The sequence below is a fragment of the Rhodococcus maanshanensis NBRC 100610 genome, assembly GCF_001894865.1.
Classification (GTDB): Bacteria; Actinomycetota; Actinomycetes; order Mycobacteriales; family Mycobacteriaceae; genus Rhodococcus_G; species Rhodococcus_G maanshanensis.
In genome coordinates this window covers 1-55,599 of the sequence record NZ_BCXA01000021.1, presented here as the reverse complement: position 1 = coordinate 55,599, position 55,599 = coordinate 1, and the positions used below count along the sequence as shown (strand labels likewise).

Here is a 55,599-nt window from a genome sequence, read left to right as displayed (position 1 = left end):
GGAGCTCGGCTAGCGCAGGTCCGCCGGGTCGACGGGGATCTGCTGGTTCTCGGCGCGCGGGACCTGCTCGGCCAGCGGGATCGACTCGCCAGCAGCTTCCACTCGGCGCCGCTGATCGAGTTGGTCCGCGAACTACAGCGCGCCGCTTTCGTTCTCGGTGCGGTATCGGAGGGGTGCGGTCAGAGGTGCCATACCCGCTGGCTCGCCGACGGTCCGCAGCCTGTCCGCCTCGGAGGTCGCCACCGGGATCGGTGTCTCCCGCGCCTTCCGCCCAGCGGTACGTGGCCGCGCTGGTCGCGAAGGGGCGGCTGCGCACGCAGTTGCGCTACGACGCGACCGGCCGACCCGAGCAGGAGTACACGCCGGTGACGTGATCAGGTTCGGGTGGCCTCGTCGACGGGTTATCCAATTCCGACCATAGAGGGAGGACTCCAGTCGCAATCAATCGAACCGGCATCGGGCGCGACTGCGCATTGCAGGTCGATCCAGCTCTCGAATACCTCGTTGAGGATCAGGCGACCGGGATCCTCCTCCAAGTTGTCGCCAGTGAGGGATCCGAAATACGGCGCAGATGTCTCGATTGAGCCGGCAGCGGCGGGTCCGGCGCCGACGACCGTCCCTCCCGCGAGCGCCGCTGTGACGGCCACTGCTGTCGCGAGTCGACGTCCGATTCCTGATGGCATGTGGATCCCTTCCGGATGGGTGCGAAGAAGTTCGGCGTCGATGATCGACAGAACTGCCAGGGCAGTGTCCCATGTGGGAATCGTCCGGGTCGTAAATCGCGAAATATACTGTTGTGTAAAACAATTCGAGCTATCTACAGGTCGATGGGGATCTGCTGGTTCTCGGCGCGCGGGACCTGCTCGGCCAGCGGGATCGACTTCGCCAGCAGTTTCCACTCCGCGCCGCTGATCGAGTCCGCCGCCCGCCGGATCACCTTCTGGTCCTTGGTGCCCCAGGCGATCGGCATCGGGCTGACCATCTGCCAGGTGTCCGCGGTGGACCTGGTGCTGCGGTCGGAGAGTACCGCGATCGAGGGCACCCGCTCGCCGACGTTGGTCAGCGAATGCCCCGGCAGCGCCCGGATGTTGCGGGTGACCAGGGCATAGTGCGGGCGATCGGCGGACGGTTTCGCGACGTCCACCAGCGCCAGCAGCGTGGCACCTCGGGGCCGGGCCACCGCAACCACGGCGGGCACCAGCGGGCCCTCGGCGTAGAGCTTCTCGACCGAACCGACCTTCTTCGGCGCCCAGAACGCCACCCAGAGCGACGTGACGGCCAGCAGCGCGACCACCGCGCCGACGATGTAGGACCACGGATGGGCCAGGTAGATCAGCCAGGCCGCGAGCCCGGCCAGCAACAGGGCGGTGACGATCGCCGAGACCCGGAGCCGCTTGACGTCGCCGACCGTCTCGTTGACGGAGTTGGCATGGGAGTGGTCGACGGGGAACTCGAAGTTGCGCACGGTCCCCTTTCTACCCGATGACTGGGCCTACCCGATGGTCGGACCGAGCAGGTCGTCAGCATCGGTGATCCGGTACGCATAGCCCTGTTCGGCGAGGAAGCGTTGGCGGTGCGCGGCGTACTCGGCGTCCAGCGTGTCGCGGGCGACGACCGAGTAGAAGTGCGCCTGGCCCCCGTCGTGCTTGGGGCGCAGCAGGCGGCCGAGCCGCTGCGCCTCCTCCTGCCGGGAACCGAAGGTCCCCGAGACCTGCACCGCGACGGACGCCTCCGGCAGGTCGATGGAGAAGTTCGCGACCTTGCTCACCACCAGCGTCTGGATCTCGCCGCGCCGGAACGCGTCGAACAGCGCCTCGCGTTCCTTGTTCTTCGTCGACCCCTGGATGACCGGCGCGTCCAACGCCTCGCCGAGCTCCTCGAGCTGGTCGAGGTAGGCGCCGATGACCAGGGTCGGCGAATCCGGGTGCCGGTCGAGGATCGACTTCACCACCGCGATCTTGGTGTGTGCCGTCGAGCACAGCTTGTAGCGCTCCTCCGGCTCCGCGGTGGCATAGGCCATCCGCTCGGCATCGGTCAGCGTGACCCGGACCTCGATGCAGTCCGCGGGCGCGATCCAGCCCTGCGCCTCGATGTCCTTCCACGGCGCGTCGTACCGCTTGGGACCGATCAGCGAGAACACGTCGCCCTCGCGCCCGTCCTCGCGGACCAGGGTCGCCGTCAGGCCGAGGCGGCGCCTCGACTGCAGGTCCGCCGTCATCCGGAAGACCGGCGCGGGCAGCAGGTGCACCTCGTCGTAGATCACCAGGCCCCAGTCGCGGGAGTCGAACAGCTCCAGGTGCTTGTACTCGCCCTTGGTGCGACGGGTGATCACCTGGTAGGTCGCGATGGTGACCGGCCGGATCTCCTTGCGCTCGCCCGAGTACTCGCCGATCTCCTCCTCGGTCAGCGAGGTCCTGGCGATCAGCTCCCGTTTCCACTGCCTGCCCGCGACGGTGTTGGTGACCAGGATCAGCGTCGTGGCCTTCGCCTTCGCCATCGCAGCCGCGCCGACCATCGTCTTGCCCGCGCCGCACGGCAGCACCACGACGCCCGAACCGCCGGCCCAGAACGAGTCGGCCGCCATCTCCTGGTAGTCCCGCAGCTCCCAGTGCCCCTCGTCGAAGGCGAGGTCGATCGGGTGCGCCTCGCCGTCCACGTACCCGGCGAGATCCTCGGCCGGCCAGCCGATCTTGAGCAGCATCTGCTTGAGGTGTCCGCGCTCGCTCGGGTGCACGACGACGGTGTCCTCGTCGACCATGGCGCCGAGCATCGGCGAGATCTTCTTGTGCCGCATCACCTCGGTGAGCACCGCTCGGTCCAGGCTGACCAGGGTCAGGCCGTGCGCGGGGTTCTTGACCAGCTGCAACCGGCCGTACCGTGCCATCGTGTCGACGATGTCGACCAGCAGCGGCTGCGGGACCGCGTACCGGGAGAAGGTGACCAGCGCGTCCACCACCTGTTCGGCGTCGTGGCCCGCCGCGCGCGCGTTCCACAACGCCAGCGGGGTCACCCGGTAGGTGTGCACGTGTTCGGGCGCGCGCTCGAGTTCGGCGAACGGGGCGATGGCCTGGCGGGCCTGGCCGGCGAGCTCGTGGTCGACCTCCAGGAGCAGGGTCTTGTCGGACTGGACGATCAAGGGTCCGTCGGTCACGTGCGCCTCCTACGTAGACAACCACTCCATTGTCCACACTTTCCTGTGGGGTGGTCGCCGCAGGCGCCGGCGGTCCCGGCTGATCCGTGTCCGTGGCCGAAAAAGGTGAAGGGATTCTCCCGCGATCCGGAGAATCCCTTCACTTTTAGTGCGTCACCGTTGTGTGGCTACACTTTTCTTCGTCTCCATTACGTGCACGAGCGCCTCGGAAATTCCGGAGCGGTATCCGGCGTCTCGCTCGGTGCGGACCTCCGTGGTGTCGAGTTCATTTTCCAGCCTGGCCTGAATTCGGTCCAGGGCGAGAAGTGTTCTTTTCACGGATGGTCCTTCTTGTTTTTTGCGGTTGGGCGGCATTCTGGAAGTTCGCACTGCCGTGCTCGTTCATCGAGCACGAACAGTCTGGCGGACCGCAGTGCGGCGTGATACCCACTGGACCGCGCGCTCGAGAACATCGCCGCCCCGGTCAGTTCGTCGATCCGGCTGTGCAGGGTGTCGAGGACAAGGGGGGTGGGTGGTGCGGTCGACTGGGTGCGCATCAGTGGCGTTTCCGTTTTCTGATGAGATCTCCGGAATCTGCGGCGCGATCCCTTTTTTCGGCACGTCGTTCCTTGAGGGACTGTGCCGGTTTCTTCAGGCTCTTGCCCGGTTTCTTGTCTGCCATTGTCGCTCCTGAATTCGAAGTGGCAATCACTGGGGCCGACCATACGTCATTTCCAGGAAAAAGCCAGTCGCGCAGGCGGGCGTGCTTTTTCTGCCCGCGCGGCCCCGAATCAGTCGAGGAGGTTCACCGAGGTGATCCGGTGCAGGGTGAACCGGCGGACCGCCCCGGTCTCCGGGTCCAGCGCATCGAGCTGACCGCCGCCGACACTGACCGGATCGACGACGCGCTCCGTCGCCACTCCCTGCGCGTCCACGTAGCCGATCGCCACGCTGCGCCGGACCTTCGCCGCCAGCTGCAGCAGTGCCATCGTCGCGGCGCCGCCCGCCCGGCTGCCGTCCGAACGCACACCCTGGCCGCGCGGGGCGGTTGCGGCCCGTTGGCCGGCACGCAGCTGGCTGACGAGTGACCCGAGCTGGTCGTCGGTGGGGACGGCCGGCATCCGGAATGCGGGACGCGTCCGTCGTCGCGGCACCCGGGCGCCGCGCGGTCGCAGGTCCACGATCGCGCCGGAGGAGTCCTCTCCCGCCGGTGCGAACCCGGCCGAGCGGAGCTGGTCGAGAACCTCGCTCAGCGGCGCCTGCGAGATCGCGACGGTCGGGGCAAGGGCACGCAGCGCGAGCTGTTCGGCCACCGCGGAGGCCAGTACCTCGGCGAGCAGCGCCGGGTCCTCGCAGCGGATGAACGAGGACGCCACCCCGGCCCGCAGCTGGCCGTGCCTGCGCGCGACGTCGTCGATGAGGTACGTCAGGGCCTGTGGCACGGGCGTCTTCGAGCGCTTCTCGAACAGCGAGTGCAGCTCCGAGGCGCTCTTCCCGGCGTCGAGCGCCCGTCGCACGCTGTCCTCCCGGATCCGGTACATGGTGGCCGCGCCAGCCGATTCGATGTCCGCGACCAGGGTGATCTGCTCCTGCAGCTCCGGGATGAGCGGGCCGGGGGCCATCACCGTCAGGTCCGCCTGCACCAGGACGTAGTCGATGGGGGCGGGCAGGCTCGCCGTCATCTCCGCGACCACGGCCTCCGCGGTGGCCCCGTGCAGCAGCCCGCGTCCCGGCGACGCGAGCGCGCCGCGGCCGATCAGGCCGACAGCGGCCGCCTCGGCGACGGTGTGCTCGACGGCGCCTGCACCGAACCGGCCGGACCAGCGCGGGCGCCGCCACGCGACCAGCGCGGCGAGCTCGGACGTGGTCGCGCCCTGCCCGGGCGCGAGCTCACCGAGCAGCTCGAGCACGAACTTGCGGTCGCGGGGTGCGCCGGAGGCGCGCACCTCCTCGGACAGCGCGGCGATCGCCTTGTCGTTGGGATCGCGCAGCCCGATCACCCATGGCCTGCGTGGCATCTCCAGCCAGCCGTGGGCGAGGGTGTACCACCGCTGGGCGGTGCCGGTGTTGAGCCAGGCATCCGCGGCGACGGTCGGTGCCCAGTAGTCGTCGCCGGTGTCGGTGGCGGGAACCGGGTCGGGGGCGCCGCTCGCGATCAGGCCGGCCGCGGCCAGCAGCTCCACGATCAGGCTCACCCGGTTCTCGTCGACGCCTGCCGCCTTCGCCAGGCGCCTGGTCTCGCGGACCCCGAGCCCGCCCGCCTTCAGGGTCGGCGCCGGCTGATCGCCGAGGGCCGCGATCAGGTCCTCGCAGTGCCGGATCAGTTCGAGCGCCTCACCCGCCGCCACCGCGTTCACGTCCGCGATCTTCTGCTTGTTGGTGCGGATCGGCGGCGGGGTGAGGGCCATCGGGTCGGTGATGGTCTCGCCGCGCAGCGCCTGGCCGACCTGGTGGGGCAGCTCGACGGTCTGCTCGTCCACCCAGGACAGCAGGCCAAGCGACAGCAGACGCTGCACGGGCCGGTCCGGCGGGGTGCCGGGCGCGGCGTCGCGGGTGCGGCCGATCGGTGAGCTGGTGGCCAGGGTTTCGAGCAGCCTGCGCTCGGCGTCGGTCACGGTCGCAAGGCCGGCGATGACCTGCGCGGCGGTCATCGGCTCCTGCGGCCGGTCGACCCGCCAGGTGACGGCGTCGTTCGCGGTCGCGACGACCCGCAGCACCTGCGCGCCCCAGACCAGTGCCCGGGCGCGCAGCGACTTCAGGGCCCGGTCGACGGCCTTGACCGGCGCCCGTCCGGCGAGCGCCTCCGCGAGGACCTCGCGCCTGACCCCGACCTCCGCGCCGCGTTCGAGCGAGAGCACCCCGATCACGGTGAGCTCGAGGACGTTCAGGTCGTCGGCCACCCGGAGCACCGATGCGCGTTGTTCGGCGCGCGCGGCAAGGACCGCCAGGTTCGCGGGTGGCGGCACCGCGAGATCCGGGCGCAGCCTGAGCAGCTCCGCCAACTCCGCATCGGTCCTCGCGGTCAGCCAGGCGAGCAGGCTGTCGGGCACGGCGGCGCCGTGAGGTGATTCGGCGGCGGGGGCAGCACCTTCGGTATCGGTCATCAACTATCAGATTAGAGACCTGGGGTGTACCACGGCGCGAGCTCCTGCCAAAATGGGACCGTGGCTAACAATTCGAGCAAGCGATACGTAGATCCAGGCTGGCCGGCGCCGGAACTCCAGGATGGCGATCATGCCGTCACGGAGCTCTCGTCGAGCCGCTCCGGTGGGCTGTCCCCGTTCGGGGAGGACACCGAGTTCCCCCTTCCCGTTTCTGAACTGCCCTACACCCACCCGCACACGGTCATCAATCGCTGACCTCGGATACCGAACGCGAAAGGCCCCGCACCTCGTAGGTGCGGGGCCTTTCACGTGAAGGGGGAGTCTCAGCGGGGCAGGAGACCCGAGTTGGCCTTCAGGAAGTCGATGACCTGGGGGTTCAGCTTGGCCTGCTCGTAGAGGGCCTCGATCTGCGGGTCGATCGAGATGCCCTTGGCCTGGACCGCGTCGAGTGCGCTGTCGAGGCTGTCGAGCACGTCGGCCGCGCCGTCGGTGGTCGGGAGGCTGGTCACGGCGGGCAGCTCGGGCGCGGGAGCCACCTCGGCGGCGGGGGCGGAGCGCGGGGTCGAGCCGCTGGTCAGTCCGAGGCTCGAGGAGCAGGACGGCCAGGCGCCCCAACCCTGCGAGGCGAGGACCTTCTCGGCGACCGCGATCTGCTGCTCACGGGTGGCCTGGTTGGCGGTCGCGGCGTACTGGCCACCACCGTGGGCGTTCCAGGTGCTGGGGGAGAACTGCAGTCCACCCTGGTAGCCGTTGCCGGTGTTGATTCCCCAGTTGCCGCCGGCTTCACACTGCGCGAGGCGGTCCCAGTCGGAATCGGGGGCTGCGTTGGCCGGGGCCGCGAAGGCCGCGCCGGCTGCGCCCAACACTGCGCCGGTCACGACGACCTTGGCTGCGTTGCGGCGGGTGTTCGTGGGCTTGCGATGGCGTCCAGTGCTCATGCGGGTTTTCCTCTCCTCACGCGCCTGCGAGGTCAGCTGTCGGGTTCGGGCTGAGAGGTCGCCCGGCCTCGCCGCTCCTGGGTGGTGCGGGTCTGGCTTCACCCCAAGAGGAATGCGCTTGCACGCTTTCCTCGGTGTCCACCGGGGACGTGGGTCCCCCGTCCTCGTCCCTGGGTAACTCGTGGGAATCCGGTTCCGCGGGACGAGGTTTGGCGCGGCGGATCGGATCTGGCCGAACTTCTCCGGCCGCAGATGACCGTACGTGGCCGAGGCCGTGTAGTCATCTGTTACCTAAATTTCGATTCTCTCGGCGTTTCGCCCGAACATCCGGACATATTCGCAGCTCAGATTGGGTCGCCTCGGCCCGAGACCGTCCTGTTACGTTACCGTGATGTGAGGTAGATCACAGTTTCGATCGGGGCTGACCTCGGGCTCCGCGCGGCGTCGTCGCGGGCTCGGGCGCAGCGCGACCAACGTGGCGACGGCGACGACGATGAACATCAGCGGGTACACCGCCGCGAATAACGGAGCAAGGGCGTCGGAGGTGGGGACCATGAACAGGCCGATCGCCTGCACGCCGTCCGGGAACTCATGGGTCCAGCAGAGCAGCGGCAGCGCGAGTGCCGCTGGCAGGAGCCAGGCGGTCGCGCGTCCGGCGCCGAGCGCGCGGTGCATCGCCAGGACGAGCAGCGGTACGAACCACACCCAGTGATGGCCCCAGGAGAACGGTGAGACCGCCGCGGAGGTCAACCCGCAGAGGGTGGTGGCCAGCAGTGCCTGTCCGCGCTGGTGGGCCAGCCAGGAGGCGCCGAGCCCGAGCGCGGTCAGCGCGGCCGCGCAGAGCGCCCACAGCAGCAGCGGCGGGTCCGCGACGTCCAGCCAGCGGGCCAGTACCCCGGCGGCGGACTGGTTGGCGGGCCACGCGGTCTCGCCGATTCGCGTCGAGTGCAGGATCACCGCGGTCCAGTAGGACCACGAGTCCGAGAAGATCACCACGAACCCGACGACGACGGTCGCGAGGAAACCGGCGATCGCGGTCGCCGCGGCGCGCCATTGCCGGGTGACGAGCAGTTCGACGATGAACAAGCCGGGAGTCAGCTTGATACCGGTCGCGATCCCGACGCCGATGCCGCGCAACCTGCTGCCCTCGGGGCGTCCGAGATCCCACACGATCAGCAGCATCAGCAGGAGGTTGATCTGGCCCAGCCAGATCGTGGTGCGGACCGGTTCGAGCCAGGTGAAGACGACCGTCATCAGCCCGGTCGCCACGTAGAGCCGCCGGTCCTGCCGATACCCGAGCTGTCGCCAGCACAGCAGGACGACGAGGTAGAGGATCGCGAAGTTCGCGAGATATCCGAGGATGGTGGTGAGCTCGGCTGACACGGCGTTGAGCGGGGCGAACAGGATTGCCGAGAACGGCGGATAGGTGAACCACATGCCGCCGTGCAGCGCGTGGTCGTAGAGCCCGACGGGGCGCAGCACGGTGGCGCCGCCGCTGCGGTAGACGAGCAGGTCCAGACCGTTCTGGAACAGGCCCCACAGCGGGTACCCCATCGGGACGACCCGGTCGTGCGCGACGATCACCGCGAGCGCGAGGGCGGCGAGTGAGCCGAGGAAAAGTGGGTGGGAGGGGAGCGCGCGCCCCGCAGCCGGGGTGGCGCGGGGCGGCGGCGTCATGCCGGGAAGCTCGTTGACGTCGTGGGCGTCGAACCGACGTCCACGATCTCCTTGCCGAGCGGCATCAGCGAGATCGGGATCATCTTCAGGTTCGCGATGGCGAGCGGGATCCCGATGATCGTGATCGCCATCGCGATCGCGCTCACCACGTGGCCGATGGCGAGCCAGATGCCCGCCACGATCAGCCAGATCACGTTGCCGATCAGCGAGCCAATTCCCGACGTCGGCTTGTCGACCACCGTCTTGCCGAACGGCCACAGCGCGTAGACGCCGATCCGGAACGACGCGATCCCGAACGGGATGGTGATGATGAGGATGCAGCAGATGATGCCCGCGACGAAGTAGCCGAGCGCGAGCCAGAGGCCACCGAAGACCAGCCAGATGATGTTGAGCAGGATTCTCATTGGTTTCCCTCTCTTCGAACGCGGCGCCCGGACCGCAGCGCGAAAATGATGCCGAGTACGAACCCGACCGGGCAGGCGAGGGCGATCAGGTACAGCGCCAGTCCGGGCTCGTGGCCGGTCGCGGCCACCACGAAGATCGCGACGATGGCGAGCACGCCGACAAAGAAGAACAGGAGCGCGGCACGGAAGAGACCGTTGCCGCGGGGAGAGGATTGGCTGACCACCTTCCAACCGTATCCCCCGCAAACCCCGGTGCTCGGGAGGGGCACGCGGGGGTAGACTGCGCTGCATCGCGTCCCGCAAAACGGTGGGGCGCGTTCATTTATGTAGATGAGCAGGTGAACGCAGTGCCTACCGGCAAGGTCAAGTGGTACGACGTCGAAAAGGGCTTCGGCTTCCTCTCCCAGGAAGAAGGGGAGGACGTCTACGTCCGTTCGTCTGCGCTGCCCGACGGTGTCGAGGGACTGAAGGCGGGCCAGCGCGTCGAGTTCGGGATGGCCGCGGGACGTCGTGGTCCGCAGGCGCTGAGCCTGAAGGTGCTCGATCCGGCGCCGTCGATCCGGCAGGGCGGTGGCGCCCGCAAGGACGACGCGGTGCGCAAGCACACGCCCGACGAGCTGCACGGCATGGTCGAGGACATGATCACCCTGCTCGAGGCCAAGGTGCAGCCCGACCTGCGCAAGGGCAAGTACCCGGACCGCAAGACCGCGCAGCGCATCTCCGAGGTCGTGCGCGCCGTCGCCCGCGAGCTCGACAGCTAGCCGCACCAGACAGCAACGCCGAGGGGCACCGTCGCGAGACGGTGCCCCTCGGCGTTGGCGTACCAGATCAGGCGGTCTTGATCGCCCACGTCGCGTGCACCAACGGCAGGCCCTGCTCGTTGACAACGGCCGACGGCTGCTGGATCTCGATGCCGTTGAGCTGCATGCCCTCCGGGGTCTCGACGGTGATCGCGAGGGACTCGCCCGGCGAGTGGTACCGCTCGTCGACGCCCACCCTGCCGTCGTCCAGCTGGTAGACCATCACCACTCGCCACAGCCCGTCGGAGATGTCGCCGGGCAGGGAGATCTGCAGCGGCTTGCCGCGGGGGACCTTGAGCTCGGCCACGGGGTTCTCTACGCAGTCCTCCAGGTAGAGGTTGCAGTACTGGGTCGGCTCCACCACGAGGGACTTGCCGCCCGCGAACGCGGTGACCGTCGGCGGCTCCTCGTCGGCGCCCCGCACCAGCGCGGTGACGACGGCTGCGAACCCTGCGAGCGCGATCAGCAGCCCCAGGGTCCCTATGAGGACGATCTTCTTTGTCTTGGTCACGACGTTCGGTTCCCTGCGTTCGCGGAGATCGGTCGGGTGATCTCCTGGTTGGCCACATTCGGGCGTTTGCCACCGAGGCCGGGGAGCAGCGTCGAACCCCGGTAGGTGAGGAAGGTCTGGACCAGGCCGAGCACGAGCAGCACCGACACCACGGAGAAACCGATCCAGTACTCGGTGGGCAGCAGCACGCCGAGCGCCCCGCCGACGACCCAGCTCAGCTGCAGCACCGTCTCCGAGCGACCGAAGCCGGACGCGATGGACTCCTCGGGCAGGTCGTGTTGCAGCGAGGCGTCCAGCGACACCTTGGCCAGCGCGCTCGCGCCCGACGCGACCAGGGTGGCGAGCGCCGCGGTGAGCAGGCTGTCGGTGAGGGCGGCGATGATCGCGATCGCGGTGACGGCGGCCGTGCAGCGCAGCACGATCACCGACGGCCTGCCGAGCTTGAGGCGCGCGCCGGTGGCGTTGCCCGCGAAGTTGCCGATCGCGGCCGCGGCGCCGACCAGCGCCAGCATGGCCGCCTGCGCCATCGGCTCGTGTTCGGTGCGGGACTTCGCGACGAACGCGATGTAGAGCGTGAGGAACCCGGTGAGCACCCGGATCGTGCTGTTACCCCAGAGACCCGTGATGACCGCGCGGCCGAGCGGCTGGCGCCGCTTGCCTGCTTTCACCGTCTCGCCTGCGTCCTTGCCGATCGGCTCGGTGCGCGCGTCGTCGCCGTGATAGGTCAGGGTCGCGGGCACCTCGCCCTCGGTGACCTCCACCCACGCCGGGATCCGCATGCTCAGGTACGCGCCGAGCGCGGCGACGGCGGCGGCGAACCACAACGGCCCCGAGGACGATCCAACGATGAGCGCGAGCACGCCCGCCACCGCACCCGCGCCGATGGTGCCGCCGATCAGGCCGAAGACGGTCAGTCGCGAGTTGACCCGGACCAGGTCGATCTCCGGCGGCAGTACGCGTGGGGTGACGGCGCTCTTGAGCACCGAGAAGGATTTGCTCAGCACCATCATCGCGAGCGCGGCCGGGTACAGGCCCCAGCTGTCGAAGTTGAAGACCAGCACGACAGCCAGCACGGTGCGCAGCGCGAACGAGGACGCCAGGGCGAGCCGGCGTCCATGCTGCAACCGGTCGAGCATCGGGCCGATCAGCGGGGCGATGACCGCGAACGGGGCGATGGTGATCAACAGGTACAGCGCGACCTTGGTCTTGTCCTCGCCGGTGGCGGCCGAGAAGAACAGCGTGTTCGCCAGCGCGACCGCGATGGTGGCATCGGTGGCGAAGTTGGCCATGACCGCATACGTCAGCGCTGTCAGTCCCGACTTCTCCGCACCGTCGGCCTTGGCCGCCCGGTGGAAGGTGGCGATCCCTCGGTTGGTCAGCTCGCGGCTGCGCATCGCCGCAACCCGGGTGACGGTGAGCTTGCGGGGGATCGGCGGCGGCTTCGGTGAGGAAGCCTGCCGGGCTTCACCCGAGGAACCCTGCCGGGTGTCACCGACGGGATGCAGCGGGGGCAGCGGCGCGCGGCGGGCCGAGGTCCGACGCGTGGGCGGATAGTTCTCGAATCCCGGATGGCTCCGGCCCGGTCCGAGGTCGTCGGATGCCCGACTCCCGTCGGGATCGTTGGGCACGCGTGGTCCGGTCACGGGTCAATTCTGTCCTAGATGGGCGACAAAGGACCACACGCCTCGCCCGTCGCGGGTGTCAGGGGACGAAGCGGACCTCGAACATGCGTGGGTAGTACTTGCCCGTGATCAGGAACCGGTCGGTGCCCGGCACTTCCGCGATCCCGTTGAGCACGTCCACCGAGCGGCTCTCCTCGTCGGTCAGCAGGCCCGACGCGTCGATCACCGCGGTGATCCGGCCGGAGTCCGGATCGATCCGCACGATCTGTTGGGTCTGCCACACGTTCGCGTAAACCGCTGTGTCACCGACGCATTCGAGTTCGTTCAGCTGATCCTGGGGTTGCCCGTCGAGGGTGACCGCCACGGTGCCGCGCGGTTCGAAGGTGACCGGGTCGCGGAAGGTGAGGGTGTCCGAGCCGTCGCTCATCACGAGGCGGTCCGACTGCGCGCACAGGCCCCAGCCCTCGCCCTCGTACGTCGTGCGGGAGCGCTCGGCGAGGGTGTGGCGGTCCCTGGCTATCGCCACGCCGTCGCGCCAGGTGATCTGCCAGACGGTGTCGCCGGTGACGGTGATGCCCTCGCCGAACATCTGCTCGGGCACCGGCACCCGGAGGCGCTCCACGCCGGTCTCCTGCGAGCCGGCCCGCAGCTCCGACCGTCCGGCCAGGCCGGTGCCCTCGAGGAGTTCGCCGTCGGCGATCTCGAGGCCCTGCGTGAAGGCCGTGCGGTCGTGTGGGCGCTCGCCCACGACCTCGACGCGAAGTCGCTCGACGCTGTCCGCGTCCGGTTCCGCGCCGGAATTCGTGGCTGCGTTCGCGCAGCCGGCAAGCATCAAGGCGGCCACAGCGGCCGCGATCTGGGGTAGCCGTCGCCCGGTCATCAGACCAGCATTGCAGCCCGTTGCGCCGATGATTTGTCGCGATACGGCAAAATGGGGGTGTGAGTGCCCAATCTGCCCCCGAGCTTGCCCCCGTGCGCCCCGTCCTGGCCGATGCCGTGGACCTGGCCCGTCAGGCGTTGATCGACCTCGGCGAGGGGGATGTCGGTGCACACCTTGGCGTCACCTCCGAGGGCGAGTGCGCCGCGACCCATCGGTTCGCCGCGCAGTTGCCCGGTTACCGCGGCTGGCAGTGGGCAGTGGTGCTCGCGGCCGACCCGGAATCCGACCACGCGACGGTCAGTGAGCTGGCTCTGCTGCCCGGTCCGGACGCGCTGACCGCGCCCGACTGGCTTCCGTGGGATGAGCGGATCCGCCCCGGCGATCTCTCTCCTGGCGACCTGCTGGCCCCGCTGCCGGGCGACCCGCGGCTGGTGCCCGGTTACGTGGCGACCGGCGACCCGGTGGTCGACGAGGTGGCGCTCGAGGTCGGGCTCGGCCGCAAGCAGGTCATGAGTCTCGAGGGCAGGCTGGACGCCGCGGAGCGTTGGCGCGAGGGCGACTACGGTCCCGACTCCGAGATGGCCAAGGCCGCGCCGTCCACCTGCGAGCTGTGCGGGTTCTACCTGCCGCTGGCCGGATCGCTGCGGGTGGCGTTCGGGGTGTGCGGTAACGAGATGGCCGCCGATGGCCACGTCGTGTACGCGCAGTACGGCTGCGGCGCGCACTCGGACACCACGTTGCCCACCGGCGCGGGCAGCCCGCAGTTCGACGCCTTCGACGACGGCGCGGTGGAAGTGGTCCCGTTGCCGGAACCGAAGGCGGAGGCCCCCGCTGACGAGGCTCCCGCGGACGAGGTTCCCGCAGTCGAGGTAGCCGCGGACGAGGTTCCTGCTGACGAGGCCCCCGCGGTCGAGGTAGCCGCCGACGAGGCTTCTGCCGACGAGGCACCGACCTCCGACGCCGCCGGGGAACCGGCATCGACGGACTGACGGTCGCCGACCCCTTCGGCGCCGATGCGCTGAGGGAATCGACGCTGCTCGCCTGGCGTTCCTCACCGACCAGGCTCCGCGAGGACGCCGCGACCGAGGGCGACCTCGCGGCCGCGGGGTACCGCGACCGATTGCTGACCGAGCTGGCCCAGAACGCCGCGGACGCCGCCGCCCGAGCCGGGATCCCCGGCGCGATGCGGATTTGGCTCGACGGCACCCGACTGCACGTCGCGAACACCGGCGCCCCCCTCGATCAGGCGGGGGTCCAGGCACTGTCGGCGCTGCGGGTCTCGGGTAAGGGCACCGACGGCGGTCCGGTTGTCGGCCGGTTCGGCGTGGGATTCACCGCCGTGCTGTCGGTGAGCGACGAGATCGAGTTGAGGTCGAGCACCGGTTCGATCGTCTTCTCCGCGGAGCGGACCCGCGACGAACTCCACGCCGCCGGATTGGACGAACCCGAGCGGGGTGTGCCGGTGCTGCGGTTGGTATGGGCCACCGACACGGCGCCGGCGCCCGGTTTCGACTCGGAGGTGGTGCTGGCGCTGCGGCCGGGCGTTGCCGGCGACGAGCTGCTGCGGCAACTGGCCGACGACGCCCCGGACCTGCTGCTGGAGCTGCCCGCGCTGACGTCTATCGAGCTCGCCGACCGGACCTTCACCCGATCCGAGAGGCCGCTCGCCGACGGGCTGACCGAGCTCCGTGTCGGGGTCGCTCCGCAGGCACCGCTCGCGCGGGAGGGCGAGCACACCTGGTGGCAGTACTCGACAGGGCCGTCCGCTCGCTGGGCGGTGCCGGTTATCGACGGACGGGTCCGTCCGGTCTCCGCCGACGTGCTGCGCGCGCCTACCCGGTCGGACGAGGAGCTGTCGCTGCCCGCGATCCTGATCGCCGACGCGGCGCTGCAACCCGACCGCAGGCGGCTGATGCCAGGTGCCGCCCTCGAGCATCTGGCCGACGGATATGCCGGTTTCGTTGCGGCGCTTCCTGAGTCGCAGCGACTGCGGCTGGTGCCGCTGCCCGGGTTCGCGCGTGGCGAGGTGGATGCGGCGCTGCGCGAGGCGGTACTGAGAGAGCTGACCGGCAACGCCTGGCTGCCGGGCGCCGACGGGCGGGACCTGGTGCCGGGATCCGCGGTGGTGCTGCCAGGGCTGACGGCGGAACTCGCCGAACTGCTGCTGGAGGTGATCCCCGGGCTGCTCGGTCCCGGGCTGTCCACCGAGCGCGAGGCACAGGCGCTGTCCGCGGTCGGGGTACACCGCATCGGGCTGGCACACCTGGCCGAGCTGCTCGCCGGGATCCATCGCGAACCGCTCTGGTGGGGAAGGCTTTACGCGGCGCTGGAGCCGCTGGTCGTGGATTCGGTCGCCGCGGAGGAGTTGGCCGCCATCCCGGTGCCGCTGACGGACGGTCGCACGGTGACGGGTCCGAGGACCGTGGTGCTCGGCCACGACCTCGGGGGCGTCGGGTCCGGTGTCGACGCACACGGGGTCCATTGGATCCGGCTGGTGCATCCTGATGCCGCACACCGACTGCTCGGCCGGCTCGGTGCGGGCAGCGCGTCCGCGCTAGACGTCCTCGCCGACCCCGCACTACGGTCTGCGATCGAGGACGTGGATCTCGACGATCCCACCGCCGCAAGCGAACTCGCGGATCCGGTGCTGTCGTTGGCCGCCGTCGCCGCCGCGGCGGGGGACCTGCCCGGCTGGCTCGGTCAGCTGCCCCTTCCGGATGCGGACGGAACGCTGCGCGCCGCGGACGAGTTACTGCTGCCGGGCGCGCCGCTCGCCCGTGTGCTCGCGGCGGACTCTCCGTTCGGGACCGTGTCATCGGCGTTGGTCGAGCGGTTCGGCGAGGCCGCGCTGCGCGGTGTCGGTGTCGGCTGGGGGTTCACGGTGCTTCGGGCGGATCTGCCGACCGGGCCCGAGCAGGACCTCGATGACGAGGACGCCTGGTGGTCGACCCTCGAGGAGGATCCGGAGGTGCTGCTCGCCGTCCGTGACCTCGATCTGGTGGATTCCGGCGCCTGGCCGGACGCGCTCGGCCTGCTGGCCGGGGAGCCCGCGACCGCGGCGCTGCTCTCGGACCGGCTCGGGTACACCGCCTGGTGGCTGCGCAGGCATGCGTGCCTTGGCGGGGTCCGGCTGGGGGCGATGCGCCGGGCCGACGATCGCACCTTCGAGGGGCTGCTCGACGTGCTCGAGCACCCGGACGCCGCGGCGCTGTCGGGGGTCGTGGCCGCCGACCGGGTCGACGGGGTGGAGATGGCCGAACTGCTGCTGGACCGGCTCGCCGACCCAGACCGGGACCCGGGCCCCGCTGTGGTGGCGCGTGCGCACCGGTTGTTGGCGGAGGCGACCGCGTCGGGGATCCTCGACCTGGATGAACTCTCGCCGCCCGCGGCGGTCAGGACGCTGTCCGGGCAGCTGGCCGACCCGGCCGAGGCCGTCGTGCTCGACCGGCCCTGGCTGGCGGCTGCCGTGCCTGCGGAGCTACTGGTGGTCGGTGACCTGCCGAGCGCGGCCGGGCTGGCCGAGTTGCTCGACCTGCCGCCCGCGTCGCAGGCGATCCGCGGAGAGGTGCTCGGCGCGGGCCGCCGTGTCAGCGCATGGGACCGCGAGCCGGCCGCGGTGCTCGCCCACGTCGCGCTCGGACTGCCGCTGCCCGAGGGCACCCTGGTGGTGCACGACCGCCTGACCGTTCGGCTGAGCGGGGCGGTGCGGGGCGACATCGACCTGCCGTGGTGGGTGGACGAGGACGGGCGCACGCACTGCACGGAGCGCGGGTTGTTGGCCGGAGCGGAGCCTGCCGAGCGACCGTGTCCCGGAGCGGAGCCCGCGGAGCGACATGCTGATTGACCAGTCCGTGCTCGATTCCGTTGTCGAGATCCGCACGCCTTGGCTCACCGACGTCGTCGTGGTGATCACGAATCTCGGTGGCACGGTGGCCTCCTTGGTGGTCACCTCGGTGATCGTGCTCGCGCTGCTGGCGCGGCGGCATCGGGCGGAGGCGCTGCTGGTCGGCGGTGCGATGTTCACCGGCCAGTTGGTGATGTCCCTGCTCAAGCTCGCGTTCGGCCGGGCGCGGCCGCCGGAGCCCGAACGGTTGGTGGTCGAGGTCACCCACTCGTTCCCGTCCGGGCACGCGATGATGTCGTCGATCCTGGTGTGCGTGGTGGGGGCTGTGATCGTGCGGCTCGCGGGGCCGCGTTGGCGTAACCCCGTGGTGTTCGCGGGGCTGGCTCTGTGGACGCTGGCGATCGGGCTCTCCCGGGTGTACCTGGGCGCGCACTGGCTCACCGACGTGATCGCGGGCTGGCTATTCGGCGCCGCGTGGGCGGGGCTGTGGATCTGGGCGATTGTTAAATCTTCGCGAAACCCTGCACTGGAGCGCCGGCTTCCCTAAGGTGACCGCTTTGGACGATCGTCCAGCTTTGCGGTCACGAGAAGAGGTCACACCATGGCGGCACCAGCCACCCCTGGCGTTCCCGACCAGCCCACGCGTCGGATACACCTCAACCGTGGGGTGCTCGCTGCGATCGTGATCGCCCCGCTGGCGCTCATCGGCTTCTACATGTGGGCGTTGTGGAACCCGGGCGACACCCTCGACCGGCTGCCCGTCGCGATCGTCAACAACGACGCGGGCGCGGATATGGACGGCACCAGGCTCGAGGCGGGCAAGGACGTGGCCGCCTCGCTGGTCGAGAGCGGTGACGTCGCCTGGCAGGAAGTCGACCTGGAGCGGGCCACCGCGGGCGTCGAGGACGGGGAGTACTACTTCTCGCTGGTGATCCCGCAGGACTTCAGCGCCGACATCGCCAGCGCCGGATCGGACAAGCCGCAGAAGGCGCGGCTCGAGGTCGTCTACAACGACCACAACAGCCTGGTCGCGACGCCGGTCGGCGAGGGCCTGATGGCGCAGGTGCGTTCCGCGGTCTCCGAGTCGATCGGCGAGCAGTCGGTGGACCAGGTGCTCGTCGGGCTCGGCGACGTCGGCAAGGGGCTGGAGGAGGCCGCGTCCGGCGCCCGCCAGCTCTCGGCCGGTACCGGGGAGGCGCTGTCGGGGACCACCCAGCTCGCCGACGGCAGCGTCGAGCTCTCCTCGGGTCTGAGCGAGGCGCACGCGGGCAGCGGGGAACTCGCTGCGGGCACCTCGGAGCTGGCCGCGGGCGCCGATGAGGCCGCGGCCGGGGCGACCGAACTGAAGAACGGTCTCGGGCAGCTGGTCTCGGGCACCGACGAACTGGGCGCGGGCGCCAAGCAGATCAGCGAGGTGATCGACACGGTGGTCGGTCCGCTCGTCGACACGATGGTCGCGGCCGGGCTCCCGACCGGCGACGAGGACGTGGCGGGCCAGCTCAAGCAGCTGCGAGAGGGCGCACGCGAGCTCGCGTTCCAGCTCTCCGATCCGTCGGCGGACTACCGGGGCGGCCTTCAGTCCGCGGCCGCGGGCGCGGGCGAGTTGTCGGGCGGGCTCGGCCAACTGGCCGACGGCGCGCACCAGCTCGATGCCGGCGCGGCGGAGCTGAACTCCGGGCTGGGGCAGCTCGACGCGGGCGGCGTGCAGTTGCGAGACGGCCTCGGTGAGCTCGAGGTGGGCGTCGGACAGCTCGACGACGGCAGCGCGGAGCTCGCCAAGGGCCTGGCCGACGGCGCGGCGCAGGTGCCGTCGTTCACGCCGGACGAGCGCAAGGCCACGGCCGCGATGCTCGCATCACCGGTGAACCTGAGCCCGCAGAATCTCAACGTGGCGGCCGGCTTCGGTCCCGGCGCCGTGCCTGTGGTCATGTCCGTGGCGTTGTTCCTGCTCGGGATCCTCATCTGGTTCGTGATCAGGCCGACCAGGCGCGACGGGCTCCGGCGCTACCGGGTGCCCGCCGCGATCATGGCAGGCGGCGCCGTGCTGGCCTCGATCGCCACGATCACACTGACGGGCGCGGAGCCGCCGAGCGTGGTGATGATGGTCGCGGTGATGGTGCTGATCGGCGCGGCGGCCCTCGCGCTCGCCCGGATGCTCACCGTCGTCTTCGGAGCCGTCAACGGCACCTTCATCGCCCTCGGTCTGCTGATGGTCCAGCTGTTCTCGTTCGGCGGCGTGTTCCCGATCGAGCAGATGCCGCAGCCGTTCCGGTGGCTGCAGGCGCTGATGCCGCTCACGTACGCGAGGAACGCCCTCCGGATGACGCTCAGCGGCTACTACGGTCCGAGGTTCTGGTTCGCGGTCGTTGTGCTGCTGGCGCTGGTGGCCGCGGCCGTGGCGGTGACGCTCTGGTGGCGGCGGCGAACGGAGGTTCCCGCCGTGGGTGAGGAGTATCACGACGAGTACGTCGAGCTGGAGGAGTACGAGGCGGGGGACGACCCGACGATGGAGCCGAGCCGGGTCTAGGCCCGGTCAGCTCAGGCCGCGCTGCGCGCCCCTGCTGCCGCGGCGCGCGGCGGCGCGCTGCACGAGGAACAGCGCGAATCCGAGTGCACCGACGGCCAATCCGGCCAGACAGATCGGCAGCGCCTCGTGCCAACGGTCGCCCGCGGCGAGCACCACCGCGGTCGTGACCAGCCAGGCGAGGGTGCCGATCGTCACCACGGGACGGGGATCGGTGAGCCTGCGCGGGATCAGCGGGTCGTCGCGGGTCTCGGTCACATAATTAAGCTACCCGTTCCGCTTTGCCCTAACCTCCCAGGTGCGACGCGCACCTTCGGCGATTGGGACATTGGACGCTATGGCTGGAACCTCGAGGCTCCTGGACAACTACTTCAAGATCACGGAACGTGGTTCCACGGTCAGCAACGAGGTCCGTGGCGGCCTGGTCACCTTCGTGGCGATGGCGTACATCGTCGTGCTCAACCCGTTGATCCTCGGCAGCTTCTCACCCGACGACGCGGCCGCGAAGACGGACGTGCTCGGCAACATCCTGCCGGTCACCCAGGTGGCGGCGGTGACGGCGCTCGTCGCGGGCGTGATGAGCATCGCGTTCGGCATCATCGCGAACTACCCGTTCGGCATCGCCGCCGGCCTCGGCATCAACGCGCTGCTCGCGGTGACGATCGCGCCGCAGGTCACCTGGCCGGAGGCGATGGGCCTGGTGGTGATCGACGGCATCATCATCGTGGTGCTGGCGATCTCGGGCTTCCGGACCGCGGTGTTCAACGCGGTGCCCGACGCGCTCAAGTCGGCCATCGTCGCGGGTATCGGCATGTTCATCGCGTTCATCGGATTCGTCGACGCCGGCTTCGTCCGGCGCATCCCCGACGTCGCGGGCACCAGCGTTCCTGTCGGATTGGGTATCAGCGGGTCCATCTCCACCTGGCCGACGGTCATCTTCGTCTTCGGTGTGCTGCTGATGGGAATCCTGGTGGCGCGCAAGGTCCGCGGTGGCCTGCTCATCGGCATCGTGGTGACGACGGTGCTGGCCGCGATCATCGAGGCGATCTGGCACGTCGGTCCCTCGAAGGGTGTGAACCCGAGCGGCTGGAACCTCAGCGTTCCCGCGATGCCGGACGTGCTCGCGCAGATGCCGGACCTGAGCCTGGTCGGCGACGTCAACCTGTTCGGCGCGTTCACCCGGATCGGCGTGCTGGCCGCCAGCCTGTTGGTCTTCACCCTGGTGCTCGCCAACTTCTTCGACGCGATGGGCACCATGACGGGTCTCGGCAAGGAGGCCGGACTCACCGACGAACACGGCAACCTGCCCGGGATCGGGAAGGCCTTCGTCGTCGAGGGTGCAGGCGCGATCGTCGGCGGCGGCGCGTCGGCGTCCTCGAACACCGTGTTCGTCGAATCCGCCTCGGGCATCGCGGAGGGCGCCCGCACCGGGCTGGCGAACGTGGTCACCGGACTGCTGTTCCTCGCCGCGATGTTCCTGACCCCGCTGTATTCCGTTGTGCCGATCGAGGCCGCGGCGCCGGCCCTCGTGATCGTCGGCGCGCTGATGATCGGCCAGGTCCGCGACATCGATTTCACCAAGTTCGACATCGCGCTGCCCGCCTTCCTGACCATCGTCGTGATGCCGTTCACCTACTCGATCGCGAACGGCATCGGCGTCGGCTTCATCGCGTGGGTCGTGATCGGTGCGTTCAGCGGCAAGATCAAGCAGATCCACCCGCTGCTGTGGGTGGTCGCGGGCCTGTTCGTGGCCTATTTCGCGGTCGGGCCCATCACGGATGCGATTACCTGAACCGCTTGTCAGGTAGTGCCGTATCCTCCGGAGGGTGACATTGGATACTCGCACTCTGGCCAGTGATCTCTCGTTGGCCGTCGTGCGTCTGACGCGGCATCTCCGCGGGCGGCGCACGGATTCTCAGGTGTCGTTGACGCAGCTGTCCGCGCTCGCCAGCCTCTCCGCGGACGGGCCGATGACGCCGGGTGCGCTTGCGGCGAAGGAGCGGGTGCAGCCGCCGTCGATGACCCGGGTCATCGCCTCGCTCGCGGACCTCGGCATGGTCGTGCGGACACCGCACCCCACCGACGGCCGTCAGATCATCGTGTCCCTCTCGGACTCCGGTCAGGCCCTGGTGACGGACGAGACCAGCGCACGGGAGAAGTGGATGAACGAGCGCTTGGCGGCGCTCGACGAGTCGCAGATCGCCGTGTTGCGCGAGTCGGTCGAGATCATCAGTTCGATGGTCAGCGAGTCGGAGTAGCGCCTTCGGTCGCTCCGCAGGCTCCGCTCCTGCCGTCGGTCGCTCCGCGGTCTCCGCTCCTGCTTTCGGTCGCTCAGACCTAGAAGTGCCAGCCGGCGAACGGTTCCCGGTCGGCGCGGAAGGCCAGGTCCAGTCGGTCGAGGACCGCCTCGTCGCTGGTCCACAGCCGCCCGGCCCGAGCGAACGAGCGCGCGCGGTGGCCGCCGAGGTACAGGCTGCCGAGTACGTCGAGATCGAGTCGGGCCTGCGGGGGAGCATCGGTTCGGGTGGCCGTGGCCCTGCCGTCGACCACGCGCAGCGAGAAGGTGCCGCCCGCGTCGAGGAACGGGTCGTTGACCTCGAGGGTCACGTCCAGGTCGACGGCGAAGGTGCGCGCGGTCAGTGCGGCCGGCACGTCCATGATCCGCACCCAGACGGCATCGTCCCGTGAGGTCACCCGCGGCAGCCGGGCGTCGGTGAGCAGCCAGGGCAGCGGGTCGTCCGCGGCCTGATCGACCCGGATCTCGCGCATCAGGTCCATGCCCGCCAGCACCCGCCACAGCGCCGCGTACGACTCGTCGGTCGCGGCGACGAGGTCGTCGACCACCGCGACCATCCCGTCCGGGGTGTGCTTGCGCCGGTAGGCCGCATAACCGTCCGCGTGCACCAGGTAGAACAGGGCGGAGGCGTCGTCGCGGCGGTGTTCGAGGTCGGCGAACATCCGGTCCCAGTAGACCTGCGGCCGGGCCAGGGCCCCCGGTGTACGCGCCTGCCAGCGGTCGTAGATTCCCGGCAGCGCCGGGCGGGCCGCGGCGGGCGGCACCAGGGCCACCCCACCAGGATCCGCTGCGGTGTCACGGATTCGGGCCGAACGCCGGTCGACGGACACCGTGAGCTCGCTGGTCGCGGGACCGTAGCCGAAGCGGCCGTAGATGGTGGCCTCGGTGGCGGTGAGGATCGACAGCGGTGCCCCCGCCGCGACGAACCGGCGGTGCTGCTCGGTGAACAGTGCGCGCAGGATGCCGCGCCTTCGGTGGGTCGGCGCGACCGAGACCCAGGAAACCCCCGGCAGATCCAGCTGGGTGCCGCCGGGGACGGTGATCCGCATCGCGAAGTGCATGACCACCGCGACGGGCCGGTCGTCGTCGGTGGCGAGGATGACGTCCTCCGTCCTGGCGAACCGCCGGGTGAAGGCCATGTCCTCGTCGGTGGGATGGAAACCGAACGCATGCGCATCGAGCAGCGCGACCGCGTCCCAGTCCGTCTCCGTTGCCGTCCTGATCGCGATCGTAGAGTCGGTCATCCTTCGAGGGTGGCACAGATTTGTGGGTGGCACCGTGGTGTACGGCAGGATGGCGGTGTGGTTCACGTAATCGACATCGACGACCCGGCCGACACCCGCCTGGACGATTTCCGCGACCTGAACTCGTCGGATCGGCGTCCTGACCTGCCGGAGGGCAAGGGCCTGGTGATCGCCGAGGGCGTGCTGGTCGCGCAGCGGTTGCTCGCATCCCGGTTCGAGCCGATCAGCCTGCTCGGCGTGGATCGGCGGCTGACCGAGCTGGCGGACGATCTCGAGGGCGTCGACGTGCCGTTCTACCGGACCTCCGCCGACGTGATGGCCGAGGTGGTCGGGTTCCATCTCAATCGTGGCGTGCTGGCCGCCGCGCACCGCCCACCCCCGCTGGAGCTGGAGGAGGTGCTGCGAGGCGCGCGAACCGTCGCAGTGCTCGAGGGCGTCAACGACCACGAGAACATCGGCTCGATGTTCCGCAACGCCGCGGGCCTCGGCGTCGACGCCGTCCTGTTCGGGGGCAGCACCGCGGACCCGCTCTACCGGCGGGCCGTGCGCGTGTCGATGGGGCATGTGCTGCGGGTGCCGTTCGCGCGGGTGCCGGAGTGGCCGCGCGGGTTGCATGTGCTCAGGGACAACGGATTCCAGCTCATCTCGCTGACCCCGAATCCGTCGGCGGTGACGCTGGCCGAGGCGATGACGGGGGACAAGGTCGCGCTGCTGCTCGGGGCCGAGGGGCCGGGGCTGTCGGAGTACGCGATGCGTAACACCGATGTGCGCGCGCGGATCCCGATGGCGCCGGGAACCGACTCACTGAACGTGGCGACCGCGGCCGCGATGGCGTTCTACGAACGGGTCAGGACGGCCGGATGAGTGGTCCGGTCGGCGCCCACACACCGTGGGCCACCGGCCTGTTGGTGGCGGGCTTCGCGGCCGCGCTCACCGGCGTCGGGGTGGCCGCCTGTGGGGCGGCGATGGCCGCGGTGCACCCGCTGCTGGCGCTGGTGGTCAACGTGGTGGTCGCGGTCGGTGTCGCGCCGACGCTGTGGCAGTGGCGGACGGTGCCGGTGTGGCGCTGGGCGGTGCTCGGTGCCGTGGTCGGTGTCGTCGCCGGGTGGATCGCGTTGCTGGCCGGGGCCGGCTGACGCCGGGTCAGTCGAAGCCGAACCCGAACCACTGGCGGATCCTGCGGAAGAATCCGACCCGGGGCGCACCGTCGGGCTTCGCGGACAGGACCGCGGGGGGCGGCTCACCCTCCTTGTAGACCGCGAATCCGCAGACGCCGACGGTGGCGGGGTCGATCTCGCCGTCACGGACGGGACCGGTGTAGCGGAACCCGAGCCACTCGGCGTTGGCCGCCTCGGCGAACTCGCCGGGATGGAACGGCAGCGACTGCGGGTCGGGCAGCACCTCCGCCGGGTAGGCCAGCGGATGTTCACCGGCCCAGAACCCTCGCTCCCACACCAGCGGCAATCCGAAGTCCTCGTAGATGTGTACCGGGGTCGCGCTGAACGAGCGGCGTAGCGCCCCGCGTTCCCAATACGCGAAAGACGCCCAGGCGGTGTCCGGTTCGGTACACATCAGATACGTGCGCTCGGAAGCCAGTGGGCGAGTCCAGGATTCATCGAGTTTCGACGGCTCGTGCACCGTGAGGTTCGATCCGCACACGACGGTGAGCCCGGGATAGCTGCCCACGTAGACCACGCCGTGCGGCACCCCGGCCGAGGTGGCAAGGGGGCCGGGTTCGAGTGGGGTGATGATCATTTCGGGATAGAGCTTGCCGACCAGTGCATGCGCCGCATCGGCATCGGGCTCGGGGTGATCGCGGAGGACGGCCATGGGATCGGGGGCGTCGACGTACCAGATCGTTGATGCTTTGGCCCCCACAGCCTGCACCTCCCTCTCGTCGCTTACCTTGAAGGGTACGACCTGGGCACGTGTTCGTGTGGGAGCGAAACCCCCACCCGTCGCGCGGCATACGCGTCCACATATTCCTGTTCGGAGTTGGCGAGCAGGGTCCGCATCAGTTCGTCGGTCGCCTCGCGCACCGTCCGTTCGCTCGGAACGGCCGCGTGGTGGTGCGTCAGATCCAGTGGCGGGCACACGGTGATGTGGACTTTGCCGAACCGCCACATCCGGGAACCGATCGGATTGACCGCGGGCGTACCGCGCATCACCACGGGCACGACAGGGGCGCCGGTGGGCAGCGCGACCCGCATGACACCCGTCTTGCCGCGGTGCAGCCGTCCGTCGGGTGAACGGCTGCCCTCGGGGTAGATGCCCCAGATGCCGCCCGCCTCGAGGATCCCGGTCGCGGTCGCCAGCGCGCCCCTGGCCGCGTCCGCGCCGCTGCGGTCGATGGGGACCTGTCCGGTGCAGGAGAAGAACCAGCGCGTGAGCCTGCCCTTGAGTCCGGTGCCGGTGAAGTACTCGCTCTTCGCCACGAAGGTGATGCGTCGACGCACCATGAGGACCAGGAAGAACGAGTCGGCGACGGTCAGGTGGTTGCTCGCAAGGATCACCGGACCGGTGGGCGGAATGTGCTCGGCGCCCTCGATCGTCGGTCTGCCGAACAGGCGCAGGACGGGTCCGATCAGGACGTACTTGAACAGCCAGTACCACACAGTGGGCGCTCCCGGGGTGATCGATCGACAGGGCGTAGACATTGTCTACGCGTAGGTGTCCGATACTGCCACCGAGTGTTAGACAATGTCTACGTGGACGACGAACCGCTGCGGGACAAGCTGGTCAGGTGTGGTGTCGAGCTGCTCGAGCGGGAGGGCATCGAGGGGGTGAGCCTGCGCGCGATCACCAGGGCGGCGGAGGTGTCGCACGGCGCCCCGCGCCGGTATTTCCCGACCCACAAGGCGCTGCTCGCGGCGATCGCGGCGGAGGGCCTTGCGGACCTCGCGGTCGCGGTCCGGTCGGCCCTGGTCGGCGGCGAGCTACCGGCCAGGGACCGGCTCGTGGCACTCGGGTGGGCCTATGTGCGCTTTGCCGATCGTCGGCGGGCGATGTTCGAGCTGATGTTCCGTCACGACCTGCTCGAGGGCTCGGGCGCGGAACTCCGACGCACGAGTCTGCCGCTGTTCGAGTCGCTCGTCGCGCTGGTGGACGAGGCGACCGCGGGAAGCGCGGACGCTCGGGAGCGGGCGCTGGGGATCTGGACGGGACTGCACGGGATGGCCGTGCTGGCGGCCGACCGGGCCCTGCAGGTCATCGGGGACCCGCAGGGCGCGGCCGCCCTCGTCGGCCGGACGGTGGACGCGCACCTCGCCACCGGGTGAGGCTCAGACCAGCTGCGGCGCCGTCTCGCTCAGGAATTCGTCGAGGTGCGCCCAGGTGGTCTGCTTCGCGCCAGGGCCCGCGAGCAGTCCGAGGTGGCTGCCGGGCGCGGTCTCGAAGCGGACCGAGGGCGCCCCGGTCAGCACGTCGGTGATGCGCGCGACGGAGGCGACCGGCGCGATGACGTCGTCGGTGCCGCCGACCGCAAGCACCGGCACCGACAGTGCGGACAGCTCGACCGTGCGGGATCCGAGCCGGAACTGCCCTGCGGTCAGGGTGTTTCCCAGGATCAACTGGGTGCAGACCTGGTGGAAGAATCGGGCCGGGTAGCCGGGCATGGCGGCCATGAACTTGTCGATGGACTCCATCCTGGCCAGGGTCTCGGTGTCGTGCAGGTTGCGTGCGATGAACCACGGCTTGGTCAGCTCGCGCTGCAGCGCGGTGACCCGGTAGCTGGCCTGCACCACGGGGGCGGGCAGGCCGCCCAGCGCCCAGGTGGCCGCGGTGAGCGGCCGGTCTCCCGTGATCCGGCCGATGGCCCGCAGCGGCGCGATGGCCGTGATCTCCCGATAGTCGACCGGGGTGCCGATCGCCGAGATGGACCGGATCGGGAGGTCGGCGTGCGCGGCCCCGGTGAGCAGCGAGATCGTCCCGCCCAGGCTCCACCCGATCAGGTCGACGGGTGCGCCGTCGTGCAGCTCGGAGACGTGCCGCACGGCCTCGGGGATGATGTCGTCGACCCAGGCCTCGAAGCCGAGACCCCGGTCCGCGGAGGTCATGGTGCCGTAGTCGACAAGGTAGGGCGTGCGACCGCGCTCGAGCAGGTGCGCCGCCAGGCTCTGGCCCGGACGCAGGTCGTAGCACTGGGCAGGTGCGGCGAGCGGGGGCACCAGGAGGACCGGGTTGGCGCCGATCTGCGGGCCGAACCGGTGCAGGTCGCGGTGCAGGCCCTGGGTGATCTGCTCCGACGGGGTCGGCTCGGCCGCCTGGATCCCGTCGCCGAACGTCAGGCCCCATGCGTTCCGGGTCACCGTGTTCAGCCGCGGACGCCAGTCGAAATCCAGCACAGTCTTCCCCCTGCTCACTCTGGGCACTTAGTGTTACTCGGCGTAACTCTAAGTGATCCCGGTGGCGGGAGCGGGCCCGGGTATCGGTCAGCCGCGACCGCTGCTGCGCACGCCGAGCAGGACGTCGTCCCAGGACGGCAGGGAGGGCTTGCCGCGCTTGTCCTTGGCGCCCTGGTGCTGCGGCGCCGGCTTCGGCTGGTGCTCCTCGTCCTCGGGGTGGACGATGTCCTCCTCCTCGAAGAGGGAATCCATGGCGCCGGGTTCCAGTGGCTCGGACTCCGCCATCTCCTCCTCGACCTCGGCCTCGATCACGGCTTCGAGGACGGGGGAGTGCGGGTCCTCGGCGGCGATCGGGGCGAGTCCGCGCAGCGGGCGCCCGAAATCGGGGTCGATCAGGTCGGTCGCGGCCGCGTCGAGTGGTGCGATGGTGCCGCCGTGGGAGTCCGGCTGGAAACGCCAGTGCGCCGCATTGCGGGTGCGCCCGGCCTGCCATTCGAGTTGGGCGATCCAGTGGCCCTCGTCGTCGCGCCACGCGTCCCACTGGGCCTCGTCGAGGTTGTGGCCGCGGGCGCGGAAGGCGAGGCCGACGATCTCGGCCAGGGTGAGGACGGTTGGGCCGTTCTCGCGCACCGGGTGACCGGCCTGCGCCATCTCGGCGGCACGCGAGCGTTCGAGCAGCACCGGGTGCGCGAAGCTCTCGATCTTCTTGACCGACACCCCGGCCTCGGTCGCCACCTGCTCGACGGTGGCACCTGCTCGGATGCGGGCCTGGATGTCGCGCGGTCGGATTCGGCTCTCGGTCTCGATCTCGATCTGCCCGAATCGGGCGACGTCGCCCCTCGAGGCGGCGCGAAGCTTGTCGTCGGCGGGTACGCGAAAGCGTTCGCCGCTCTCGCTGTCGGCACACACGATGTGCGTTCCGTCGGGCTCAAGTCCGATCACTCGAAGTTCTCGCACCGTGACCTCCCTCATCGCGTAGCTCGCGATTTCGCCCTTGCCGACTGTAATCGACCCGTGATGGGGGTCGGGTCAGGACACGCCTCGCCCGGTCGACCGGTTTGATTCGGGGCGCGCTATTGTCTCTGGCCGAAATTCTGTCGGAATCGGGTCTACCCTCAGGGAATCGGGCGTGGTCGGACCGGCGGGGGCAGGGCGATGATCGAGAAGGCTCCGGAGACACGGGCAGGTTCCTCGCCAATGCGCCGAGCGTGGGATGCGCTCGGGGCGATGCTGGACGGCCCGCTGACCGGGCTCGCCCCGTGGATCGTGCTCGCGGTCGTCGAGGGGCCGGGGCGCCTCGCCTGGGCGGCCGGGATCGCGCTGTCCCTCTCGGTGTTGTTCGTGGTCGTCGATCTGCTGCGCGGGCGGTCCCTGAAACTGCTCGGCGTGATCGACGTCGTGTTCTTCGCGGCGCTGTTGGTTCTCCATTTCCTGCTCGACGAGGCGGGGCAGGACTGGATGGAGACCTGGATCGGCGAGATCGCGAACATCACGCTGGTCGTCATCGCGGTCGGCTCGATGCTGGCCCGGATGCCGTTCACCATCCAGTACGCGCGCGAGGAGGTGGACGAGCAGTACTGGCAGACGCCGCGGTTCCTGCGGATCAACTACGTGATCACCGGCGTGTGGGCCGCGGCGTTCCTGGTCGCCGCGATCGCCGGGTTCTACGGCGATGCGGTGCTGCGCGACAGCGACAACCTGTGGACGGGGTGGGTGATCCAGACCGCGGCGATGCTGATCGCGCTGCAGTTCTCGGCCTGGTATCCGGAGGATCCGCGGCCACCGCTCAGCGCGCTGCTGGCCCCGCTGGCGGTGTGGCTGATCCCGGTCGGCATCCTGATCCTGACCGCCGACGACGGCCCCGGCTGGTTGGGGTACACCTTCATCGCGGCGGGGATCGCCGCACAGGCATTTCTGCGAAAGGATGAGTAGATGACTGGCCTCGATGCCGATGACCTCGCGCACCTGCGCAGGGCGATCGAGCTCGCGAACGAGACCGGGGAGGCAGGCAACCGGCCATTCGGCGCGGTGGCGGTCGGCGCGGACGGCCAGGTGATCAGCGAGGGTGCCAATTCCGTTGCCACCTCCGGTGACGTGACCGAGCACGCGGAACTCGACGCCATCACCACCGCGTGCGCGGAGGGCCGCACGGACGACCTGGTCGGCAGCACCGTGTACGCGAGCGGGGAGCCGTGCCCGATGTGCGGCGCGGCGATGGTGTGGGCGGGGGTGAGCCGGGTCGTGTTCGCGGCCTCGGCCGCGGAGTTCGGCGCGATCCTCGAGAGTGGACCGCGGTTCGGCCTCGGGTGTGCCGATGTCATCGCGTCCGCCGATGCCGGCATCGAGGTGAGTGGACCCAACCTCGGGGACGAGGCGCTCGACCCGTTCCGGCGATTCGTGGCGGCGAACCCGGACTAGCCTGCGGAAGGCGACTCGGCGGCCTGACAGAATCAGCGCCATGTCGAATCGAAACAACATCTCGTCCGGCTCCGACTGGGAGTCGAAGATCGGATACTCGCGGGCCGTCCGCATCGGCCAGCAGGTGTCGGTGTCCGGTACCACCGCGTCGGGCCCCGACGGCCCGGTCGGCGGCGACAGCCTCGCCGAGCAGACCCGTGAGGCGGTCAGCCGGATCGTCGCCGCCCTCGCCGAGGCGGGCGCGAAGCCCGAGGACGTCATCCGCACCCGGATCTACCTCACCGACATGAGCCGCTGGGAAGAGGCCGGTCTCGCGCACGGTGAGGTCTTCGGCGAGATCCGCCCCGCCACCACGATCCTCGAGGTGAGCGCGCTCATCGATCCCGCCCTGCTGGTCGAGATCGAAGCCGACGCGATCATCGCGGAGTAGATCTCCACTCGCTGCACCAGGTCAGCCCCCGACGTGATGTCGGGGGCTGACCTGTTTCAGGAGCTGAACTGCATCGCGTCGTCCTCGAGCCGACCGTGCCGCAGCGTCACCACATCGTGCGCGTAGCTCATGCCGAGCTGCCACGGCGCCTTGGTGCCGGTCCTGGGGAACTCGTCGATCGAGCGCTGGACGTAGCCGGCGGCGAAATCGAGCAGCGGCCGGGTGGTCAATGACGGGTCGTCGTTGGTCGGCACGCACACCGTGTGACCCTGCCGATCCATGTGCGCGAGCAGCCTGCACACGTAGTCGGCGACGAGGTCGGCCTTGAGCGTCCATGACGCGTTGGTGTAGCCGACCGTGAAGGCGAAGTTGGGCACGTCGCTGAGCATCATGCCCTTGTAGGCGAGGGTGTCCGGCAGCGACACCTCGCGGCCGTCGACGGTGAACTCGATCCCGCCGAACGCGAGCAGGTTCAGGCCGGTGGCGGTCACGATCACGTCCGCCGCGAGCTCCTGGCCGGACTCGAGCTCGAGTCCCCGCTCGGTGAAGGTGGCGATCCGGTCGGTGACCACCGATGCCCTGCCGTGCCGGATGGCCCGGAACAGGTCGCCGTCCGGCACCAGGCACATCCGCTGATCCCAGGGGTTGTAGCTCGGCGTGAAGTGGGTGTCGATGTCGTACCCCGCGGGCAGAGCACGCTGCTGGGCCCTCCGGAGGTACCACTTGACCAGGCGCGGCTGCCGCTGGCTGAGCTGGTAGGTGAAGGTGGAGAACGCGACGTTCTTCCATCGGGCGATCGGGTAGGAGAGCCTGTCGCCGAGCAGACGCCGCAGCCCGTTGGTGGTCGGGTCCTTGGCGGGCAGGGCGGCGATGTAGGTGGGGCAGCGCTGGAGCATCGTCACGTGCTCGGCCCGGTCGGACATAGACGGGACCAGGGTGACGGCGGTGGCGCCGCTGCCGATGACGACGACCTTCTTGCCGGTGTAGTCGAGATCCTCGGGCCAGTGCTGGGGATGCACGATCCGGCCCCGAAAGCGGTCGGTGCCTTCGAAATTCGGCGTGAATCCCTGGTCGTAGCGGTAGTAACCGCTGCAGACGTACAGGAAGTCGCAGGTGACCGTGACAGTGTCGTCCCCGTGGGTCGCGTCGACGGTCCACCTGGCGTCCTCGCTCGACCACCGGGCGCGGACCACGCGGTGTCCGAAGCGGATCTGCTTGTCGATGCCTGCCTCGCGGGCGGTGTCGCGGACGTACTCCAGGATGGCAGGGCCGTCCGCGATCGATTTCTCGTCCGTCCAGGGTCGGAACCGATAGCCGAGCGTCTGCATGTCGGAGTCCGACCGGATCCCGGGGTAGCGGAACAGGTCCCAGGTGCCCCCGATGGCGTCGCGGGACTCGAAGATCGCGAACGATCGGGCGGGGAACTTGGCCTGGATCTGGTGGGCGGCGCCGATCCCGGACAGTCCGGCACCGACGATCAGCACGTCGATGTGTTCGGTCACGGCGGACCTCCTCGGAGATGGTCAATGTATGTGTGATCGACGGTACCGCATATGTTTCGGTTCCGGCGTGGCGGGGATCGGCGCCGGGTGTTCAATCGGCCGCCTGCCAGCAGGTATCTACGTGTGATTGAGGACACAACTATTGAGGCGAGGCCCTTGTGTACCTTTACTTAGGCAGCCCTAATGAAGGGCATGCTAAGTCTTCTGTCGTGTTCGCCGTAGTTGTCAGGATCGATCTCCCATGTACGACATCTTCACCCTGGCCCGTGCGGCCGACGCCGTTGCCGACCTGTTCGACGACCCGACATTCCTCGCCGACACGGCCCGCCGTGCATCCGCGGAGGAGGCAACCGCCTTCTCCGCGTTGCTCGAGGCGGCGGGCCGCGACGACATCCGAGCGAGTTTCCTGACCACGATCACCGGGCCCTAGGGCTACCCACCCGCGCCGTTGTTCGGGTTGGTGCAGATGGTGCCCTCACAGGGGACGTCGGTGCCGTCGCCGTTCGGGTTCTGCATCACAGCGCCGCCGTTCTGCTGCGGGTCGGTCCCGGCGCCGTGGTTCGGGTTGGTGCAGATGGTGCCCTCACACGGGACGTACTTTCCGCTGCCGTCGGGGTGCGGGATGGCGTCCGGCGCCACGTAGCTGCCGATGGGGCACCCCGGATCCTGGTTGCGCGCACAGTATTCGGTGCTGAGGTTGTTGCCGGTGGAGCCGTCCGCGCCGACGGGTCCCGGCGCAGGCGACACCACCGGTGCGGGCGAGACCGGGCCGGGCGACACGGGAACGACCACCGGCGGCAGTGCTGCCGGGCTCGCGGGCGCGGCAGTGGTGGTCGGCGCGGCCGTGGTCGACGTCGCCGCCGAAGTCGTGGTCGTGGACGTGTCCGAGGAGTCGCTCCCACATCCCGCGGCGAACGCGGTCAGGGTGAGTGCGGCGAGGACGACGAAACTGCGTTTGAACATGAAACGATTCCCTCCCAATCGATGTCAGTCGCTGCCGATCCTGTCATCGTCGGGTCGAGATGTGCGCCAAGTCGCCGTGAGAGCAACTCGCGTCACAAAGCGGTCAGCCCCCGGCAGGAAGTGCCGGGGGCTGACCGATGTGCTGGGTTCGACTCAGAGCTGGCCGACGACCCAGTCGATGCTCTTGGTCAGCGCGGTGACGTCCTCGGGGTCGATCGCCGGGAACATGCCGACGCGCAGCTGGTTGCGGCCGAGCTTGCGGTACGGCTCGGTGTCCACGATTCCGTTGGCGCGCAGGATCTTCGCCACCGCGGCGGCGTCGATCTTGTCGTCGAAGTCGATGGTGCCGACGACCTGCGAGCGGTGCGCCGGATCGGCCACGAACGGGGTGGCGAACTCGCTGGCCTCGGCCCAGTTGTACAGGCGCGAGGACGAATCGGCGGTGCGCTTGGTGGCCCAGTCCAGGCCGCCGTTGCTGTTCATCCACTCGATCTGGTTCGCGAACAGCAGCAGGGTGGCCAGCGCGGGCGTGTTGTACGTCTGGTCCTTCGAGCTGTTGTCCACCGCGATCGGCAGCGACAGGAAGTCCGGGGTCCAGCGGCCCGTGGACTTGATCTCCTCGACGCGGGCAAGGGCGGCCGGGCTCATGATCGCGATCCACAGCCCGCCGTCGGAGGCGAAGCACTTCTGCGGGGCGAAGTAGTAGACGTCCGAGTCGGCGATGTTCACCGGCAGGCCGCCCGCACCGGAGGTGGCGTCGATCGCGATGAGCGCGTTCTCCGAGCCGGCCGGACGCGACACGGGGATCGCGACACCGGTGGAGGTCTCGTTGTGGGCCCAGCCGATGAGGTCGACCGACGGGTCCGACACGGGCGCGGGCGCGCTGCCCGGCTCGGCCGAGACGACGATCGGGTCACCGATGAACGGGTTGGCCTTGGCCACCGACGCGAACTTGGAGCTGAACTCGCCGTTGGTCAGGTGCAGGGACTTCTCGCGGATCAGGCCGAACGCGGCCGCGTCCCAGAACGCCGTGGTGCCACCGTTGCCGAGCACGACCTCGTAGCCCTCGGGCAGCGAGAAGAGGTCGGCCAGGCCGGAACGCACCCGGGCGACGACGTCCTTGACCGGCTTCTGACGGTGGCTGGTGCCGAACACCGAGGCGCCCACGTCCACGAGCGACTGGAGCTGCTCGGGGCGGACCTTGGACGGTCCGCAACCGAATCTGCCATCGACGGGCTTGAGGTCGGCGGGGATGATCGGGGTGGTCATCGGTTCGAGTTCCTTCTCGTTTTGGTGATGCGAACGGGTAGAGGGCCCGAATCAGCCTGCGATCTGGTCCCAGCCCTGGACGGACTCGGGGGTGCGGGGCTCGGGTCCGGTGTAGATGGCGGCCGGGCGGACCAGCTTGCCGAGACGCTTCTGCTCCATGATGTGCGCACACCAGCCCGCGGTGCGGCCACAGGTGAACATCGCGGGCATCATGTGCGCCGGGACCTCGGCGAAGTCGAGGATGACGGCGGCCCAGAACTCGACGTTCGTCTCGATCGCGCGGTCGGGGCGACGCTCGCGCAGCTCGGCGAGGGCGGCCTGTTCGAGTGCGGCGGCGGCCTCGTAGCGGGGCGCGTTCAGGCGCTTGGCGGTGGCGCGGAGCACGCGGGCGCGGGGGTCCTCGGCGCGGTACACGCGGTGCCCGAAGCCCATCAGCTTCTCCTTGCGGTCCAGGATGCCCTTGACCAGCGCGCGGGCGTCGCCGCTCTTCTCGGTCTCCTCGATCATCGGGAGGACGCGGGCCGGGGCGCCGCCGTGCAGCGGGCCGGACATCGCGCCGATGGCGCCGGAGAGCGAGGCCGCGACGTCGGCGCCGGTGGAGGCGATGACCCGGGCGGTGAAGGTGGAGGCGTTCATGCCGTGCTCGGCGGCGGAGACCCAGTACGCGTCGATGGCCTCGGTGTGCGCCGGGTCCGGGTCACCCTTCCAGCGGGTCATGAAACGTGCGGTGACGGTGGGGCATTCGTCGATGACCTTCTGCGGCACGGCGGGCTGGTAGACGCCGCGGGCCGACTGCGCCACGTAGGACAGCGCCATCACCGAGGCACGCGCGAGCTGCTCGCGGGCGGTGTCGTCGTCGATGTCGAGCAGCGGCTGGTATCCCCAGATCGGCGCGAGCATGGCCAGGCCGGCCTGCACGTCGACGCGGACGTCGCCGGTGTGGATCGGCAGCGGGAACGGCTCGGCGGGCGGCAGGCCCTGGCCGAACTGGCCGTCGACGAGCAGGGCCCAGACGTCGCCGAAGGTGACGCCGCGAGCGACCAGGTCCTCGATGTCGACCCCGCGGTAGCGCAGCGCGCCACCGTCCTTGTCAGGCTCGGCGATGTCGGTGGTGAAGGCGACGACGCCCTCGAGACCGCTGACAAAATCCTCGGGTACTGCCGCGCTCGCTGCCATTGCTCGTGGACTCTCCTCGTCGTCTTCGGTATTCGCCCGGTCCGGGCTGCTCCGCCTAAGTCATCGCCGTCGTGCGGGGCGCATGCATGGTGTGCAGGCTCTACGCCGCCGTGACTGGTAGCCCTGCGTCGCGGGAATCGCGGGTGCGATCCATGGTCGACAGGGTGGGTCAGGTCAAACTCTAGCCCGTTGCGTGGCGTGGGTGAGCGGCACGTACCCGGGAGTAACGTCATCGGCTGTGTCACCCGATTCCGAGCCCGAGTCCGCCGCGAACCCCGATCTCGCCGCGATGCGGGTCGGCTATGCACACCAGGACCCGAATCCTGCTGTGCCGGAGGGCAATCTCGGTGCGGGATCGCTGCGAGGAGGGTGGTACCCGCTGCTGCGCCGGTGGCTGGACCAGGCCCGCTCGTCGGGTATCGCCGAGCCCAACGCGATGGTGCTGGCCACGGTCGACGCCGCGGGCAGGCCAGCCTCGCGGACGGTGCTGTGCAAGGGGCTCTCCGAGGACGGGCTGGTGTTCTACACCAACTACGAGTCGAACAAGGCGCGTGAACTGGCCGCCTTCCCCTATGCGTCGGCCACCTTCTCCTGGATCGCGTTCGCCCACCAGGTGACCGTCAGGGGATCGGTCTCCCGGGTGGACCCGGCGGTGACCGAGAAGTACTGGCGCACCCGGCCACGCGGGTCTCAGCTCGGGGCCTGGGCCTCGCGCCAGTCGAGTCCCATCGACTCGCGCGGCGCGCTCGAGGCGCAGCTCGCCGACGTCACGGCCAGGTTCGCCGACGTCGACGACGTGCCGGTGCCCCCGAACTGGGGTGGCTTCCTGCTCCGGCCGGACAGCGTCGAGTTCTGGCAGGGCAGGGCGAACCGGATGCACAACCGGGTGAAGACCACGCTGACGGACGGCGTCTGGACCTCGGAGCGACTGCAGCCTTGACCGAGGTCACCCGCAGGCGGCTGCTGGCCGACGTCACGCCGCTGCAGAACCAGGACTTCCGTCGGCTGTGGGTGGCGAGCATCGTCACCGTGATCGGCGCCCAGATCAGCGTCGTGCTGGTGCCGCTCCAGGTCTACGAGATCACCAGGAGTTCGGCCTATGTCGGATTGACCGGCCTGTTCGGGCTGGTCCCGCTCGTTGTCTTCGGGCTGTGGGGCGGCGCGCTCGCCGATGTGATGGACCGCCGCAGGCTGATGACGATCACGACGATCGGGCTCGCGGTCACCTCGGTGCTGTTCTGGGTGCAGGCCGCGGCAGGGGTGAACAACGTCTGGCTGGTGCTGGCGCTGTTCTCGCTGCAGCAGGCGTTCTTCGCGGTGAACTCGCCGACCCGCAATGCGATCATCCCGCGACTACTGCCCTCGCGGGCGCTGCCCGCCGCCAACTCGCTCAACATGACGGTCTTCCAGTTCGGCGCGATCGCGGGCCCGCTGCTGGCGGGCGTGCTCGTCCCGTTGACCGGGCTGGCGGTGCTCTACCTGGTCGACGCGATCGCGCTGATGGCGACGCTGTGGGCGGTGCTGCGGTTGCCCGCGCTGCCGCCGACCGGACCCACCACGAGGGCAGGCCTCCGGGCGGTGCTCGACGGCTTCGCGTACCTGTCCACGCAGAAGGTGCTGCTCGCGTCGTTCGTCGTCGACATCATCGCGATGGTCTTCGGCATGCCGAGGGCGCTGTTCCCCCAGATCGCGCACGAGAGCTTCGGCGACCCGCTGAGCGGCGGTGCCGCGCTCGGCCTGCTGTTCGCGGCCATGTCGGCCGGCGCCGTGATCGGCGGCGTGTTCTCCGGCTGGCTACCGGGGGTCAGATACCAGGGCAGGGCCGTGGTGGCCTGCATCGTGGCGTGGGGCCTGGCGATGGTGGGCTTCGGTGTCGCGGTCGGGTTCGCCACCCCTGACGGCAGCCCGGTGCTGCTGTGGGTCGCCCTCGGCTTCCTCGCGTTCGGCGGTGCCGTCGACATGGTCTCGGCCGCGTTCCGCAGCACCATGCTCCAGCAGGTGGCGACCGACGAGATGCGCGGACGGCTGCAGGGGGTGTTCATCGTGGTGGTCGCGGGCGGGCCGCGGATCGGCGACGTCCTGCACGGCGCGGCGGCCTTCGCCTTCGGCACGGCGGTCGCCGCGGCTGGCGGCGGGGTGCTGGTGGTGATCGGTGTCGGGCTGGCCTGTCTCGCCTTCCCGATGTTCCTGCGGTATCGGGTGCGGCGCGACTGATCGTCCGGGGCGGCGGCTTTGGCGGGATGGGTGCCGTCGCGCGCCGATTGGTGGACACTGTGTGCCATGTGCGAGTCGTGTCATGTCTGAGTCCGTCAACGGCGCCGTTCGCTCGTCCGGTGTGCGCAGCTTCAAGATCGAGCACGGTGACTACCGCGCCGAGGTCGTCTCCCGCGGGGCCGGTCTCCGGCTGCTCGAGATCGGCGGCAGGCCGCTCACCGAGACATCGCCGGTCGGGGAGAAGGCGCCGCTGTCCGCGGGCCTGGTGCTCGCGCCGTGGCCGAACCGGATTCGCGACGGCTACTTCATCTTCGACGGCGTCGAACACCAGCTGGCGATCACCGAACCCGCCAGGAACAACGCGATCCACGGGCTGGTCCGCCGCGACGACTGGGAGCTCGAGGAGCACACCCCGACCAGGGTGCGGCAGAGCATCCGCGTCGGCCTGCACAAGGGCTGGCCCTACCCGCTGCAGCTCACGACCACGCACGAGCTGGGCCCGGCGGGCCTGACCGTCACGCACACGGCCGCCAACATCGGGGCGATGCCCGCGCCGTTCGGGATGGGCGTGCACACCTTCGTCCGGGCCGGCGACACCCCGCTCGACGAGTGCACCCTGCGGCTGACCGCGGGCACCCGGCTGCCGCTGGACCAGGAGCGGATGCTGCCGGTGGGCAACTCCGAGTCCGTCTACGGCACCGACTTCGACTTCACCGCACCGCGTTCGCTCGAAGGGGTCTGGCTGGACACGCCGTTCAGCTCGATCGTCCCGGATCCGGACGGTCGTGCCCGGCACGAGCTGCGCGCGCCGGACGGGTCGGGCGCGGTGCTGTGGACCGACCGCCAGTTCGGCTGGATCCAGGTGTTCACGGCGGATCCGGAGCGCGGCCAGGGCTATCCGGGCCGCGGCCGTGCCCTGGCGATCGAGCCGATGACCTGCCCGCCGGACGCGTTCAATTCGGGCATCGACCAGGTGGTGCTCCGGCCCGGCGAGACCTGGACGGGGGCCTGGGGTCTCGGCGCGCTCTAGTGGCAAATCCCACTCGGCGCGGACCCTCCCTGGGCAAGTTGGCGTAACAGAGACTAGGTTCTATCCGACTGATAGTGCTACTCGCTGATCCGAGTTTGAGAGGGATCCTTCGTGCCCGCTGCCGATGACACCACACCGACGCTCAGCTACCCCGGTGGCGAACATGCGATGACGATTGCCCGAGCAACTGAGGGCAATGACGGCATCGAGCTGGGCAAGCTCCTGTCCGCGACCGGGTACACCACCCTGGATCCCGGATTCGTCAACACCGCCTCCACCAAGTCGGCGATCACCTACATCGACGGCGAAAAGGGAATCCTGCGTTACCGCGGCTACCCGATCGAGCAGCTCGCGGAGGGCTCGACCTTCCTCGAGGTCAGCTACCTGCTGATCTACGGCGAGCTGCCCTCGGTCGACGAGCTGGCCGCCTTCACGACCCGCATCCAGCGCCACACGCTGCTGCACGAGGACCTCAAGCGGTTCTTCGACGGCTTCCCGCGCAACGCGCACCCGATGCCGGTGCTGTCCTCCGCGGTCAACGCGCTGTCCGCGTACTACCAGGACTCGCTCGACCCCGACGATCCGGAGCAGGTGGAGCTGTCCACCACCCGTCTCCTCGCGAAGATGCCGACCATCGCGGCCTACGCGTACAAGAAGTCCGTCGGGCAGCCGTTCCTGTACCCGGACAACTCCCTCTCGCTCGTGGAGAACTTCCTGCGTATGACGTTCGGCTTCCCCGCCGAGCCGTACGAGGTCGATCCCGAGATCGCCAAGGCCCTCGACATGCTGCTGATCCTGCACGCGGATCACGAGCAGAACTGCTCCACCTCGACGGTCCGGATGGTCGGCTCGTCGGACGCGAACCTGTTCACGTCCGTCTCCGCCGGCATCAACGCGCTGTGGGGCCCGCTGCACGGCGGCGCCAACCAGGCCGTGCTCGAGATGCTCGACGAGATCAAGGCGAACGGCGGCGACGCCAAGGAGTTCGTCCGCAAGGTCAAGAACAAGGAAGACGGCGTGAAGCTCATGGGCTTCGGTCACCGCGTCTACCGCAACTACGACCCGCGCGCGGCCCTGGTCAAGAAGGCCGCGGACACCATCCTGAGCAAGCTCGGCGGCGACGACGAACTGCTCGACATCGCCAAGTCCCTCGAGGAGACGGCGCTCACCGATGACTACTTCATCGAGCGCAAGCTGTACCCGAACGTCGACTTCTACACCGGCCTGATCTACCGGGCGATGGGCTTCCCGACGCGCATGTTCACCGTGCTGTTCGCGATGGGCCGGCTGCCCGGCTGGATCGCGCACTGGCGCGAGATGCACGAGGACCCGGCCACCAAGATCGGCCGCCCGCGTCAGATCTACACCGGTTACACCGAGCGCAACTACATCGACCTTGGAAGCAGGTGACTCGGATGAGTGACGAGCCCGTGATCGAGTTCCAGGACGGCCCCCCGCCGACCGAGCTCGTGATCAAGGACATCACCGTCGGCGACGGTGCGGAGGCCACCCCCGGCGCCAAGGTCGAGGTCCACTACCTCGGGGTGGAGTTCGAGTCCGGCGAGGAGTTCGACTCCTCGTGGAGTCGGGGCGAGTCCATCAACTTCCCGCTGTCCGGCCTCATCGCCGGCTGGCAGGAGGGCATCCCCGGCATGAAGGTCGGTGGGCGCAGACAGCTCACCATCCCGCCCGAGCTGGCCTACGGTCCGGCAGGCGCCGGGCACCAGCTCTCGGGCAAGACCCTGGTCTTCGTCATCGACCTGCTCGATGTCGTGGTTCCGCCCGCCGCACCGGTCATCGAGCCCGCGACCGGCCCGGCCCCGGCCGAGCTGGTCATCGAGGACATCACCGTCGGCGACGGCGCGGAGGCGCAGCCCGGTGGAGTCGTCGACGTCCACTACCACGGCGTCGAGTACGACACGAACAAGGTGTTCGACTCCTCGTTCCAGCGGGGCGAGTCCGTGAAGTTCCCGCTCGGCCGGCTGATCCCCGGTTGGCAGGAGGGCATCCCCGGCATGAAGGTGGGCGGTCGCCGCAAGCTGACCGTGCCGCCGGAGCTCGCGTACGGTCCGGCCGGCTCGGGTCACCCGCTCGGCGGCAAGACCCTGGTCTTCGTCATCGACCTGCTGGACACCTAGTAGATCTTTGCCTCGGAGGGCCCCGTATCGCGTTGCGGTACGGGGCCTTTCGCGTACTCAGGGTTCGAGGACCAGGGGTACGTTCAGGACGCAGGTGATCCCGCCCGGCAGCTGGTAGCTGCCGCCGACCTGCCCGATGCCGAAGCCACCTGCCGCGGGGCCGGTTGTGACGATGATCGTCCTGATGTCGCCCGGATCGAGACTCACCGACGGTGTCGTGCCACCGGGGAACTGGAAGAAGTTCCTCACGATGATCCCGCCCAGACCGCTGGGGGTCTGTGCGTTGTGGATCTTGATGGTCCCCGTTGGGCCCGCGGCCACCGGTCCGCACGCGGGGTCGGTCCCGATCTGACCGCCCATCGGGGTGGCGGCGCCGGCAACCGGCGCGGCGAGCAGGCTGCCAGCGACGGCGGCTCCGGCGATCAGCAGTGCGGCGGGCGCACGGACATTTCTCCTGGTGAGCATTGCTCTTCCCTTCGCGAGTCGTCTAGGGATGAAGGCGACCGCCCGGTTCGGGGGGGGGCGTGCCGCCCACCATCGTTACTCGCTCAGGGGAGATCGCACATCCCCCGGCTCACGGCCGGTAGGGGAACTCCAGTACCAATCGGGCCCCGCCCAGGCCGCTGACCTCGAAATACGCGCGGCCGCCGTGCAGCTGCGCCTGCTGCGCCACGAGCGCGAGGCCGAGCCCGGAGCCGCCCTTGCTGGCGCCGGTGCCGCGGTAGAAGCGCGCGAAGACCGCCTCACGCTCGGCCTCGGGCACCCCGGCGCCGTCGTCGTCGACGGTGATCGTGACGGTGTCAGGGGACGTGCGGCGGGCGGCGAGGACCACGGTCGTGGCGCCGCCGTGCCGGATCGCGTTGGCGATGGCGTTGTCCAGTGCCAGCCGCAGGCCGGCTGGCAGGCCCCGGATCACCAGTGAGGGCTCGGATTCGACCTGGACCTGCACGTCCGGGTGGTGCCGCCGCGCGTCCTGGGCGGCGAGGTCGCAGAGCTCGACGACATCGGTCGGGACGTGGTCGTCCTCGCTCGACAGTTCCCCGGACGCGAGGCGTTCGAGCGCGGACAGGGTGGCCTCGACGCGGCCCTGGGTCCTGGCCAGGTCGGCGAGGATCTCGGCCCGCTGTGATTCGTCGAGTTGGAGGGTGCTGAGCACCTCGATGTCGGTGCGCATCGCGGTCAGCGGGGTGCGCAGCTCGTGCGCGGAGACGGCGGAGAAGTCGCGTGCGGTGTCGAGTGCGGCGGTGGTCTGGGACTGGGCCTCGGCGATGCGCCGCAGCATGAGCTCGATGGCGTCGGCCAGTTCCTCGGCCTCGCGGACCCCCGACACCTTCGGCGGCGGGCCCTCGTGCGGGGGTCCGTCGCCGATCTGATGGGTGAGCTGCACGATCGGGCGGACGGCCCGGCCGCCGAAGATCCAGCCGAGCCCCGCAGCGGCGGCGATCGCGAGCAGCCCGGCCACCAGCACCCATTGCTGCTGCTCCGCGGTCACGTCCTTGGCCTCGGCGGCAGGCACCGCCAGCGAGACCGTCGTGTTCGTGCCGGCCACCGCCGTGGTGTTGACCCGGTACGCGGTGTGATCGACGTTCACCGTGGCGGCGCCCTCGGGCAGCTCGGGTAGCTGGGTGGGGGTGCTGGCGGCGAGTGTGCCGTCGTTTCGGATCGTGACGGCGAACGCGCCCGCGTCGCCGAACCTGGGCAGGAACATCGAGGCGGTGCCGATGTTGACGATCAGCACCCGTGCGGCGGTCTCCAGCCTGCGGTCGAGCTGGCTCATGTTGTTGCGGGAGATGGCGAGCGCGACGAAGACGCCGAGCAGCGCGACGATAATGGTGGCGCCGAGGGCGGTGGCGGCCGCCACCCGGACCCGCAGCGAGTACGAGTGCCCGCGCTTCACGGCATTTCCCGGAGCACGAACCCGACTCCGCGGACGGTGTGCAGGAGGCGGGGCGAGCCGTTCGATTCGAGCTTGCGTCGTAGGTAGCCGACGAACACGTCGACCACATTGGTGTCGGCGACGAAGTCGTAGCCCCACACGAGTTCGAGCAGCCGCTCCCGGCTCAGCACGACGCCGCTGTTGCGGGCGAGAATGGCCAGCAGCTCGAATTCTCTTTTGGTGAGCTCGATTTCGCGGTCGCCCTCATTGGCCCGCCTGCCCAGCAGGTCGACGGTCAACGGGCCGACGGTGATCGCGCCCTGCGGCGGCGCCGCCGCGACGGGCGGCGTCGTCCTGCGGCGCAGCATCGCGCGGATGCGGGCGACCAGTTCGGCGAGCACGAAGGGCTTGACGAGGTAGTCGTCGGCGCCCGCCTCGAGCCCCGACACCCGGTCGTCGACCGAGGCGCGGGCGCTGAGCACGCAGATCGGGATGTCGTTGCCCATCGCACGCAGCGCCGTGACGACGCTCGCGCCGTCGAGAACCGGCATGTTCATGTCGAGGACGATGGCGTCGGGGGAGCGGTCCGCGACCACGCCGAGCGCCTCGGCCCCGTCCGACGCGGTCAGGATCGTGAAGCCGGACAGGCGCAGGCCCCGTCGCAGGGAGACGAGTACGTCCTCGTCGTCATCCACGACGAGGACGGTGGCGTTGGCGGGTTCGGTCACCACGCCATTGTGCCGTGCCCTCGGTGTAGAAATGCAGGCATGGGCCCAGCGATCGTGTGGTTCCGGCGAGACCTGCGCACCGGCGACCTCCCGACGCTGTCGGCGGCCGCCGGGGACGAGGTGCTCGGGCTGTTCGTGCTCGACGAGGCGTTGCTGCGACCGTCGGGAGCCGCGCGCCGCGACTTCCTCTACGGCAGCCTGGCGGCGCTCGACGAGGACCTCGGTGGCCGGCTGTGTGTGGTCAGGGGCGACCCACGGGTCGTCGTGCCGCAGGTGGCGAGGGAGTTCGGCGCCGACACCGTGCACGTCAGCGCCGACTTCGGTCCGTATGGGCGTGACCGCGACGACGCGGTGGCGGGGGAGGTCGACCTCGTCCGTACCGGTTCGCCCTACGCGGTGGCGCCGGGCCGGGTGACGAAGGCCGACGGCGGCCCGTACCGGGTCTTCACCCCGTACTTCGGGCGCTGGCTCGACCACGGCTGGCGTGGGCCCGCGGAGACGTCCGCGCGCACGGTCTCGTGGCTGGATCCGGCGCTGTCGGCCCGGGTGCCGATTCCGCGGACCGGCCCCGCGAGCCGAGAGATGGCGGGGGAGCGGGCGGCGCTCGCCCGATGGGCGGAGTTCCTGGACGACGACCTGGCGGGCTACGACGCAGGCCGGGACCGGCCGGATCTCGACAGCACGAGCCGAATGTCGGTGTATCTCAAGTACGGATGCATTCACCCGCGCACGATGCTCGCCGATCTCGCCGGTCGGCCCGGCACCGGGCCCGCGGCGTTCCGGCGGCAGCTGGCCTGGCGCGATTTCTATGCCGACGTCCTGCACCACCGTCCCGAGACCGCGCGGCGCAACTACGACCCGCGCTTCGACGCGATGCGGTACGACAGCGGACCCGACGCGGACTCGGCGTGGTCGGCCTGGTGTACCGGCCGGACCGGGTACCCGATCGTCGACGCCGGGATGCGTCAGCTGCTGGCCGAGGGCTGGATGCACAACCGGGTCCGGATGATCGTCGCGTCCTTTCTCGTGAAGGACCTGCACCTGCCGTGGTGGCGCGGGGCCCGGTACTTCATGCGGCACCTGATCGACGGTGACCTGGCCTCGAACCAGCACGGCTGGCAGTGGACCGCAGGATCGGGAACCGATGCGGCCCCGTACTTTCGGGTGTTCAACCCGATCAGTCAGGGGAAGAAGTTCGACCCCGACGGTGACTACGTGCGCCGCTGGGTGCCGGAACTGCGCGGCATCGCCGGAGTCCGGGTACACACGTTGGAGGACGGTCGCCCGCGCGGCTACCCGGACCCGATCGTGGATCACGCCGTCGAGCGCGGGGAGGCGCTGGCCCGCTACGGCGAGCTGAAACGGGGTTAGGGTCGAACGATGGGCATCGTGTACTCGAGCGTGGTGGACACGCCCCGAGCCGCGGTCTTCGCCTGGTACGGCAGGCCGGGCGCCTTCACCCGGCTGTCACCGCCGTGGCAGCCGCTGCGGATCGTGTCGGAGGCGGATTCGCTCGCCACGGGAAGGGCGGTGCTCGCACTGCCGGCCGGCCTGCGCTGGGTCGCCCGCCACGACGGCGCCGCGTACGACCCGCCCCATCGTTTCGTCGACGAACTCGCAGCCGACGGGCTCGCGTCGCTCCCGGTCCTGGCCACCCTGTCCTGGAGGCACATTCACGATTTCACCGAGGTCACCGCGGGATCGACCCGGGTGATCGACCGGGTCGAGACCCCGGTGCCGGAGTTCCTGCTGCGGTCGACATTCGCCTACCGGCATCGCCAGCTGGCCGGTGACCTGGCCGCACACCGCTGGGCGAGCGAGCGGGGTGTCCGGCCCGCGGTGGTGGCAGTCACCGGGGCCTCCGGTCTCGTCGGCTCGGCGCTGACCGCGTTCCTGAGCACGGGCGGGCACCGGGTGATCCGCCTGGTGCGGCGCGCACCGCGGACGCGGGACGAACGACGGTGGGATCCCGCGGACCCCGCCGCGGACCTGTTGGCGGGCGTGGACGCCGTGGTGCACCTGGCGGGGGCGTCGATCGCCGGGCGATTCACCGCGGCGCACATGCGGGCGATCCGGGACAGCCGCGTCGGGCCGACCCGCCTGCTGGCCGGGCTCGCGGGCCGCACCGAGGGCGGTCCGCGGACCTTCGTGTCCGCCTCGGCGATCGGTTACTACGGATTCGATCGCGGCGACGAGCTCCTGTCCGAGGACAGCTCCCGCGGCGACGGGTTCCTCGCCGACGTGGTGGACGACTGGGAGGCGGCCACCGGGCCTGCGGAGGAGGCCGGGCTGAGGGTCGTCCGGGTGCGCACCGGGGTGGTGCAGTCCGCACGGGGCGGCACCCTCGCGCTGCTCCATCCGCTGTTCTCGGCGGGGTTGGGCGGACGGATCGGCGACGGCAGTCAGTGGCTGTCGTGGATCGGGCTCGACGACCTCGTGGACGTCTATCACCGGGTTCTGTTCGACGACTCTCTCCGCGGCCCGGTCAACGCGGTTGCGCCCGCCCCGGTCCGCAATGTCGACTACACACGAACCCTCGCGCGGGTGTTGCACCGTCCCGCGGTGCTGCCGGTCCCTGGCTTCGGTCCCCGCCTGCTGCTCGGCGAGCGGGGTGCCCGCGAGTTGGCCGAGGCCGATCAGCACGTGGTCCCGACGAGGCTCGCGCTCGCGGGGCACGGGTTCCGGCACCAGGAGCTCGAGTCCGTGCTGCGCCATCAGCTCGGCCGGACGATCGGCCCACCATGAGCGGCGCCCACGTCCTGGTCCTGGGCGCGACCGGCTACCTCGGCGGCCGATTGACCCCGCGGCTGCTCGCGGCAGGCCACCGGGTCAGGGCGCTGGTGCGTTCGCCGGACAAGCTGCACGACGTGCCGTGGGCGCCCGACGTGGAGGTCGTGCGCGGTGACCTGAACGATCCCGCATCGTTGGCGGGGGCGTTCACGGACATCGACGTCGTCTACTACCTCGTCCACTCGATGGGCACCAGCACCGAGTTCATCGAGACCGAGCGTCGCGGGGCGCTGAACGTGGCCGCGGCCGCGCGGTCCGCGGGCGTGGCGCGGATCGTCTACCTCGGTGGACTGCACCCGACCTCGTCCGACCTGTCGCCGCACCTGCGCTCCCGCAAGCAGGTCGGGCAGATCCTCGTCGACTCCGGCATCCCGACGATGGTGCTGCAGGCAGGCGTGGTCATCGGGTCCGGATCCGCGTCGTTCGAGATGATCCGGCACCTGACCAATCGGCTGCCGGTGATGACGACACCGAGGTGGGTGGACAACCGCATCCAACCGATCGCCGTCCGGGACGTCCTGTACTACCTGATCGCGGCGGCCGAGGCCCCGCTTCCGCGCAGCCGCAGTTACGACATCGGGGGACCGGACGTGATGCGCTATGGCGACATGATGAAGGTCTACGCGCAGGTCGCGGGCCTGGCGAACCGCCGCATCGTGGTGCTCCCGGTGCTGACACCGAGGCTGGCCGGCCTGTGGATCGGGCTCGTGACGCCGATCCCCGCCGCGCTGGGGCGGGCCCTGATCGAGTCGCTCCACAACGACGCCGTCATGGTCGAACACGGCATCGACGCGGTCATCCCGCCGCCCGAGGAGGGGCTGACCCCGTACCGGGACGCGGTGCGCCTGGCGCTCGGCCGCATCGAACGGGGGGAGGTGGAGACCACGTGGGCCAACGCGTCACCGGTGGGCGCACCCTCGGACCCGCTGCCGTCCGACCCGGACTGGGCCGGGGAGGTGGTCTACACCGACGAGCGCAGCAGGGTGTGCGAGGCGGACCAGTGGACGCTGTGGCAGGTGGTCGAGAGCATCGGCGGAGAGAACGGCTGGTACTCGTTCCCGCTCGCATGGGCGGTCCGCGGCTGGCTCGACCGATTGGTCGGGGGAGTCGGTCTGTCCCGCGGCCGCCGGGACGCGCGGCGGCTCCAGACCGGAGACGCACTGGATTTCTGGCGCGTGGAGAGGATCGAGCGCGGCAGCCTGCTGCGACTGCGGGCCGAGATGCGCGCGCCGGGAGGAGCGTGGCTCGAGTGGCGGGTTCATCCCGCCGCCGCAGGCACCGCCCGGCTCGATCAGCGGGCAGTCTTCTTTCCCCGTGGCCTCGCGGGGCGCGCCTACTGGTACGCGATCCTCCCGTTCCACGGGGTGATCTTCAAGGGCATGGTCAACAACATCGCGGGCGCCGCGGCTCGACAGCGCTCTCTCGTATCCTGAGCCAGCCCGGCGCCGGTCACACCGTGCACAGCGGACGGATGTCCTCGCGCCCTCCGGTCGCAGGCGAGGTGAGCAGCAGACACGAGTTGTACCCGCGGGATTCGACGACCGTGCGGATCTCGCGCCAGCGTTCCTCGGAGGCGGAAGCCGACCGCGACAGGACGAATCCGGAGAACCGGCCCGGGTCCCCGACCAACGCCCACGAATAGTCGTCGGCGATATGGCTCACGATGTAGTTCGTCGGTCCGTCCGGCGAGTCCTGGGTGGACACCCCGGGGAAGCTCACATGCAGCTGCGCCATGGTGGCTGGGTCGTTCACCCTGGCGTTGCCGACGATGCGGTTGTCGCCGCCCGCCCATGTGGTGCAGCTGTTCTCGACGCGCACGTTCTGCGCGTCGAGCGGCGTGTACGTGGCCTCGGTGTCGCGTGCACAGTTCAGGCTGAACGGCTGCGGCACCGCGGCGAGCTGATGCCACGTACCCAGGTAGCGCTGCACGTCGAGCGACGGGACCGGGGCCAGTGGTGCGGCGGCGGCGGGCGCCGCGAGGAGCACCACCGCGCCGGTTGCCAACAGGCCGCCGGCCGTGCGGATGAGCGATTTCCTCGTCATGTGAGGTGGTTCGTAGCGGACGGTCCTCCGGATTGGTCCGAGTCACCTCCCATCCGAACCCGGCCCTGCTCCGAAGCACTCCTATGGACAGCCTCTCCGCGGACCGGAACGTCGCCGTGATCGGTGGCGGCGTCGCCGGCCTGACCGCCGCGCACGTCCTGTCCCGTCGGGATCGCGTCACCCTGTACGAGGCCGACGACCGGCTCGGCGGGCACGCGCACACCCACACGGTGCACCTCGACACGGGGCAGTCGGTGTCACTGGACACCGGGTTCATCGTGCACAACGACCGGACGTATCCCACGCTGTGCCGACTGTTCGCCGAGCTCGGCGTCGCGACCCAGGAATCGGACATGTCGATGTCGATCCGGTCGGACGTCAACGGCCTCGAATATGCAGGCGCACTGGGCCTGGGTGGGCTGTTCCCGACCGCGGGCGCCCTGCGGCGTACGCGGCACTGGCGCATGCTGGCGGAGGTCACGAGGTTCCACCGGTCCGCCCGCCGCGTCCTCGGCGGGCCTGTCGACGGCCCCGACTCGGACGAGACACTCGCCGACTTCCTCGCCCGGCACCGCTTCAGCCGGTACTTCCTCGACCATTTCATGACGCCGCTGGTGGCGGCGGTGTGGTCCTGCGACCCCGCGCTGGCCGGCAGCTACCCGGCGCGGTATCTGTTCACCTTCCTCGACCACCACGGCATGCTGACCGTCTACGGTTCGGTGCCATGGCGGACCGTCACCGGTGGATCGTCGACCTACGTCGAGAAGATCACATCGCGGATCGACGAGGTGCTCACCGGCACGGCGGTGACACGGATCGATCGCCGCGACGGGGTGTGCGTGATCGACTCGACCGGCGAGGTGCGCTACTTCGACGCCGTCGTCGTCGCCGTGCACCCGCATCAGGCACTGGCGATGCTCGGGGGCCGCGCCTCCGCACTCGAGCGGTCCGTACTTGGCGCGATGCCCTACTCGACCAATCACGCTCAGCTGCACACCGATCAGTCCGTGCTGCCGCGGGCACGGCGGGCACGGGCCTCCTGGAACTACCTGATCCCCGAGCGTGGCGTCGGCCCGCACGGCGTCATCGTCACCTACGACCTGACCCGTTTGATGCGCATCGACTCGGTCACCGACCGCCGATTCCTCGTGACGCTGGGCGGATCGCACCTGGTGGACCCGGGGTCGGTGATCGCGGAGATGACCTACGAGCATCCGATCTACACACCGGAGTCCGTCGCAGCGCAGTCCCGTTTGGCGGACCTCGGCTCGGAGACTGTCGCGTTCGCAGGCGCCTATCACGGTTGGGGGTTCCACGAGGACGGGGCGATCTCCGGTGTGCGCGCAGCCGAACGGCTCGGCGGAGTGTGGGATACGGACGCGGCCGCAACGGTTCGGCAGGCAGCGCGGTGAACGGGTCCGCCGCCCTTTACCGGACAAGGATCCGGCACGTCCGAACCGAACCCGTCCACAACGCCTTCCGCTACCGCAGCTACAGCTGGTTCGTCGACCTCGACGCGCTGCCCCGCCTGCCGTGGTGGCTCCGGCCGTTCGCCGGATTCCGGGCGGAGGACCATCTCGAGGCAGGCGCGGGCCGAACCCTCAGGGGCCGCGTCGATGCCGTGCTGGCCGCGCACGACATCGACCTGCGGGGTGGGCAGATCACGGCGCTGATGAACGCGCGGGTCGTGGGCTACGTGTTCAACCCGTTGAGCCTGTTCTGGTGTCACGACACCGACGGTGACCTGCGCTGCGTGCTCGCCGAGGTGCACAACACCTACGGGGGCAGGCATTGCTACCTCGTCCGCACCGATCGGAACGGTCGCGCCGAGACCGACAAGCGGTTCTACGTCTCGCCGTTCAACGAGGTCGACGGCGTCTATTCGATGCGGCTGACGGAACCCGCCGACGTCCTGGACGTCCGTGTCGTGCTGCACCGGTACGGGCGGGCGCCGTTCGCCGCGACGATGCGCGGCCGCCGACGGCCCGCGACCACCGCGAACGTGGTGTGCGCACTCCTGGCGGCGCCGCTGGCCCCGCTGGTGGTCGCGGCGCGAATCAGAGTGCAGGGCATCAGGTTGTGGGCGCGCGGGGTACCCATCGCGCCCCGGCCCGCCACCGAGGAGAAGGAGAGGGCACCGTGACCGCGGAGAGGGTGAGAACCGACATTGACGACCGGATCTGGCCGGGCCTCGCGGATACACCCGCGGGGCCGCGCGCGCGATTTCTCGCGGCAGGGGCCGATCGACTGTTCCGCCGCGCGGCAGGTCGCCTCGAGATCCGCGTCGAGTACCCGGACGGCGCGATCGTCGGGGCGGGTGACCGCCGAGACATTCTGCCGCGCATGATCATCCGGAGACCGGACGCGTTCGCCGCGCGGCTCGCCGACGGCGGGCTGATCGGGTTCGGGGAGGCCTACATGGCGGGTGATTGGACCGCGCCGGACCTCGCCGCGGTGCTGACGGCCTTCGCCGCGGGCGTGGAGACGCTGGTCCCGCGCCCGCTGCAGCGGCTCCGCAGGCTGTTCGCCGCCGCGCAGCCCGCAGGCGAGCTCGGCACCGAACAGAACGCGCGGTCGAATGTCTCCCGACATTACGACCTGTCCAATGAACTGTTCGAGCTCTTCCTCGACGAGACGATGACCTACTCCGCCGCGTTGTTCGACGGGGGACAGATCGGCTGGGACCAGCTCGCGAATGCACAGCGCCGCAAGGTCGATCGGTTGCTCGACGCCGCGGGCGTCGGACCGGGCACCCGGCTGCTCGAGATCGGAACCGGGTGGGGGGAGCTCTGCATCCGCGCCGCGCGGCGGGGAGCCACGGTCCGCTCGGTCACGTTGTCGACGCAGCAGCAGGCACTGGCGCGCCGTCGCGTGGCCGAGGCCGGGCACGCCGACTCGGTGTGGATCGATCTGCTCGACTATCGCGCGGTCGAGGGCGAGTACGACGCGATCGTCTCGGTGGAGATGATCGAGGCGGTGGGCCATCGGTTCTGGGAGACGTACTTCGCCACGCTGGACCGACTGCTCGCACCGGACGGCACGGTGGCGTTGCAGGCGATCACGATGGCGCACGACCGGATGCTGGCCACCCGGGACACCTACACCTGGGTGCACAAGTACATCTTTCCTGGCGGTTGCCTGCCGTCGACGCAGGCGATCGAGGCCGTCACCTCGCGGCACACGACACTCCGGGTGCGGGAGCTGACGTCGATGGGTCTGCACTACGCGGAAACGCTGAGGCTGTGGAAGGAGCGGTTCGCCGCGCGCGGCGCCGAGGTCGCCGCGCTCGGATTCGACGAGATCTTCCGGCGGATGTGGCTGTTCTATCTCGCATACTCCGAGGCGGGGTTCCGTTCGGCCTACCTCGACGTCCAGCAGATCGTGCTCGACCGCGGGACCGGTCCGCGGTGAACGCCACCGGGCTCGCTGGTTTCGCCGCGGTCAGCGTCACCGGCCTGGTGGTGCTGGCGCTGCTGCAGGCCGGCACGTTCGCGATCGGCCGCAGGATCGGCCGCTACAACGTGGTCGATGTGTCCTGGGGCCTGGGCTTCGTCCTGGTTGCGGTGGTGGCTGCGACGATCGGCGGGGGAGACGTGACGCGCCGGATCCTGGTGGCGCTCTTGGTCGCGGTGTGGGGCCTGCGCCTGAGCTGGCACATGCACGCCAAGTCGAGGGGACGCGGCGAGGACCCCCGCTACGAGGAGCTGCTCGCCCGGTCGGCGGGTTCGCGCACCGCGGTGGTGGTTCGGAAGATCTTCCTCACCCAGGGAGCCGCCCAGTGGTTCGTGTCGGTGCCGCTGCAGCTGTCCGCGGTGCTCGGCGCCACCAGCGGCGCCGCGCGCGCGGTCCTCGGGCTCGGTGTGGCGGTGTGGCTCGTCGGATTCGCCTTCGAGGCCGTCGGGGACAGCCAACTGGCGCGCTTCAAGGCCGAGCCCGCCAACCGCGGCCGGGTCATGGACACCGGTCTGTGGGCATGGACCCGTCATCCGAACTACTTCGGTGACGCGTGCGTGTGGTGGGGGTTGTGGCTGGTGACCGCGAGCGTCTGGCCCGGGCCGCTCACCATCGCGTCGCCGCTTCTGATGACCTACTTCCTCGTGTATGCCACCGGTGCCAGGCTTCTCGAGAGATCGATGTCGCGGCGCCCGGGCTACGCCGAGTATCAGGCGCGCACCGGGTTCTTCTTCCCCCGCGTGCCCCGACCGTCCTAGGTGTCCCGTCCACCCAGCAATCGGGCCAGCGCGTCGAGCACCGCGGGGTCCTCGATGGTTGAGGGGACGGTGTACTCGTCGTGGTCGGCGATCTGTCGCATCGTCTTGCGCAGGATCTTCCCGGATCGGGTCTTGGGCAGCGCCTGCACGACGGTGACGTCGCGGAAGGTCGCGACGGCGCCGATCTGGTCGCGCACCATGGCCACCAGCTCCACCCGGAGCTGCTCCGGGTCGATGTCGGCGCCCGCCTTGAGCACGACGTATCCGCTCGGCCGCTGTCCCTTGAGTTCGTCCTTGATCCCGATCACCGCGCACTCGGCGACGGCGGCGTGCCCGGCCACGACGGCCTCCATGCTCCCGGTCGAGAGGCGGTGCCCCGCAACGTTGATGACGTCATCGCTGCGGCCGAGCACGTACACGTACCCGTCGGCGTCGATGTAGCCGGAGTCGCCGGTCAGGTAGTAGCCGGGGAAGGTCGCCAGGTAGGACTTGACGTACCGGTCCTCGTCGCGCCACAGCCCGGCCAGCGTGCCGGGCGGCATCGGCAGTTCGATGACGATGTTGCCCTCGGTGCCTGCCTGCACCGGCGCGCCCTCCCCGTCCAGGATCTCGACGTGATAGCCGGGCACCGGCACGGTGGGGGAGCCGGCCTTGATGGGCATCGGTTCGAGCCCGCGCAGGTTCGCGCAGATGGCCCAGCCGGTCTCGGTCTGCCACCAGTGGTCGATCACGGGGATGCCGAGCTTCGCGGTTGCCCACTCGTAGGTGTCGGGGTCGAGCCGCTCACCGGCCGCGAACAGCGTCTCGAGCGAGGAGATGTCGTACTGCGCAATCTCTTTCGCGTCGGGATCGACCTTGCGGATCGCCCGGATCGCGGTCGGCGCGGTGAACAGCGCGCGCACGCCGTGGTCGCCGATCACGCGCCAGAACGCGCCGGCGTCGGGGGTCCCGACCGGCTTGCCCTCGTAGAGCACCGTCGTCGCGCCGACCAGGAGCGGGCCGTAGACGATGTACGAGTGCCCGACGACCCAGCCGACGTCGGAGGCCGTCCACATCACCTGGCCGGGGCCGATGTCGTAGAGGTTGCGCATCGACCAGGCCAGCGCCACCGCGTGGCCGCCGTTGTCGCGGACCACGCCCTTCGGCTTTCCGGTGGTACCGGAGGTGTACAGGATGTAGAGCGGATCGGTCGCGGCGACCGACACGCAGCCTGCGGGCTCGGCGGCGGCGGCCGCGGCGTCCCAGTCCAGCCAGCCCGCGACATCGCTCGCCGAGCCCGGGATCTGCTCGCGGTCCTTCACGATCACGGTGCCGGGAGCGTTCGCGGTCAACCCGAGCGCTCGCTCCACGATCGGCAGGTACTCGATGGTCCGGCCCGGTTCGAGTCCGCCGGACGCGGTGATCAGGGCCTTCGGCTCGGCATCGTCGATGCGGGCGGCCAGCTCGGCGGCCGCGAAACCGCCGAACACCACGGAGTGGATCGCACCGATGCGGGCGCAGGCGAGCATCGCGATCGCGGCCTCCGGGATCATCGGCATGTACACGATCACCCGGTCGCCCGCCGTGACGCCCTGCGCGGCCAGCGCGCCTGCGAAACGCGATACCTCGTCGAGCAGCTCGGCGTAGCTGTAGGTGCGGGTGGTGCCCAGCATCGCGGAGTCGTAGATCAGCGCCGCCTGCTCGCCGCGGCCGGCGGCGACGTGCCGGTCGAGCGCGTTGAAGCAGGTGTTCAGCGTGGCACCGGGAAACCAGCGGTACATCGGGGCGTCGTCGGCATCGAGGGCGCGGGTTGGGGCGACATCCCAGTCGACCGCGTCGGCGGCATCGAGCCAGAAGCGTTCGGGCTGCTCGACGCTCTCACGGTAGGCCTCGGCGTAACTCATCGACTCGTGTCCTCTCAACGCTCCGCAGGTGTGACGCGCACTACAGGGTAGGTGACCGGGTCGGTGCGGCAGTGCGATTGGCTCCGCCGCGGACGTCGCCTGCGCCGGGCGGCAGCGAAGCGTCGGTGAACGGCGCTCGGGCCTCGAGCTACCGCCTGCCCCGTCGAGCCGACGTACCGTGGACGCATGACCTTGCTCGCCGAAGATCTGCTCCTGCTCCTGCTCGACGACGAATCCGGCAAGCCGTTGATCGGCAGCACCGCGCTGCCGAGGGCGTTGGCCGGGGCCGTGCTCCTCGAACTCGCGCTTGGTGGCGTGGTGCGCCCGGCCGGGGAGGGTGAGGAGGTGAAGAAGGGCAGGCTCGTGCTGAGCGATGACGCGCCGCCCGAGGACCCGATCCTCGCGGGCGCGGTCGCCCGGATCCGGGACTCGAAGCCGCTCAAGCCGGAGAGCGCCATCGAGAAGATCGACCAGCGGCTCCGCGAGGCGCTCGTCCAACGGATCGTCGACAGGGGCTGGGTCCGCGAGTCGAACGGGCGTCTGCTCGGGATCTTCCCGACCACGGTGTGGCCCGCGGTCGACGAGAGCCACGAGCGTGCGGTCCGCGACGAGCTGGGCGCGGCCCTGATGGACGGCGCCACCCCGACCGAGCGGACCGCCGCACTGATCTCGCTGCTCTCCGCCGTCGATGCGGCGCCCAAGGTCATCCCGGACGGTGACCGTCGCGCAATCAAGAAGCGGGCCAAGGAGATCGCCGACGGTGAGTGGGCGGGGGCCGCTGTCCGCAGGACGGTCGAGGCCGTGAACGCCGCGATCATGGTCGCGGTGATCATCCCCGCGACCGCGGCGGGCGGAACCTCCTGATGCGCGGCAAGGTCGCGCTGGTCGCGGGTGCGACCAGGGGCGCGGGGCGCGGGATCGCCGCCGCGCTCGGTGCGGCGGGCGCCACCGTCTACATCACCGGCCGCACCAGCGGGTCGCAGCGGTCGGAGATGAACCGGCAGGAGACGATCGAGGAGACGGCGGCCCTCGTGGACGCGGCAGGCGGTCGCGGGATCCCGGTCCGGGTCGACCATCTGGTGCCCGAGGAGGTGGGCACGCTGGTCGAGCGGATCCGGGCCGAGCAGGGCGCCCTGCACGTGCTGGTCAACGACATCTGGGGAGCCACCGAGATGGAGTGGGACAAGACGGTGTGGGAGTCGTCCCTCGACGTGGGGCTGCGGTACCTGCGGCTCGGCGTCGACACCCACGCCATCACCAGCCATTTCGCGATCCCGCTCCTCCTGGAGACCCCCGGTGGCCTGGTCGTCGAGGTGACCGACGGGACCGACGAGTACAACGCCGCCAACTATCGGGTGTCGTTCTTCTACGACCTGGCCAAGGCCGCGGTCAGCCGGATGGCGTTCGCGCTTGCCCACGAGCTGGGCCCGCGCGGTGCGACCGCGGTCCTGGTCACGCCTGGCTGGCTGCGGTCGGAGATGATGCTGGACAACTTCGGTGTCACCGAGTCGAATTGGCGCGACGCCACCGAGCGGATCCCGCATTTCGCCATCTCGGAGAGCCCGACCTATGTGGGCCGGGCTGTGGCGGCACTCGCGCAGGATCCCGACG

General features: G+C 70.0%; 57 protein-coding genes, 1 pseudogene and 1 riboswitch (1 of these 59 only partly in view). Of the genes and pseudogenes, 32 read left to right on the top strand and 26 right to left on the bottom strand.

Translation table 11 applies throughout. The features are described from left to right. Positions 1-13 carry the 3' portion of a GNAT family N-acetyltransferase gene (locus RM1_RS11500; protein WP_072751476.1) on the top strand. It extends 557 nt beyond the left edge of the window, so only the last 13 of its 570 coding nucleotides appear in the window; its start codon lies off the left edge, out of view; its stop codon occupies positions 11-13. Positions 14-251: 238 nt separating this feature from the next. After that, the gene (locus RM1_RS11495) at positions 252-374 is read left to right on the top strand and encodes a hypothetical protein (protein ID WP_425528690.1); all 123 of its coding nucleotides are present in this window, start codon (positions 252-254) and stop codon (positions 372-374) included. Positions 375-817: 443 nt separating this feature from the next. Here RM1_RS11495 and RM1_RS11490 read toward each other — a convergent pair whose 3' ends face one another. The 4 genes from RM1_RS11490 to RM1_RS11475 all read right to left on the bottom strand — a co-directional run bounded on the left by RM1_RS11490 (position 818) and on the right by RM1_RS11475 (position 6,234). Next, entirely contained in the window at positions 818-1,465 is a 648-nt protein-coding gene (locus tag RM1_RS11490) for a DUF3239 domain-containing protein (protein WP_072751475.1), read from the bottom strand. A 27-nt stretch (positions 1,466-1,492) separates the two neighbouring features. Further along, on the bottom strand, positions 1,493-3,151 hold the full coding sequence (locus RM1_RS11485; RefSeq protein WP_027500977.1) for a DNA repair helicase XPB: 1,659 nt from the start codon (positions 3,149-3,151) through the stop codon (positions 1,493-1,495). A 535-nt stretch (positions 3,152-3,686) separates the two neighbouring features. After that, entirely contained in the window at positions 3,687-3,812 is a 126-nt protein-coding gene (locus RM1_RS27035) for a hypothetical protein (protein WP_281252137.1), read from the bottom strand. Positions 3,813-3,921: 109 nt separating this feature from the next. Further along, positions 3,922-6,234, bottom strand: a complete 2,313-nt coding sequence (locus RM1_RS11475) for a helicase-associated domain-containing protein (protein ID WP_072751473.1) — start codon at positions 6,232-6,234, stop codon at positions 3,922-3,924. Positions 6,235-6,294: 60 nt separating this feature from the next. On the opposite strand from RM1_RS11475, the gene RM1_RS26790 reads away from it, so the two are divergent. Then, positions 6,295-6,489, top strand: a complete 195-nt coding sequence (locus RM1_RS26790; protein WP_072751546.1) for a hypothetical protein — start codon at positions 6,295-6,297, stop codon at positions 6,487-6,489. Positions 6,490-6,557: 68 nt separating this feature from the next. Here RM1_RS26790 and RM1_RS11465 read toward each other — a convergent pair whose 3' ends face one another. The 4 genes from RM1_RS11465 to RM1_RS11450 form a co-directional block, all read right to left on the bottom strand. After that, positions 6,558-7,172: a transglycosylase family protein gene (locus tag RM1_RS11465; protein WP_072751472.1), complete on the bottom strand. Its 615-nt coding sequence runs from the start codon at positions 7,170-7,172 to the stop codon at positions 6,558-6,560. A gap of 5 nt (positions 7,173-7,177) precedes the next feature. Further along, positions 7,178-7,382: riboswitch (cyclic di-AMP (ydaO/yuaA leader) on the bottom strand. 168 nt (positions 7,383-7,550) lie between these two features. After that, a complete protein-coding gene (locus RM1_RS11460; RefSeq protein WP_072751471.1) occupies positions 7,551-8,849 on the bottom strand; it encodes a glycosyltransferase 87 family protein in 1,299 nt (432 codons plus the stop codon). Beyond that, positions 8,846-9,253: a YccF domain-containing protein gene (locus RM1_RS11455; RefSeq protein WP_072751470.1), complete on the bottom strand. Its 408-nt coding sequence runs from the start codon at positions 9,251-9,253 to the stop codon at positions 8,846-8,848. The genes RM1_RS11460 and RM1_RS11455 overlap by 4 nt, the downstream gene beginning before the upstream one ends. After that, positions 9,250-9,477, bottom strand: coding sequence for a hypothetical protein (locus RM1_RS11450; protein ID WP_027500972.1), 228 nt, complete (start codon positions 9,475-9,477; stop codon positions 9,250-9,252). Before RM1_RS11450 ends, RM1_RS11455 begins: the two co-directional genes overlap by 4 nt. A gap of 123 nt (positions 9,478-9,600) precedes the next feature. On the opposite strand from RM1_RS11450, the gene RM1_RS11445 reads away from it, so the two are divergent. Next, positions 9,601-10,014, top strand: a complete 414-nt coding sequence (locus RM1_RS11445; RefSeq protein WP_027500971.1) for a cold-shock protein — start codon at positions 9,601-9,603, stop codon at positions 10,012-10,014. 67 nt (positions 10,015-10,081) lie between these two features. Here the strand turns inward: RM1_RS11445 and RM1_RS11440 are convergent, their stop codons facing one another. From RM1_RS11440 to RM1_RS11430, 3 genes are read right to left on the bottom strand one after another with little or no spacing between them, the layout of a single operon-like run. Beyond that, positions 10,082-10,564, bottom strand: a complete 483-nt coding sequence (locus tag RM1_RS11440) for a DUF2771 domain-containing protein (RefSeq protein ID WP_072751469.1) — start codon at positions 10,562-10,564, stop codon at positions 10,082-10,084. Next, entirely contained in the window at positions 10,561-12,207 is a 1,647-nt protein-coding gene (locus RM1_RS11435; RefSeq protein WP_072751468.1) for an MFS transporter, read from the bottom strand. The genes RM1_RS11440 and RM1_RS11435 overlap by 4 nt, the downstream gene beginning before the upstream one ends. Positions 12,208-12,265: 58 nt before the next feature. After that, the gene (locus RM1_RS11430) at positions 12,266-13,066 is read right to left on the bottom strand and encodes a glutaminyl-peptide cyclotransferase (RefSeq protein WP_072751467.1); all 801 of its coding nucleotides are present in this window, start codon (positions 13,064-13,066) and stop codon (positions 12,266-12,268) included. Between the two features lie 59 nt (positions 13,067-13,125). Here RM1_RS11430 and RM1_RS11425 point away from each other — a divergent pair, with 59 nt between their 5' ends. Genes RM1_RS11425 through RM1_RS11410 form a run of 4 tightly spaced genes read left to right on the top strand, consistent with a single transcriptional unit; the run spans position 13,126 to position 19,437 of the window. After that, complete coding sequence (locus RM1_RS11425; RefSeq protein ID WP_174562944.1) at positions 13,126-14,055, top strand: DUF3027 domain-containing protein; 930 nt, start codon at positions 13,126-13,128, stop codon at positions 14,053-14,055. A gap of 29 nt (positions 14,056-14,084) precedes the next feature. After that, a complete protein-coding gene (locus RM1_RS11420) occupies positions 14,085-16,910 on the top strand; it encodes a sacsin N-terminal ATP-binding-like domain-containing protein (RefSeq protein ID WP_425528692.1) in 2,826 nt (941 codons plus the stop codon). Continuing rightward, positions 16,900-17,457, top strand: coding sequence for a phosphatase PAP2 family protein (locus tag RM1_RS11415; RefSeq protein WP_072751464.1), 558 nt, complete (start codon positions 16,900-16,902; stop codon positions 17,455-17,457). Before RM1_RS11420 ends, RM1_RS11415 begins: the two co-directional genes overlap by 11 nt. A 54-nt stretch (positions 17,458-17,511) precedes the next feature. Continuing rightward, complete coding sequence (locus tag RM1_RS11410) at positions 17,512-19,437, top strand: YhgE/Pip family protein (protein ID WP_072751463.1); 1,926 nt, start codon at positions 17,512-17,514, stop codon at positions 19,435-19,437. 6 nt (positions 19,438-19,443) lie between these two features. Here the strand turns inward: RM1_RS11410 and RM1_RS11405 are convergent, their stop codons facing one another. Beyond that, positions 19,444-19,692 (bottom strand): DUF2530 domain-containing protein, encoded by a 249-nt coding sequence (locus RM1_RS11405; RefSeq protein ID WP_072751462.1) that lies wholly within the window; start codon positions 19,690-19,692, stop codon positions 19,444-19,446. Between the two features lie 79 nt (positions 19,693-19,771). Here RM1_RS11405 and RM1_RS11400 point away from each other — a divergent pair, with 79 nt between their 5' ends. Together RM1_RS11400 and RM1_RS11395 are read left to right on the top strand one after the other, a co-directional pair. Then, the gene (locus tag RM1_RS11400) at positions 19,772-21,226 is read left to right on the top strand and encodes an NCS2 family permease (RefSeq protein WP_072751461.1); all 1,455 of its coding nucleotides are present in this window, start codon (positions 19,772-19,774) and stop codon (positions 21,224-21,226) included. A 34-nt stretch (positions 21,227-21,260) separates the two neighbouring features. Beyond that, complete coding sequence (locus tag RM1_RS11395) at positions 21,261-21,692, top strand: Rv0880 family HTH-type transcriptional regulator (RefSeq protein ID WP_027500964.1); 432 nt, start codon at positions 21,261-21,263, stop codon at positions 21,690-21,692. Positions 21,693-21,771: 79 nt separating this feature from the next. Here RM1_RS11395 and RM1_RS11390 read toward each other — a convergent pair whose 3' ends face one another. Then, on the bottom strand, positions 21,772-22,974 hold the full coding sequence (locus RM1_RS11390; RefSeq protein WP_072751460.1) for a GNAT family N-acetyltransferase: 1,203 nt from the start codon (positions 22,972-22,974) through the stop codon (positions 21,772-21,774). A 57-nt stretch (positions 22,975-23,031) separates the two neighbouring features. Between RM1_RS11390 and RM1_RS11385 the strand changes: the two genes are divergently transcribed. Beyond that, positions 23,032-23,838: a TrmH family RNA methyltransferase gene (locus RM1_RS11385; protein WP_072751459.1), complete on the top strand. Its 807-nt coding sequence runs from the start codon at positions 23,032-23,034 to the stop codon at positions 23,836-23,838. Further along, complete coding sequence (locus RM1_RS11380; RefSeq protein ID WP_072751458.1) at positions 23,835-24,110, top strand: DUF2537 domain-containing protein; 276 nt, start codon at positions 23,835-23,837, stop codon at positions 24,108-24,110. The genes RM1_RS11385 and RM1_RS11380 overlap by 4 nt, the downstream gene beginning before the upstream one ends. A 7-nt stretch (positions 24,111-24,117) precedes the next feature. On the opposite strand, the gene RM1_RS11375 is transcribed toward RM1_RS11380, so the two are convergent. Next, positions 24,118-24,852 carry a DUF6928 family protein gene (locus RM1_RS11375; protein WP_072751457.1) on the bottom strand — a complete coding sequence of 245 codons (735 nt, stop codon included), beginning with the start codon at positions 24,850-24,852 and terminating at the stop codon, positions 24,118-24,120. A 23-nt stretch (positions 24,853-24,875) separates the two neighbouring features. Continuing rightward, a complete protein-coding gene (locus RM1_RS11370) occupies positions 24,876-25,589 on the bottom strand; it encodes a lysophospholipid acyltransferase family protein (protein ID WP_072751456.1) in 714 nt (237 codons plus the stop codon). A 93-nt stretch (positions 25,590-25,682) separates the two neighbouring features. Between RM1_RS11370 and RM1_RS11365 the strand changes: the two genes are divergently transcribed. Then, complete coding sequence (locus tag RM1_RS11365) at positions 25,683-26,252, top strand: TetR/AcrR family transcriptional regulator (protein WP_072751455.1); 570 nt, start codon at positions 25,683-25,685, stop codon at positions 26,250-26,252. 3 nt (positions 26,253-26,255) lie between these two features. Here the strand turns inward: RM1_RS11365 and RM1_RS11360 are convergent, their stop codons facing one another. Continuing rightward, positions 26,256-27,317, bottom strand: coding sequence for an alpha/beta fold hydrolase (locus tag RM1_RS11360; protein WP_072751454.1), 1,062 nt, complete (start codon positions 27,315-27,317; stop codon positions 26,256-26,258). 87 nt (positions 27,318-27,404) lie between these two features. Beyond that, on the bottom strand, positions 27,405-28,274 hold the full coding sequence (sepH, locus tag RM1_RS11355; RefSeq protein ID WP_174562943.1) for a septation protein SepH: 870 nt from the start codon (positions 28,272-28,274) through the stop codon (positions 27,405-27,407). Positions 28,275-28,514: 240 nt separating this feature from the next. Between sepH and RM1_RS11350 the strand changes: the two genes are divergently transcribed. The 3 genes from RM1_RS11350 to RM1_RS11340 are packed head-to-tail and all read left to right on the top strand — an operon-like array spanning position 28,515 to position 30,165. Further along, positions 28,515-29,249, top strand: coding sequence for a hypothetical protein (locus RM1_RS11350; RefSeq protein ID WP_072751452.1), 735 nt, complete (start codon positions 28,515-28,517; stop codon positions 29,247-29,249). Beyond that, a complete protein-coding gene (locus RM1_RS11345) occupies positions 29,250-29,735 on the top strand; it encodes a nucleoside deaminase (RefSeq protein ID WP_072751451.1) in 486 nt (161 codons plus the stop codon). It begins immediately after the preceding gene. A gap of 40 nt (positions 29,736-29,775) precedes the next feature. Further along, entirely contained in the window at positions 29,776-30,165 is a 390-nt protein-coding gene (locus RM1_RS11340) for a RidA family protein (protein ID WP_072751450.1), read from the top strand. A gap of 56 nt (positions 30,166-30,221) precedes the next feature. On the opposite strand, the gene RM1_RS11335 is transcribed toward RM1_RS11340, so the two are convergent. Continuing rightward, positions 30,222-31,667, bottom strand: coding sequence for a flavin-containing monooxygenase (locus tag RM1_RS11335; RefSeq protein WP_072751449.1), 1,446 nt, complete (start codon positions 31,665-31,667; stop codon positions 30,222-30,224). Between the two features lie 241 nt (positions 31,668-31,908). Here RM1_RS11335 and RM1_RS11330 point away from each other — a divergent pair, with 241 nt between their 5' ends. Continuing rightward, on the top strand, positions 31,909-32,097 hold the full coding sequence (locus RM1_RS11330; protein ID WP_027500952.1) for a hypothetical protein: 189 nt from the start codon (positions 31,909-31,911) through the stop codon (positions 32,095-32,097). 2 nt (positions 32,098-32,099) lie between these two features. Here the strand turns inward: RM1_RS11330 and RM1_RS11325 are convergent, their stop codons facing one another. From RM1_RS11325 to RM1_RS11315, 3 genes are all read right to left on the bottom strand, one after another. Next, complete coding sequence (locus RM1_RS11325; RefSeq protein ID WP_072751448.1) at positions 32,100-32,630, bottom strand: hypothetical protein; 531 nt, start codon at positions 32,628-32,630, stop codon at positions 32,100-32,102. Positions 32,631-32,783: 153 nt separating this feature from the next. Continuing rightward, a complete protein-coding gene (serC, locus tag RM1_RS11320) occupies positions 32,784-33,899 on the bottom strand; it encodes a phosphoserine transaminase (RefSeq protein WP_027500951.1) in 1,116 nt (371 codons plus the stop codon). 51 nt (positions 33,900-33,950) lie between these two features. Then, a complete protein-coding gene (locus RM1_RS11315; protein ID WP_027500950.1) occupies positions 33,951-35,075 on the bottom strand; it encodes a citrate synthase 2 in 1,125 nt (374 codons plus the stop codon). A gap of 289 nt (positions 35,076-35,364) precedes the next feature. Here RM1_RS11315 and pdxH point away from each other — a divergent pair, with 289 nt between their 5' ends. From pdxH to RM1_RS26780, 6 genes and pseudogenes are all read left to right on the top strand, one after another. Continuing rightward, positions 35,365-36,015, top strand: a complete 651-nt coding sequence (gene pdxH / locus RM1_RS11310) for a pyridoxamine 5'-phosphate oxidase (RefSeq protein ID WP_072751545.1) — start codon at positions 35,365-35,367, stop codon at positions 36,013-36,015. Continuing rightward, on the top strand, positions 36,012-37,289 hold the full coding sequence (locus tag RM1_RS11305; protein ID WP_072751447.1) for an MFS transporter: 1,278 nt from the start codon (positions 36,012-36,014) through the stop codon (positions 37,287-37,289). The genes pdxH and RM1_RS11305 overlap by 4 nt, the downstream gene beginning before the upstream one ends. Before the next feature lie 82 nt (positions 37,290-37,371). Further along, entirely contained in the window at positions 37,372-38,319 is a 948-nt protein-coding gene (locus tag RM1_RS11300) for an aldose 1-epimerase family protein (RefSeq protein WP_072751446.1), read from the top strand. 111 nt (positions 38,320-38,430) lie between these two features. Beyond that, on the top strand, positions 38,431-39,729 hold the full coding sequence (locus tag RM1_RS11295; protein ID WP_072751445.1) for a citrate synthase: 1,299 nt from the start codon (positions 38,431-38,433) through the stop codon (positions 39,727-39,729). Between the two features lie 5 nt (positions 39,730-39,734). Beyond that, positions 39,735-40,085, top strand: a pseudogene (locus RM1_RS26785) (FKBP-type peptidyl-prolyl cis-trans isomerase); the annotation flags it as partial. A 30-nt stretch (positions 40,086-40,115) separates the two neighbouring features. Beyond that, complete coding sequence (locus RM1_RS26780; protein ID WP_245816252.1) at positions 40,116-40,457, top strand: FKBP-type peptidyl-prolyl cis-trans isomerase; 342 nt, start codon at positions 40,116-40,118, stop codon at positions 40,455-40,457. Positions 40,458-40,514: 57 nt separating this feature from the next. Here the strand turns inward: RM1_RS26780 and RM1_RS11285 are convergent, their stop codons facing one another. The 3 genes from RM1_RS11285 to RM1_RS11275 all read right to left on the bottom strand — a co-directional run bounded on the left by RM1_RS11285 (position 40,515) and on the right by RM1_RS11275 (position 43,061). Continuing rightward, positions 40,515-40,922, bottom strand: coding sequence for a hypothetical protein (locus tag RM1_RS11285; RefSeq protein ID WP_072751443.1), 408 nt, complete (start codon positions 40,920-40,922; stop codon positions 40,515-40,517). Positions 40,923-41,031: 109 nt separating this feature from the next. Beyond that, entirely contained in the window at positions 41,032-42,354 is a 1,323-nt protein-coding gene (locus RM1_RS11280) for a sensor histidine kinase (protein ID WP_245816234.1), read from the bottom strand. Next, entirely contained in the window at positions 42,351-43,061 is a 711-nt protein-coding gene (locus RM1_RS11275; RefSeq protein ID WP_072751543.1) for a response regulator transcription factor, read from the bottom strand. Before RM1_RS11275 ends, RM1_RS11280 begins: the two co-directional genes overlap by 4 nt. Before the next feature lie 39 nt (positions 43,062-43,100). On the opposite strand from RM1_RS11275, the gene RM1_RS11270 reads away from it, so the two are divergent. Genes RM1_RS11270 through RM1_RS11260 form a run of 3 tightly spaced genes read left to right on the top strand, consistent with a single transcriptional unit; the run spans position 43,101 to position 47,284 of the window. Further along, positions 43,101-44,432 carry a cryptochrome/photolyase family protein gene (locus RM1_RS11270; protein ID WP_072751442.1) on the top strand — a complete coding sequence of 444 codons (1,332 nt, stop codon included), beginning with the start codon at positions 43,101-43,103 and terminating at the stop codon, positions 44,430-44,432. A gap of 9 nt (positions 44,433-44,441) precedes the next feature. Next, on the top strand, positions 44,442-45,806 hold the full coding sequence (locus RM1_RS11265) for a TIGR01777 family oxidoreductase (RefSeq protein WP_072751441.1): 1,365 nt from the start codon (positions 44,442-44,444) through the stop codon (positions 45,804-45,806). Then, on the top strand, positions 45,803-47,284 hold the full coding sequence (locus RM1_RS11260; RefSeq protein ID WP_072751440.1) for an SDR family oxidoreductase: 1,482 nt from the start codon (positions 45,803-45,805) through the stop codon (positions 47,282-47,284). The genes RM1_RS11265 and RM1_RS11260 overlap by 4 nt, the downstream gene beginning before the upstream one ends. Positions 47,285-47,300: 16 nt before the next feature. Here RM1_RS11260 and RM1_RS11255 read toward each other — a convergent pair whose 3' ends face one another. Continuing rightward, positions 47,301-47,894, bottom strand: a complete 594-nt coding sequence (locus RM1_RS11255; RefSeq protein WP_072751439.1) for a lipocalin family protein — start codon at positions 47,892-47,894, stop codon at positions 47,301-47,303. A gap of 83 nt (positions 47,895-47,977) precedes the next feature. Here RM1_RS11255 and RM1_RS11250 point away from each other — a divergent pair, with 83 nt between their 5' ends. The 4 genes from RM1_RS11250 to RM1_RS11235 are packed head-to-tail and all read left to right on the top strand — an operon-like array spanning position 47,978 to position 52,105. Beyond that, a complete protein-coding gene (locus RM1_RS11250; protein ID WP_072751438.1) occupies positions 47,978-49,306 on the top strand; it encodes an NAD(P)/FAD-dependent oxidoreductase in 1,329 nt (442 codons plus the stop codon). Further along, a complete protein-coding gene (locus RM1_RS11245) occupies positions 49,261-50,037 on the top strand; it encodes a DUF1365 domain-containing protein (RefSeq protein ID WP_072751437.1) in 777 nt (258 codons plus the stop codon). Before RM1_RS11250 ends, RM1_RS11245 begins: the two co-directional genes overlap by 46 nt. A gap of 11 nt (positions 50,038-50,048) precedes the next feature. After that, positions 50,049-51,305 (top strand): class I SAM-dependent methyltransferase, encoded by a 1,257-nt coding sequence (locus tag RM1_RS11240; protein WP_245816232.1) that lies wholly within the window; start codon positions 50,049-50,051, stop codon positions 51,303-51,305. After that, positions 51,302-52,105 carry a DUF1295 domain-containing protein gene (locus RM1_RS11235; protein ID WP_072751435.1) on the top strand — a complete coding sequence of 268 codons (804 nt, stop codon included), beginning with the start codon at positions 51,302-51,304 and terminating at the stop codon, positions 52,103-52,105. The genes RM1_RS11240 and RM1_RS11235 overlap by 4 nt, the downstream gene beginning before the upstream one ends. Here RM1_RS11235 and RM1_RS11230 read toward each other — a convergent pair. Continuing rightward, a complete protein-coding gene (locus RM1_RS11230) occupies positions 52,102-53,988 on the bottom strand; it encodes a propionyl-CoA synthetase (protein ID WP_072751434.1) in 1,887 nt (628 codons plus the stop codon). The genes RM1_RS11235 and RM1_RS11230 overlap by 4 nt on opposite strands. Positions 53,989-54,174: 186 nt before the next feature. On the opposite strand from RM1_RS11230, the gene RM1_RS11225 reads away from it, so the two are divergent. After that, the gene (locus tag RM1_RS11225; protein WP_072751433.1) at positions 54,175-54,852 is read left to right on the top strand and encodes a GOLPH3/VPS74 family protein; all 678 of its coding nucleotides are present in this window, start codon (positions 54,175-54,177) and stop codon (positions 54,850-54,852) included. After that, positions 54,852-55,599, top strand: a 748-nt coding sequence (locus RM1_RS11220) for an SDR family oxidoreductase (RefSeq protein WP_072751432.1), incomplete at its 3' end; no start/stop codon positions are given. The genes RM1_RS11225 and RM1_RS11220, both read left to right, overlap by 1 nt.

What these genes read in the sequence shown, in the direction of transcription:
- RM1_RS11345 (WP_072751451.1), top strand. Translation starts at nt 29,250, where the DNA reads ATGACTGGCCTCGATGCCGATGACCTCGCGCACCTGCGCAGGGCGATC.
- RM1_RS11265 (WP_072751441.1), top strand. Translation starts at nt 44,442, where the DNA reads ATGGGCATCGTGTACTCGAGCGTGGTGGACACGCCCCGAGCCGCGGTC.
- RM1_RS11410 (WP_072751463.1), top strand. Translation starts at nt 17,512, where the DNA reads ATGGCGGCACCAGCCACCCCTGGCGTTCCCGACCAGCCCACGCGTCGG.
- RM1_RS11460 (WP_072751471.1), bottom strand. Translation starts at nt 8,849, where the DNA reads ATGACGCCGCCGCCCCGCGCCACCCCGGCTGCGGGGCGCGCGCTCCCC.
- RM1_RS11465 (WP_072751472.1), bottom strand. Translation starts at nt 7,172, where the DNA reads ATGAGCACTGGACGCCATCGCAAGCCCACGAACACCCGCCGCAACGCA.
- RM1_RS11315 (WP_027500950.1), bottom strand. Translation starts at nt 35,075, where the DNA reads ATGGCAGCGAGCGCGGCAGTACCCGAGGATTTTGTCAGCGGTCTCGAG.
- RM1_RS11330 (WP_027500952.1), top strand. Translation starts at nt 31,909, where the DNA reads ATGTACGACATCTTCACCCTGGCCCGTGCGGCCGACGCCGTTGCCGAC.
- RM1_RS11285 (WP_072751443.1), bottom strand. Translation starts at nt 40,922, where the DNA reads ATGCTCACCAGGAGAAATGTCCGTGCGCCCGCCGCACTGCTGATCGCC.
- RM1_RS11225 (WP_072751433.1), top strand. Translation starts at nt 54,175, where the DNA reads ATGACCTTGCTCGCCGAAGATCTGCTCCTGCTCCTGCTCGACGACGAA.
- RM1_RS11400 (WP_072751461.1), top strand. Translation starts at nt 19,772, where the DNA reads ATGGCTGGAACCTCGAGGCTCCTGGACAACTACTTCAAGATCACGGAA.
- RM1_RS11475 (WP_072751473.1), bottom strand. Translation starts at nt 6,234, where the DNA reads ATGACCGATACCGAAGGTGCTGCCCCCGCCGCCGAATCACCTCACGGC.
- RM1_RS11255 (WP_072751439.1), bottom strand. Translation starts at nt 47,894, where the DNA reads ATGACGAGGAAATCGCTCATCCGCACGGCCGGCGGCCTGTTGGCAACC.
- RM1_RS11300 (WP_072751446.1), top strand. Translation starts at nt 37,372, where the DNA reads ATGTCTGAGTCCGTCAACGGCGCCGTTCGCTCGTCCGGTGTGCGCAGC.
- RM1_RS11350 (WP_072751452.1), top strand. Translation starts at nt 28,515, where the DNA reads ATGCGCCGAGCGTGGGATGCGCTCGGGGCGATGCTGGACGGCCCGCTG.
- RM1_RS11270 (WP_072751442.1), top strand. Translation starts at nt 43,101, where the DNA reads ATGGGCCCAGCGATCGTGTGGTTCCGGCGAGACCTGCGCACCGGCGAC.
- RM1_RS11325 (WP_072751448.1), bottom strand. Translation starts at nt 32,630, where the DNA reads ATGTTCAAACGCAGTTTCGTCGTCCTCGCCGCACTCACCCTGACCGCG.
- RM1_RS11390 (WP_072751460.1), bottom strand. Translation starts at nt 22,974, where the DNA reads ATGACCGACTCTACGATCGCGATCAGGACGGCAACGGAGACGGACTGG.
- RM1_RS11455 (WP_072751470.1), bottom strand. Translation starts at nt 9,253, where the DNA reads ATGAGAATCCTGCTCAACATCATCTGGCTGGTCTTCGGTGGCCTCTGG.
- pdxH (WP_072751545.1), top strand. Translation starts at nt 35,365, where the DNA reads ATGCGGGTCGGCTATGCACACCAGGACCCGAATCCTGCTGTGCCGGAG.
- RM1_RS11430 (WP_072751467.1), bottom strand. Translation starts at nt 13,066, where the DNA reads ATGACCGGGCGACGGCTACCCCAGATCGCGGCCGCTGTGGCCGCCTTG.
- RM1_RS11380 (WP_072751458.1), top strand. Translation starts at nt 23,835, where the DNA reads ATGAGTGGTCCGGTCGGCGCCCACACACCGTGGGCCACCGGCCTGTTG.
- RM1_RS11230 (WP_072751434.1), bottom strand. Translation starts at nt 53,988, where the DNA reads ATGAGTTACGCCGAGGCCTACCGTGAGAGCGTCGAGCAGCCCGAACGC.
- RM1_RS11415 (WP_072751464.1), top strand. Translation starts at nt 16,900, where the DNA reads ATGCTGATTGACCAGTCCGTGCTCGATTCCGTTGTCGAGATCCGCACG.
- RM1_RS11250 (WP_072751438.1), top strand. Translation starts at nt 47,978, where the DNA reads ATGGACAGCCTCTCCGCGGACCGGAACGTCGCCGTGATCGGTGGCGGC.
- serC (WP_027500951.1), bottom strand. Translation starts at nt 33,899, where the DNA reads ATGACCACCCCGATCATCCCCGCCGACCTCAAGCCCGTCGATGGCAGA.
- RM1_RS11260 (WP_072751440.1), top strand. Translation starts at nt 45,803, where the DNA reads ATGAGCGGCGCCCACGTCCTGGTCCTGGGCGCGACCGGCTACCTCGGC.
- RM1_RS11340 (WP_072751450.1), top strand. Translation starts at nt 29,776, where the DNA reads ATGTCGAATCGAAACAACATCTCGTCCGGCTCCGACTGGGAGTCGAAG.
- RM1_RS27035 (WP_281252137.1), bottom strand. Translation starts at nt 3,812, where the DNA reads ATGGCAGACAAGAAACCGGGCAAGAGCCTGAAGAAACCGGCACAGTCC.